Annotated in this window: 44 protein-coding genes (1 of these 44 running past the window's edge); 30 read left to right on the top strand and 14 right to left on the bottom strand. The window is 62.4% G+C overall.

Going from position 1 to position 57,671, the window contains the following annotated elements; translation table 11 throughout:
* Positions 1-10,078, top strand: the 3' portion of a protein-coding gene (locus QM609_RS20210; RefSeq protein ID WP_283337366.1) for a non-ribosomal peptide synthetase. 6,134 nt of this gene lie to the left of the window's left edge; the window shows 10,078 of its 16,212 coding nt (coding positions 6,135-16,212); its start codon lies beyond the left edge, outside the window; its stop codon occupies positions 10,076-10,078.
* Positions 10,079-10,428: 350 nt separating this feature from the next.
* Here the strand turns inward: QM609_RS20210 and QM609_RS20205 are convergent, their stop codons facing one another.
* Complete coding sequence (locus QM609_RS20205; protein ID WP_050655341.1) at positions 10,429-10,998, bottom strand: DUF5655 domain-containing protein; 570 nt, start codon at positions 10,996-10,998, stop codon at positions 10,429-10,431.
* A 95-nt stretch (positions 10,999-11,093) separates the two neighbouring features.
* Positions 11,094-11,747, bottom strand: coding sequence for a GNAT family N-acetyltransferase (locus tag QM609_RS20200; protein ID WP_179090782.1), 654 nt, complete (start codon positions 11,745-11,747; stop codon positions 11,094-11,096).
* A gap of 124 nt (positions 11,748-11,871) precedes the next feature.
* Between QM609_RS20200 and QM609_RS20195 the strand changes: the two genes are divergently transcribed.
* The 5 genes from QM609_RS20195 to QM609_RS20175 all read left to right on the top strand — a co-directional run bounded on the left by QM609_RS20195 (position 11,872) and on the right by QM609_RS20175 (position 18,347).
* Positions 11,872-13,263: an MFS transporter gene (locus QM609_RS20195; protein ID WP_042925076.1), complete on the top strand. Its 1,392-nt coding sequence runs from the start codon at positions 11,872-11,874 to the stop codon at positions 13,261-13,263.
* A gap of 3 nt (positions 13,264-13,266) precedes the next feature.
* Positions 13,267-14,823, top strand: a complete 1,557-nt coding sequence (locus tag QM609_RS20190) for a pyridoxal phosphate-dependent decarboxylase family protein (protein ID WP_176742016.1) — start codon at positions 13,267-13,269, stop codon at positions 14,821-14,823.
* Positions 14,824-14,950: 127 nt separating this feature from the next.
* Entirely contained in the window at positions 14,951-16,282 is a 1,332-nt protein-coding gene (locus QM609_RS20185; RefSeq protein ID WP_042925073.1) for a class I SAM-dependent methyltransferase, read from the top strand.
* 20 nt (positions 16,283-16,302) lie between these two features.
* Positions 16,303-17,622 carry a lipase family protein gene (locus tag QM609_RS20180; protein WP_050655342.1) on the top strand — a complete coding sequence of 440 codons (1,320 nt, stop codon included), beginning with the start codon at positions 16,303-16,305 and terminating at the stop codon, positions 17,620-17,622.
* Between the two features lie 53 nt (positions 17,623-17,675).
* Positions 17,676-18,347 (top strand): DUF1345 domain-containing protein, encoded by a 672-nt coding sequence (locus tag QM609_RS20175; RefSeq protein ID WP_050655343.1) that lies wholly within the window; start codon positions 17,676-17,678, stop codon positions 18,345-18,347.
* Between the two features lie 21 nt (positions 18,348-18,368).
* On the opposite strand, the gene QM609_RS20170 is transcribed toward QM609_RS20175, so the two are convergent.
* Positions 18,369-18,998 carry a LysE family transporter gene (locus tag QM609_RS20170; RefSeq protein WP_283337363.1) on the bottom strand — a complete coding sequence of 210 codons (630 nt, stop codon included), beginning with the start codon at positions 18,996-18,998 and terminating at the stop codon, positions 18,369-18,371.
* A gap of 110 nt (positions 18,999-19,108) precedes the next feature.
* On the opposite strand from QM609_RS20170, the gene QM609_RS20165 reads away from it, so the two are divergent.
* Together QM609_RS20165 and QM609_RS20160 are read left to right on the top strand one after the other, a co-directional pair.
* Positions 19,109-19,765 (top strand): nitroreductase family protein, encoded by a 657-nt coding sequence (locus QM609_RS20165; RefSeq protein ID WP_003942413.1) that lies wholly within the window; start codon positions 19,109-19,111, stop codon positions 19,763-19,765.
* Complete coding sequence (locus QM609_RS20160) at positions 19,759-20,364, top strand: dihydrofolate reductase family protein (protein WP_050655344.1); 606 nt, start codon at positions 19,759-19,761, stop codon at positions 20,362-20,364. The genes QM609_RS20165 and QM609_RS20160 overlap by 7 nt, the downstream gene beginning before the upstream one ends.
* Here QM609_RS20160 and QM609_RS20155 read toward each other — a convergent pair.
* Complete coding sequence (locus QM609_RS20155; protein ID WP_228232677.1) at positions 20,361-21,164, bottom strand: sulfite exporter TauE/SafE family protein; 804 nt, start codon at positions 21,162-21,164, stop codon at positions 20,361-20,363. The two genes, QM609_RS20160 and QM609_RS20155, sit on opposite strands and share 4 nt — an antisense overlap.
* A gap of 92 nt (positions 21,165-21,256) precedes the next feature.
* Between QM609_RS20155 and QM609_RS20150 the strand changes: the two genes are divergently transcribed.
* Positions 21,257-22,060: an AraC family transcriptional regulator gene (locus QM609_RS20150; protein WP_042923086.1), complete on the top strand. Its 804-nt coding sequence runs from the start codon at positions 21,257-21,259 to the stop codon at positions 22,058-22,060.
* Here QM609_RS20150 and QM609_RS20145 read toward each other — a convergent pair.
* From QM609_RS20145 to QM609_RS20135, 3 genes are all read right to left on the bottom strand, one after another.
* The gene (locus QM609_RS20145) at positions 22,038-22,487 is read right to left on the bottom strand and encodes a DUF8021 domain-containing protein (protein WP_007732260.1); all 450 of its coding nucleotides are present in this window, start codon (positions 22,485-22,487) and stop codon (positions 22,038-22,040) included. The two genes, QM609_RS20150 and QM609_RS20145, sit on opposite strands and share 23 nt — an antisense overlap.
* 46 nt (positions 22,488-22,533) lie before the next feature.
* Positions 22,534-23,787, bottom strand: a complete 1,254-nt coding sequence (locus QM609_RS20140; protein ID WP_082239003.1) for a glycoside hydrolase family 1 protein — start codon at positions 23,785-23,787, stop codon at positions 22,534-22,536.
* Positions 23,788-23,927: 140 nt separating this feature from the next.
* Positions 23,928-27,182: an arabinosyltransferase domain-containing protein gene (locus QM609_RS20135; RefSeq protein WP_502942721.1), complete on the bottom strand. Its 3,255-nt coding sequence runs from the start codon at positions 27,180-27,182 to the stop codon at positions 23,928-23,930.
* Between the two features lie 132 nt (positions 27,183-27,314).
* On the opposite strand from QM609_RS20135, the gene QM609_RS20130 reads away from it, so the two are divergent.
* The 11 genes from QM609_RS20130 to hisF all read left to right on the top strand — a co-directional run bounded on the left by QM609_RS20130 (position 27,315) and on the right by hisF (position 35,643).
* A complete protein-coding gene (locus QM609_RS20130) occupies positions 27,315-27,797 on the top strand; it encodes a hypothetical protein (protein WP_228232679.1) in 483 nt (160 codons plus the stop codon).
* A gap of 153 nt (positions 27,798-27,950) precedes the next feature.
* Positions 27,951-29,273, top strand: a complete 1,323-nt coding sequence (gene hisD / locus QM609_RS20125) for a histidinol dehydrogenase (protein ID WP_007732254.1) — start codon at positions 27,951-27,953, stop codon at positions 29,271-29,273.
* A complete protein-coding gene (locus QM609_RS20120) occupies positions 29,270-30,412 on the top strand; it encodes a histidinol-phosphate transaminase (RefSeq protein ID WP_042449556.1) in 1,143 nt (380 codons plus the stop codon). Before hisD ends, QM609_RS20120 begins: the two co-directional genes overlap by 4 nt.
* On the top strand, positions 30,409-31,023 hold the full coding sequence (gene hisB, locus QM609_RS20115) for an imidazoleglycerol-phosphate dehydratase HisB (protein ID WP_003942383.1): 615 nt from the start codon (positions 30,409-30,411) through the stop codon (positions 31,021-31,023). Before QM609_RS20120 ends, hisB begins: the two co-directional genes overlap by 4 nt.
* Positions 31,020-31,169 carry a CG2302 family histidine operon protein gene (locus QM609_RS20110; protein WP_007732248.1) on the top strand — a complete coding sequence of 50 codons (150 nt, stop codon included), beginning with the start codon at positions 31,020-31,022 and terminating at the stop codon, positions 31,167-31,169. Before hisB ends, QM609_RS20110 begins: the two co-directional genes overlap by 4 nt.
* Before the next feature lie 92 nt (positions 31,170-31,261).
* Positions 31,262-32,383 (top strand): MFS transporter, encoded by a 1,122-nt coding sequence (locus QM609_RS20105; protein ID WP_042449554.1) that lies wholly within the window; start codon positions 31,262-31,264, stop codon positions 32,381-32,383.
* A 9-nt stretch (positions 32,384-32,392) separates the two neighbouring features.
* Positions 32,393-33,028, top strand: a complete 636-nt coding sequence (gene hisH / locus QM609_RS20100) for an imidazole glycerol phosphate synthase subunit HisH (RefSeq protein WP_003942389.1) — start codon at positions 32,393-32,395, stop codon at positions 33,026-33,028.
* Entirely contained in the window at positions 33,025-33,276 is a 252-nt protein-coding gene (locus tag QM609_RS20095) for a hypothetical protein (RefSeq protein ID WP_050655347.1), read from the top strand. Before hisH ends, QM609_RS20095 begins: the two co-directional genes overlap by 4 nt.
* Before the next feature lie 19 nt (positions 33,277-33,295).
* Positions 33,296-34,030 carry a bifunctional 1-(5-phosphoribosyl)-5-((5-phosphoribosylamino)methylideneamino)imidazole-4-carboxamide isomerase/phosphoribosylanthranilate isomerase PriA gene (priA, locus tag QM609_RS20090; protein ID WP_003942371.1) on the top strand — a complete coding sequence of 245 codons (735 nt, stop codon included), beginning with the start codon at positions 33,296-33,298 and terminating at the stop codon, positions 34,028-34,030.
* A gap of 9 nt (positions 34,031-34,039) precedes the next feature.
* On the top strand, positions 34,040-34,873 hold the full coding sequence (locus QM609_RS20085; RefSeq protein WP_003942414.1) for an inositol monophosphatase family protein: 834 nt from the start codon (positions 34,040-34,042) through the stop codon (positions 34,871-34,873).
* On the top strand, positions 34,870-35,643 hold the full coding sequence (hisF, locus tag QM609_RS20080) for an imidazole glycerol phosphate synthase subunit HisF (RefSeq protein ID WP_003942380.1): 774 nt from the start codon (positions 34,870-34,872) through the stop codon (positions 35,641-35,643). The genes QM609_RS20085 and hisF overlap by 4 nt, the downstream gene beginning before the upstream one ends.
* Here the strand turns inward: hisF and QM609_RS20075 are convergent.
* On the bottom strand, positions 35,640-36,257 hold the full coding sequence (locus tag QM609_RS20075; protein ID WP_030537064.1) for a TetR/AcrR family transcriptional regulator: 618 nt from the start codon (positions 36,255-36,257) through the stop codon (positions 35,640-35,642). The genes hisF and QM609_RS20075 overlap by 4 nt on opposite strands.
* 104 nt (positions 36,258-36,361) lie before the next feature.
* Between QM609_RS20075 and QM609_RS20070 the strand changes: the two genes are divergently transcribed.
* Positions 36,362-37,843, top strand: a complete 1,482-nt coding sequence (locus QM609_RS20070) for a flavin-containing monooxygenase (RefSeq protein ID WP_050655348.1) — start codon at positions 36,362-36,364, stop codon at positions 37,841-37,843.
* 21 nt (positions 37,844-37,864) lie between these two features.
* On the opposite strand, the gene QM609_RS20065 is transcribed toward QM609_RS20070, so the two are convergent.
* Positions 37,865-38,386 (bottom strand): universal stress protein, encoded by a 522-nt coding sequence (locus QM609_RS20065; RefSeq protein WP_050655349.1) that lies wholly within the window; start codon positions 38,384-38,386, stop codon positions 37,865-37,867.
* Between the two features lie 101 nt (positions 38,387-38,487).
* Between QM609_RS20065 and hisI the strand changes: the two genes are divergently transcribed.
* The 4 genes from hisI (at position 38,488) to QM609_RS20045 (ending at position 39,918) form a co-directional block, all read left to right on the top strand.
* On the top strand, positions 38,488-38,835 hold the full coding sequence (gene hisI, locus QM609_RS20060) for a phosphoribosyl-AMP cyclohydrolase (protein WP_050655350.1): 348 nt from the start codon (positions 38,488-38,490) through the stop codon (positions 38,833-38,835).
* Positions 38,836-38,841: 6 nt separating this feature from the next.
* Positions 38,842-39,135, top strand: coding sequence for a DUF1905 domain-containing protein (locus tag QM609_RS20055; protein WP_042952044.1), 294 nt, complete (start codon positions 38,842-38,844; stop codon positions 39,133-39,135).
* Between the two features lie 62 nt (positions 39,136-39,197).
* Positions 39,198-39,458 (top strand): SRPBCC family protein, encoded by a 261-nt coding sequence (locus QM609_RS20050; RefSeq protein ID WP_283337362.1) that lies wholly within the window; start codon positions 39,198-39,200, stop codon positions 39,456-39,458.
* Between the two features lie 73 nt (positions 39,459-39,531).
* The gene (locus QM609_RS20045; RefSeq protein ID WP_030537060.1) at positions 39,532-39,918 is read left to right on the top strand and encodes a DUF2784 domain-containing protein; all 387 of its coding nucleotides are present in this window, start codon (positions 39,532-39,534) and stop codon (positions 39,916-39,918) included.
* Between the two features lie 60 nt (positions 39,919-39,978).
* Here the strand turns inward: QM609_RS20045 and QM609_RS20040 are convergent, their stop codons facing one another.
* Positions 39,979-40,404: a nitroreductase/quinone reductase family protein gene (locus QM609_RS20040; protein ID WP_029255500.1), complete on the bottom strand. Its 426-nt coding sequence runs from the start codon at positions 40,402-40,404 to the stop codon at positions 39,979-39,981.
* Between the two features lie 109 nt (positions 40,405-40,513).
* On the opposite strand from QM609_RS20040, the gene QM609_RS20035 reads away from it, so the two are divergent.
* A complete protein-coding gene (locus QM609_RS20035; RefSeq protein WP_283337361.1) occupies positions 40,514-40,936 on the top strand; it encodes an ArsR/SmtB family transcription factor in 423 nt (140 codons plus the stop codon).
* The gene (locus tag QM609_RS20030) at positions 40,933-41,946 is read left to right on the top strand and encodes a cation diffusion facilitator family transporter (RefSeq protein ID WP_007732228.1); all 1,014 of its coding nucleotides are present in this window, start codon (positions 40,933-40,935) and stop codon (positions 41,944-41,946) included. Before QM609_RS20035 ends, QM609_RS20030 begins: the two co-directional genes overlap by 4 nt.
* Before the next feature lie 34 nt (positions 41,947-41,980).
* Here the strand turns inward: QM609_RS20030 and QM609_RS20025 are convergent, their stop codons facing one another.
* Positions 41,981-42,592 (bottom strand): VOC family protein, encoded by a 612-nt coding sequence (locus tag QM609_RS20025; RefSeq protein WP_007732226.1) that lies wholly within the window; start codon positions 42,590-42,592, stop codon positions 41,981-41,983.
* 317 nt (positions 42,593-42,909) lie between these two features.
* Here QM609_RS20025 and QM609_RS20020 point away from each other — a divergent pair, with 317 nt between their 5' ends.
* Positions 42,910-46,014, top strand: a complete 3,105-nt coding sequence (locus QM609_RS20020; RefSeq protein ID WP_167398233.1) for a multicopper oxidase family protein — start codon at positions 42,910-42,912, stop codon at positions 46,012-46,014.
* Positions 46,015-46,131: 117 nt separating this feature from the next.
* Positions 46,132-47,370 carry an HNH endonuclease signature motif containing protein gene (locus QM609_RS20015; RefSeq protein ID WP_076948675.1) on the top strand — a complete coding sequence of 413 codons (1,239 nt, stop codon included), beginning with the start codon at positions 46,132-46,134 and terminating at the stop codon, positions 47,368-47,370.
* Positions 47,371-47,455: 85 nt separating this feature from the next.
* Here the strand turns inward: QM609_RS20015 and QM609_RS20010 are convergent, their stop codons facing one another.
* From QM609_RS20010 to QM609_RS20000, 3 genes are read right to left on the bottom strand one after another with little or no spacing between them, the layout of a single operon-like run.
* On the bottom strand, positions 47,456-48,427 hold the full coding sequence (locus QM609_RS20010; RefSeq protein ID WP_283337360.1) for an antibiotic biosynthesis monooxygenase: 972 nt from the start codon (positions 48,425-48,427) through the stop codon (positions 47,456-47,458).
* A complete protein-coding gene (locus QM609_RS20005; RefSeq protein ID WP_050655354.1) occupies positions 48,424-51,117 on the bottom strand; it encodes a molybdopterin-dependent oxidoreductase in 2,694 nt (897 codons plus the stop codon). The genes QM609_RS20010 and QM609_RS20005 overlap by 4 nt, the downstream gene beginning before the upstream one ends.
* Positions 51,114-51,938, bottom strand: coding sequence for an FAD binding domain-containing protein (locus tag QM609_RS20000; protein WP_050655355.1), 825 nt, complete (start codon positions 51,936-51,938; stop codon positions 51,114-51,116). The genes QM609_RS20005 and QM609_RS20000 overlap by 4 nt, the downstream gene beginning before the upstream one ends.
* Positions 51,939-52,198: 260 nt before the next feature.
* Between QM609_RS20000 and QM609_RS19995 the strand changes: the two genes are divergently transcribed.
* A partial coding sequence (locus QM609_RS19995) for a non-ribosomal peptide synthetase (RefSeq protein WP_283337359.1) occupies positions 52,199-57,671 on the top strand: 5,473 nt, incomplete at its 3' end.

Below are 57,671 nucleotides of genomic sequence, written 5' to 3'. Positions count from 1 at the left end.
CGACGTCCGCGATGTGTTCGAGCACCCATCCGTCGATCAGCTCGCAGACATCGCTGCTGCGCGGATAGGTGTAGGGCGAACCGGCGCGGAGCACGCGTCTGACGTGTCCTTGGGGCCTCGTTCGGACAACACGGAAGTGCACCTGTCAGCTTCCCAGCATCGAATGTGGATTCTGAATCAGTTGGATACAGACTCCGCCGGATACAACATCCCGATCGTGCTGCGCTTGGCAGGCGAGCTGGACGTGGTTGCGGCCGAACTGGCAATTCGTGACGTGATCAATCGCCATCGCACTCTGCGGACCGTGTACCCGGTTGTCGGCGGCGGCCCGGTTCAGACGGTGCTCGACGCCGAGGATGCGCTTCCGGCCTTTCAGCTCGAGGCACTCGACGGCGGCGACGCCGAGAATTGTGTAGCAGAACTGGTGGGTTCGGGCTTCGATGTCACCGTTGATCCGCCCGTACGTGCGGCACTTCTCCAGGTTTCACCTGTCGAGCACATCCTGGCTGTCGTCGTCCATCACATTGCCGCCGACGCTCGATCACTCGAATTGTTGGTCCGCGACTTCACTGCGGCGTACATCGCCCGCTCGGCGCAGCACGCTCCGCAGTGGTCGCCGCTCGCGCTCGAATACTCCGATTACAGTGCATGGCAAAGGGAATCGGGGATTCCCGAGACGGTACGCAGCTACTGGATGCAGGCTCTCGAAGGACTTCCCGAGCAGGTGACGCTTCCCCTCGATCGTCCACGTTCGACGTTCGCCCGTGCGTCGAGCTGTCGGGTGGAGATCTCAGGTTCGGTACGAACGGGCCTTCAGACACTCGCACGATCGAACAACGCGACCATGTTCATGGTTGTACACGCCGCTCTCGCGGCGCTGTTGGCGAGGTACAACGGTAGCGATGACGTAGCTGTCGGCACTGTTGTGTCCGGACGCGTCACACCTGAACTCGACGAGCTGGTCGGCATGTTTGCCGGCACGATTGTTCTTCGAACCGAAGTCGATCCGTCGAACTCGTTCGGCCGGTTGGTCGAGCAGGTTCGTCAGCGTGACGTAGCGGCGTTCGCGCACGCAGAGATGCCCTTCGAATCGCTGGTCGATCTGATCGACCCACCGCGATCGCGTTCGCGACATCCGTTGTTCCAGGTGGCGCTCTCGTTCCGAACTGCTGAGACCGCCGCGTGGTCGATACCAGGGCTGGACATCACACAGATTGCTCCTGAAGTCAGGCACGCAAATTTCGATCTGCAGGTCAACGTCACGGACGAGGGGGTCGGGGGCGAACTCGGTCTCGAATTCGTCTACAACGCTGATCTATTCGATGATCTGACGGTATCGAGCTTTGCGGGCCGGTTCGAGCGCTTCCTGAATCAAGTGTCTGTCGACCCGAATGTCGCCGTAGGGCAAATCGACCTGTTGGACAGTGCGGAACGAGCTCTTCTCGTCCCCGCACACGGCGCGGTCGACCGGCCTGATCGATCTCGACTTTCCGGTACGACACTTGCCTCCATGCTGCGCTTCGGCGTCGAATCCGCCCCGGACGCTGTGGCGGTCGAGGGTGAGGGCAACACACTGACTTACCGGGAACTCGATGCCCAGTCGGATGTCGCAGCCGACGAGTTGCGCTCCCGGGGAGTTGGAGTCGACCAGGTCGCTGCTTGGACTGCAGATCGGTCGATTGCGTCGATCGTGCAACTGTGGGCAATCGCGAAGGTCGGTGCAGCTCCGGCATTGACGGACCCGGAACAGCCGCAGGCGCGAGTACGCGATGTCCTCGAAACACTGGGCACCGGAGCGATCGGCGGCCGCAACGCTGGTGGTGAAGACGCTGGTGCTGAAGACGCTGGTGGTGAGAAAGTCACCGACTCGGTGCGCGAATATTCCGAGAACCTGGCGGCCTACGTAGTTTTCACGTCAGGAACGACCGGAACCCCCAAGGCTGTGGTCGTGACCAACGGCGGGCTCGGTGTGATCGCCGAAGACCTGCCTGGTCGATTCTCGGCTGGGCCAGGTTCTCGCGTATTCCATCGCGGAGCGCCAGGATTCGACATGACGTTGCTCGAGGTGCTCATCGCGAGTGCGTCCGGGGCCACGCTCGTTCTGGCGAAGAACGAAGAACTGTTCGGCTCGGGACTCGCATCAGCACTGAGGCGCGAGCGAATTACTCATCTGTGCGCCACACCTACTGTCGTCGCCTCGATCGGCGATCCTTCGCTGCCGGACCTTTCCACGGTGATGTTCGGGGGCGAGCGACTCGGCGGCGCGTTGGCGAAGCGCTGGCAAGCCGGACGCCGAGTCATCAACGGATACGGACCTGCCGAGTCGACGATGTATTCGCTTGCTACCGAACCACTGTCGATCGAACAACTGTCGGGTGACACTCACGACGGATCGATCGGGTATCCACTGGCCGGGGTCGACGCCGTCGTGCTCGATGATCGACTCGAACCGGTGCCGCCGGGAGTCGCCGGCGAACTGTATCTCTCGGGTCGAATGCTCGCTCGCGGTTACGCCGGCCAACCGGCCCGAACTGCGGAACGATTCGTGGCAACCGGTTCAGGCGCCCGGAAGTACCGGACGGGCGACCTGGTGATGTGGAAGCCGGAAAGCCCCAAATCCGAGGGAAATACGTATCGCCTGCATTATCTCGGGCGAACCGACGTGCAGGTGAAGGTCAACGGTGTCCGGATCGAACCGGGTGAGATCGAGGCAGTCATTCAGTCTGTCGCGAACGTCGACTTCTGTGTCGTCGGGGTTCGGTCGGCCGAAGGTGGAAGTCCTCTGTTGGTCGCCTACGTGAGAAGTTCAGGTGCCGAAAGAGTTGACACTGGTCAACTTCGCGCTGCCGCCGCAGAAGTCCTTCCGACGTACATGGTTCCGCATGCCATCGTCGACATCGAGGGCGAGCTTCCGATGCGGAACGGCAAGGTCGACTTCGCCCGTCTCCCGTCTCCGACACTGGATGCTTCCCGTGCCGAGGGGCCGGCCACCGCCACCGAACGTGTTGTAGCCGGAGCTTTTGGTTCCGTCCTCGGTGGGAATGAGGACGACCGCGACGCAGACTTCTTCTCGCTCGGGGGCAACTCGCTGTCGGCCGCGGAGGTTACCTCGCTCTTGAGTAGTACTCTGGGGCTGGTTGTTCCGCTCAGGACCGTATTCGAGCATCCAACAGTTGCGGCGTTGGCAGCCCGGCTCGATTCGCTCGAGCAGAACGACTCGGTGACCGATCTTGTCCGACTGGAACCGCGCCGCGACCCCACGCCCGCACCCCTGTCACGAAACCAGCGTGCGATGTGGGTACTGAATCAGCGGAACACGGCGAGCGGCGCGTACAACCTGCCGATCTGCATCGAGATCGACGGTGAACTCGACGCGGCGGCGCTGCGTCAGGCAGCAACGGATCTTGTCGGTCGTCATGATGTCCTCAGAACCCGGTATCCGGGCACTCCACCGGTTCAGGTCGTGGATCCTCCGACCTCCGTGACAATGGAAACGCGGCTGGTCGCCGACATCGAGGTCGAGGTGCTGCTGCGAGAGTTCGGCTCGCGTGGTTTCGATGTAGCGGCAGACCTGCCGGTGCGCTGGATGCTGCTCCAGGTGTCACCGGTCAGGCACGTTCTGGCAGTGAGCTTTCATCACATCGCAGTCGACGGGGTGTCGATGCGAACGGTGGTCGGCGACCTGCTGACCGCGTACGGCAAGCGACGAGCTGGACTGGATTCGCAATGGTCTCCGTTGCCGATCCAGTACGGGGATTTTGCCGCGTGGGAGGCAGCACGTGACGTTTCCCCTGGCGTCGAGCAGTTCTGGCGCCGAACGCTGGACGGTGTGACATCTGTGTCTCCGCTGACGGTGGATCACTCCGATGGCGGGCCGGATACCATAGCGCAGCGAGTGAACTTCGTGATACCAGCCGTCATCACCTCGGCACTGCAGGCGCGAGCCGACCGATTGAAGGTCTCGCTGTTCGCGGTGGTTCATGCGGCGTTGTCGGTGGTGCTTGCCAAGCTGAGTGGAAATCCCGATGTCGTGATCGCGACAGCTGTCGACGGACGGCGGGCGCCTCAGCTCGACGGCGTGGTCGGCATGTTCGTGGATACGGTGCCTCTTCGCCTTCGGATCGACGGGGACGTGCCGATCGATCTTCTGTTGGGTGCAGCTTTCGATGCTGATGTGGCAGCGTTCGAAAACAGCTCTGTTCCTGCCGAGTTGGTTGGTGAGCTGCTCGGTGGACGAACTCCCCAGATTGCGCTGGGTCTGCAGAACTTCGCGATCCCTGCCGTGGAGGTTTCCGGCCTCACGATCGAGGCTCGCGAAATCGAGACCGCGACAACGAAGTTCCCCATGCATGTCTCGCTCGCACCCGCTGACGACGGTTCATTGACCGGAGCGCTCATCTATGCCGCGAGCGCATTCGATCCTTCGAGCGCCGACGCGGTTACCCGACAGCTGTCGAGAGTGCTCACCTCGATTGCCGAGGATGTACCAGTACTCGTTTCGGATCTCGTGGTGGGCGCGGCGCCCAGTTGGACTGCTGCCGAGGTCGATTCGTCCCGCACACTGACCGAGATCTTCGCCGCCACCGCGGCGCGATTCCCGAACAACATTGCTCTCGACGACGGACACCGCACGGTGACGTATGCCGAACTCGACTCTGCCTCGGATGCCCAAGCCTGGGAACTGGTGGCTCGGGGAGCAGGACCGGGTGCCGTGTACGAGATTCCGGCGGTGCGGACTATCGCGTACCTGGTCCGAATGTTGGCGATCTCGAAAACGGGAGCGGCATTCGTGCCGATCGACCCCGACCTGCCACCGGCACGTCTGAAGCAGCTGCGCACAGTCCTCTCCGATCGCAGCCCTGTTCCCGGTCGGCAGTATCCGGATTCAGTCGCGTACGTTGTTCACACGTCCGGGTCGACCGGTGAACCGAAAGGCGTTGCAGTCACCCACCGAGGACTGGGCCTGCTGACCGACGATGCTGTCCGCAAGTACGGCGTGACCTCGGACTCGGTTGTGCTGCACGGTTACAAACCGACGTTCGATGCAGCAATCCTCGAGATGATGTTGGCGATCGGCGCCGGGGCTACCTTGGCGGTCGCTCCTCGGGAGGCTTTCGGCGGAAGGGCACTCGAAGAATTCGTCGCAGAACGCGGCGTCACTCACATGTTGTCCACTCCAGCCGTACTCGACACGATGGCTCCAGAGCGGTTCGATTCGCTCGAGGTGGTGGCAGTCGGTGGCGATGTGCTCTCACCTTCCACCGCGCGTGCGTGGAGTCGCCGCGCGCGAATGCTCAATGCGTACGGACCGACGGAATGCACGGTGGTCACCACTGTCGCCGAGGTGGATCATCGGGTCACCATCGGAGTCCCGCTCGCCGGAATCGGTGCAGAGGTGCTCGATACGCGACTGCGTCCGGTGCCGTGGGCCGGGATCGGTGAGTTGTACGTCAGCGGGCCCGGGCTTGCGATGGGCTATGCCGGAGATCCTGCCGGCACCGCCACGTCGTTCATCGCAGCACCCGGCGGGCACCGCCGTTATCGGACCGGTGATCTGGTTCATCGCCGCACGGATGACAGGCTCGGATTCGTCGGACGCTCCGACCGTCAGATGAGCGTGCGAGGAATCCGCGTCGAGCCCGCCGAAATCGAATCAGCTCTGCGTCGGTGCACGGGCGTCGAGGCTGCGGCGGTTGTCCTCGTCGACGACATCGCCGTTGCGTGCGCGGTCGGCGATGGTGTGGAGGCGGATCAGCTGACAATCGAGTTGGCCGCGATGTTGCCTGCGTATCTGATGCCCGGCCGCGTGGTCGTATTGGAGTCGATCCCGCTCACGACGAACGGAAAACTGGACGCAGATGCGTTGCGGCGCCATGTGTTCGAGAGCCAGGCGCCCGATGCAGCAGTGACGGTTTCGGAGGAACTCGTCACCGCTGTCATGTCGGAACACGTGTCCGGAAGTTTCGGCGCTCTGCACAACCTGTTCGAATCAGGTGGTGATTCGTTGGCTGCGGCAGCGGTGGCAGGTCGACTCGCCTCGATCTTCGCGCGAGATGTGCCTGTTCGCGCCGTCTTCGACAATCCGTCGCCGCGAGCGATGTCTCAGTGGCTGTCGGCGAGCGCGTCCGATGGCAAACGCCGCGAACTGACTCGACGTGATCCCGGCAAGCCGGCCCCGCTGGCGCCCTCGCAACAACGACTCTGGCTGATCAATCAGCTTCAGCCGGAATCGACTGCGTACAACCTGACGTTTGCAGCGGTCCTGGCAGACGACATCGATCGTTCGGTCTTGAGCAGCGCGCTCGGCGACGTCGTCGATCACCATGCCGTATTGCGAACTGTCTGTGTTCCGGGTGAATTCGGTCCGCAACAACTTGAAATGGACTCTGTTGCATTCGATCTCACTGCGGTATACGTCGGCGATATCCGTGCGAGCGCTTCGGCATTCGCGACTGTGCCGTTCGATCTCGAACGAGATGTTCCGTTCCGTGTGCGTGTGTTCACCGAAAAGGCAGGAGTCGACTCTGCAGGACTGACGGTCCTGGTCATCGTTGTTCACCACATCGCGATCGACGGAGCGTCGATGGGCCCGATCCTGACCGATTTCGTGGCAGCCTTCGAGGCCAGGTCGGCAGGTCTTCCCTGGGATCGCTCGTCGGGGGAGATCAGCTACGGCGACTACAGTTTCTGGGCGAGAGAGAGCTTGGGTGACCCCGAGGATTCTCTCAGCATGGCCCACCGGCAACTCGACTACTGGTCAGACGCACTTTGTGGCGTCGAGGATGTGTTGGCTCTACCCGTCGACAACCCCCGGAGTCCCGTGTCTTCACGATCCGAGGAGATGGTGACGGAAGTCCTCGACGGCGCCACCTACGACGCGTTGTCGGCGTTGGCTCGTTCGCATGGCGTCACGGTATTCATGGTCGTCCACAGCGTGATTGCCGTGCTGCTCGCTCGCGAGTGCGTCACGGACGACGTCGTGGTGGGAGCAGCTGTGAGTCTGCGGAACGATCCGGCGCTGCTGAGCGTCGCCGGAATGATGGTGGGTACTGTCGCATTGCGCACGAGAATCAACTCCACCGATCGTTTCGCTGCTGTTCTGGACGAGGTTCGCCGCGTCGATCTGGAAGCAATGGCGAACGCGGACGTCTCGTTCGACGACGTCGTTGCGAAGGTTGATCCGCCGCGCAGGATGAACGAGCATCCGCTGTTCACGGTCATGCTGGCGTACCGGCGAGCGCTGGAGTTGCCGCAGATCGACGGCATTACCGTCTTCGACATCGACAATGCAGGGGCGTCGACCGGTTACGACTTGACGTGGGACCTGGTCGACACCGGTGACAGTCTGACTATTCGATTGCTGTATGCGACGGACAAGTTCCGCGAGTCGACCGCGGAACTGCTCATGCAGCGGGTGAGACGTATCGCCGAATCAGTGACCGTGGAACCCGAGATTGTGATCGGGGAGATCGAACTGCTGTCCGGACTCGAACGCTCGGCGCTGACTGCTGCGAATCCTCGCCACGTCGAACCTCTGACGATTGCCGACATTTTCGAACGCGCTCTGCGTCAGGCGCCCGACGGCGTAGCGCTGGAAGAGAACGGCAGACGCTGGACTTACCGCGACCTGTACGAGGAGTCGTCGCACTGGACACGCGAGTTGGTGGTCCGAGGAATCGGACCCGACGACGTGGTGGCCGTTGCGCTCGGGCGCGGGCATCTGTGGATCGTTGCGTTGTGGGCAGTAGCGCGTGCAGGCGCAGCGTGGCTGTCGCTCGATCCGGCGCTGCCGACAGCGCGCCGGCAGACGATGGTCGAGGAATGCGGTTCGGTTGTCGGTTTGACAGCTGGAGGTGCATCCGAGAGTTTGCCCGAGTGCGTCGAGTGGGTGGCGATGGACGAATCCCGCACTGCTGGTGGCGCTGCCGAGGTATCGGCAACGCCGGCTCACCCCGACAACCTCGCCTACGTCATCTACACGTCGGGTTCCACGGGAAGACCCAAGGGCGTGGAGGTTTCACATCGCGGAATCATGAACGTCTGCACCGCCCACGCCGAGATCGCCGAGCTCGAGCGTGGCCCCCGAGTCCTGCAATTGGCGTCGTCGACCTTCGACGCGTCGGTGATCGAGATCCTTCTCGCGGCTGCAGGGTGTGGAACGCTGATTCTGACTCCCGACTTCGTCTACGGGGGAGAAGAACTCACGAATCTGCTGATAGCCGCTGACGTAACACATCTGATCGTGACGCCGACGGTCCTGGCGACAGTCGATCCGGATGCAGTGCAACCGTTGATCGTCGAATCGATGGGGGAGCCGCTCTCTGCGCGCCTTGCGTCGGCGTGGTCACCCCGACATCGCATCGTCAACGGATACGGACCGACCGAATCAACGATCGCGGCATCGATTTCCGCACGGATCACTGACGCGGACGTCACTGTCGGCACTCCAGTCCCTGGTACGACAGCATTTGTTCTCGATCAGAGGCTCCGACCGGTTCCGGATGGCGTTGCGGGAGAACTGTTCCTCGCCGGTGAGAATGTGGCACGGGGGTACGTCGCTTCCCCGGCTCTGACGTCCGAGCGCTTTGTTGCCAATCCTCATGCGGTGGGGACCCGGATGTATCGCACGGGTGACCTCGTGCGTCGTAGGCGTCACGACCGAGCGCTCGAGTACCTGGGTCGCAACGACGCGCAGGTGAAGGTGCGGGGTGTCCGCGTGGAACCGGCGGAGGTCGACGCGGCTCTGTCAAGCCATGGAGCAGTGGCCTTCTCGGTAACCGTTGTCTGTGACGACGGGTACGGATCCGCTGAGCTCCGTTCGTATGTGACGTTGGCGGAAAACGGTTCGGCGACGGAATCGGAGCTTCGCGGGTTCGTCTCCGGCCTGCTGCCGAAGCACCTGCTGCCTTCGTCGGTGACGATAGTGGGCGAGGTACCGTTGCTCGCTTCGGGGAAGATAGACGCAGCGGCACTTCCTGCTCCTTCACCGCAGCCGGGGTCGAGTGTGGATCGACCCATCTCGGATACCGAACGTCACGTGGCACAGGCATTCGAGGGCGTGACCGGCGCGAAATCGGTCGGCCGCTACGACGACTTCTTCGAGCTCGGCGGGACATCGATGGGTGCAGTTCGAGTGGCTACGCGCTTGCGTGAGAGCCTTAACAGGGAATTCCCGGTTCAATGGATTTTCACCGACCGAACTGTGGCGGAGCTTGCCTCTCGGATGGATCTCGTTCATGCCGATGTCTTCGAGGGTGATTCGCTTCGTTCGGATCCGCTGGACACGGTCGTCATGCTCGGCGGCGACCCCGATGACCAACGGCCGCCGTTGTTCTGTGTGCATCCGGTCAGCGGAATCGCCTGGTGCTACGCCGGACTCGTCGGTCAGCTGCGGGGTCGACGGGTGTACGGCATCCAGGCAACGGGAGCAGGTGAATTGCCAGGCACGGTGGCGGAGTTGGCGTCGGGGTACGTCGATGCCGTACGGACGGTGCAGCCGTCGGGTGAATACCATCTACTGGGTTGGTCTGCCGGCGGAACGATCGCGCTCGAGATGGCGAGCCAGCTCGAAGAGGCCGGCGATCTAGTCGGTTCGGTTGTCATGCTCGACGCGCTGTTACCGGAGATGATGCCATCGGTACAAGCGGCTCCGAAACCTTCCGAACTGTTCGCGCAGATCGGGCTATCCGAGGTTGAAACTGAAACTGCAGCACTGACTTTCACAGACGTTGCGACAGAGATCCGAAGGCAGACCGGTATGGATTTCCTTTCCGATACGGTACTCGAATCCGTAGTGGGTCGTGTGGAAAAACTGTCGCGAATCGTTCGGGACCACACGCCGAGGCACTATTTCGGGTCAGTGGAACTGTTTGTGGCGCAGCATGATCTGCCTGAACATCGTCACCTGGTCGAAAGGTGGTCCGAACTGGTGGGGCCGTTGCGGGCGTACCTGGTCGACTGCTCCCACTCGGAAATGTCGAGCACTGAGGTGTTGGCGGAGGTCGCCCAAGTTCTCGTCGGCTATCTCGAAGGTGTCGATTCGGATTCGAAGGATCGCAATCATACTGGGGTGCAGTAGATCTAACGGGCCGGGACTTTGGTCCGGAATTGTCACTCCCGTGGTCCCCTTGCTTCAGTTCCGCAAGTAGAATCTGTAGCATTTCCCTTGTGGCAGTAAGCCATTCAGAAACTATCTCCGGAGGATCGTATGTTGGGTTCCCTTTTTTCCATCAGCTCTGAAATCGGTGTTCCGTCCGTCGACGCGCTCTTCGAGGCTGCTCGGACCATCATCGGCGCGCTCTTCGGCCTGAGCTGACACGTCGCAGCGACCTTCCCCCGCGGTGAAGAAAGTCCCTGTTCTCCGACAAGGAGAACAGGGACTTTCGTGCAGCCTGCAGGTGAGCGTTTGCGTGGCGGTGAGTGAGTGACCTACCGGCCGTTCTGTTGATACGCGATCGCTGTCAGCAATCCGACTTCGTCGTTCACGTTTGCGGTGCTGCTGAGCCCGATCTTGTGGGTCGACTGCCCGGGAGCTTTGGCCGGGACAAGAAGTTCGGATTCGGGGGCCTCGACAAAACGTAGTCCGAGGTCGACTAGGGCCTTGGTGGCCGCTGCGATGGCGGCGAATTGGCGAGCGCGAACGAAGGGCGTGTAGGTTCCGCGGCCTTCGACCCGAACATCGGTTCCGAGTTCTTCGATCAGACGTCGGGCTGCATCGAAGATCGGCCGCAGTGCTGCCTTCGGGCCGCTGTACTGCTGGTCGATGTATTGCTCGACGGTCGGCTCCACCCATCCGGACTGTTCGGCAGTCTCGAATGCAATTGCCCACTGCGAATTCTGCGGTACACCGTGCTCTGCTTTCAGCCACTTGCGCACTTCGTTCTGATCGAGCGGGTCGACCCCGGACGTCCGTACGGCCTCAACCCATTCTTCGAGGGTGCGCCCGGTACGGTCGCGCATGGACGAGGTGACTGCGGCCATCATGTCGGAGGGTTCCATGTGTCTGTTCTACCGGTTGTCACTGGTCTTCCGGTTGTCGCTGGTCTTCCGGTTGTCGCTGCTCTCTCGGTTCTCACTGTGCACGGGGAGCTCGCTCAGTCGATGCCGAGCATCGTCTTGAACGCGCGCACGCCGGTCACTTCGACGGGATACGGCGGTGCGACAAAATCTTCGCGGCTGAGGGTGAAGAGACGACGCACGGTCATGCGACCGTCGGCAGCCAACTCCTCTACTGTGCCGTCTGCGCGGTACCCGACTTTGGTGGACACCGTGATCGAGGCGGGATTGTCCGTGAATGCCGACGACACGACGCTTCGTGCACCCAAAGAGTCGAATGCGAATGCGCAGATTGCCTGTCGGGCGAGAGTGCCGACACCCCGGCCTTGGAACCCGCGTCCGATCCACGAGCCGGTTTCACCGGTACGACTTTTGGGAAAGTCCGTCGCGGCGAACGCCTGGCAGCCGACGATTTCTCCGTCGACGACAATGGCTGTTTCGAATTTCCAGTCGGTCATGGTCATCGCTCCGCGGACCGACCAGTGGTATTGGATGAATCTTCGCGACACTTCGTCGGGAGTGCCCACCGTCCAGGGGACGAGAAACGGCATCTGTTCGGCAGGGTGAATGCCGGCTCGGACCAGCGCAGTGAGTTCGGGGAAATGATCGTCGCGCACAGGGAGCAAGGTGACGGGCCCACACGTGATCGTGACTCCGTACGGAGGCCAGATCTCTCGCAGTGGGTCAACCATCGGCTTCAGACCTTCGTTTCGTGTGCGAATCGGGTCACAGTCTGGCATGCCAGGCCCGTCCGAGTGAGCGACTTCTGGTCATCGGGATTCTTTTGCCCTCGCGGTACGGAGTCGTGACATTAGTGTGTGGACGGTGACTACAGACAAACCGGTACGTCTTCGTGAAGGTAGATCGCCTGACAGGCTTTCGCGTGGTGTGGTGGCCGGATACGCAGCGGGAAGTGTCGGTACGGGTGGATTCGGTGTTCTGCCAGGTCTGGTACTGGCGTACTACCTGACCGACACGCTCGGCGTTGCCGCGGCGCTCGCGTCGCTTGTGGTCATTGTCCCGAAAATCGCCGACGTCCTGATCGATCCGCTGATCGGGTCGATCAGCGACCGAAGCTCTCATCGAACTGGTACGCGAGTGCCACTCATGCTCGCAGGCGCTCTGGGACTGCCGTTGCTCTTCATTCTCACGTTCTCGGCCCCGGTGTCGGCCGGCCCAGGAGTCGGGGCGATGTGGGTGCTCGTCTTCTTCCTGCTCGCGGCGAGTGCCTACAGCCTCTTTCAGGTTCCATATATCGCGTTGCCGACCGAGTTGACCGGCGATTACCACGAGCGCACTCGGTTGGTATCGGTTCGAATTGCGGTGTTGGCCCTGACAATTCTGGTCATCGGCGCCGGCGGACCCGAGCTCCGCGATGCTGCCGGAGGCGGAGCACGCGGTTATCTGGTCATGGCGATCGGGGTGTCGGCGCTGATGTGCGGGGCAATGATCTGGGCAGTTCGCGGAGCCGCGCGCCACACGGTGACTCACGCGGACGCGCCGGTCGGCTCGTTGCTCTCGCAGTACCGGGACGGGTTCGACGCGATACGACGTACCCGCGCGTTCCGATTGCTGGTCAGCGTCTTCGTGCTCCAAGCTCTTGCCACCGCCGTGATGTTGGCGGGTGCGCAATATCTGGCGACCTATGTGATGGGCAACGAAGGTGCGCTCACCGGTCTGTTCGTTGCACTCGTCGGACCAGCTCTCGTCGTCATGCCGCTGTGGTACCGGTTCTCGCATCGGTACGGAAAGCTTCGCGGTTACGTGGTGTCTTCGGTTCTGTTCGTCGTCGCCACGGCGTTGTTGACGCTTGCGGCTGTCGACGCGGGTTCGTGGATCTACGGTGCCGTCGCGCTTGCCGGCGTCGGCTACGCCGGCATGCAGGTGTTCCCGCTGGCGATGCTTCCGGACGTCATCGAGGACGACGCGCGAATCGGTGGGCGCCAACGCGGTGGTTCGCTCAGTGGTATCTGGACCGCCGCGGAAACCGCAGGCCTTGCCCTGGGACCCGCGGTGTTCTTGGGTGTACTCGCGGTGACCGGCTTCGTCTCGAAAACTGCGGGCGAGACTGTCGTGCAACCGGAATCGGCGCTGACCGGAATTGCCCTCGGCTTCTCGGTCGTGCCGGCGATCCTGGTTGCGATCAGCCTGGTCGTATTGCGGAATTACCGCACCGAACAAGAATCCACTCACGAGAACGAAAGGTGAACGATGAGTTCCACTCGGGCCGAGGAACTTCAGGGCAAGATCGTCGAGAGCGCAAACCTCGAGAAGAGGGCGGCCGACATCTTGAGTCGGTTGCGTTCGCTTCGCGAGCAGGACGCTCCGACGCACGGAGGCCGGGTTCTGTCGTACGTGTACGACAGCGGCCTCGCAGCGCTCGACGAGTTGGCAGCGGACGCAGCTCGATTGGTTCAGCCGGTCAACGGTCTCGACCCGACGGTGTTCCCGTCCACCGCGGTGATGGAGCGTGAGTTGGTTGCGTTCGCACGCGAGTTCCTCCATGGAGCTTCAGACCCAGCCGCAGATACAGACGCCGGAGGCGTAGTCGTCGGCAATGTCACCAGCGGCGGAACGGAGAGTTGTGTGTTGGCCGTCAAGGCAGCTCGCGACTTCCGTGGGCTCCCGCCGGGTGAGGGTTCGCTGGTTCTTCCGACCACCGCGCATGCCGCTTTCCACAAGGCAGCTCACCTGCTCGGACTGGAACTGATCCTGGTACCAGTAGATCCCACGTCGGGGCGCGTCGGCGCACAAGATATTGCGACGGCAGTTCGGAAAGACACGGTCTTGATCGTCGTCTCCGCGCCCAGCTACCCGTTCGCGGCGCTCGACCCGATCGCCGATGTCGCGGAAGTTGCTCGTGCACATTCGATTCCACTGCATGTCGACGCCTGCATCGGTGGGCTTGCGTTGCCGTGGTGGGGTGATCTGCCACCCTGGGATTTCCGGGTGCCCGGGGTCACCAGCATGTCCGTCGACTTCCACAAGTACGGATACTCGCCCAAAGGCGTTTCGGTCCTGCTGCACCGAGGGCGAGATCTGCATCGCAAGCAGTATTTCGGACTCACGGACTGGCCGGGGTACCCGGTGGTCAATCCCACGCTTCTCGGTTCCAAATCCGTTGCTGCTCTTGCCGGTGCTTGGGCGATTTCGCAAGTCCTCGGGCAATCCGGGTACGCCGAATTGGTGTCCCGGGCGCAGCGGGCCACTCGTGCACTGATCGGCACGGTCGAGGCAATCGAGGGTCTTCGCGTCGTGGGCTCGCCGGTGGGACCACTGTTCGCGGTCGCTACCGACGATTCCGTGCCGCTCGAACGGCGAGTGGATCCGCATCGCTGGGTGAGCGCTGTCGGTGCTCGCGGCTTCGTCCTTCAAGGGCAGCCGGCGTCGACGCAACCTGACGGGACGACGTTGCCTCGAACAACCCACCTCACCGTCACCCCGGTGACGGAATCTGTGCTCGGCGAGTTGACCAGCGCACTCGTCCTCGGTGCCGACGACGTTCGCGGCTCGGCGGCAGCCGAGGCGCCGCCGGCCCTGGCAGAGTTGGCCGGAGCATTCGAACGTGGCGATGTCACCGTCGCCGATGTTCTTGCGTTGCCCAGTGACGCCGTCGCGGCAGCGTTGACGTCGGCGGGGCTGGATCCTCGGGGCTCTTCCGATTCTCCCTTGGACATGGCGGCCGTCCTCGCGGCAGTGGAATCGCTGCCACGTGAGGTCACGAAGAGACTGCTGGTGGAATTCCTCGCCGGAATGGTGGAGCCCTGAACTCGGCGATGAATACCGAAACCGCGATGAACACTGTCCAAAACTCGGACAAATGGCGCGAAAGATTCGCGAATCGGGCGTAAGTTTTCTGTCATCGGCTAACCATCTTTTGTCGGAGGGTTGATCAGTGACTGGTGCCGCGGCCAAGATTTTGACGGTGTTCGAGGAAGTGATCGGGGTTCCGCTTCCGGTTCGCGTGCGATGTTGGGACGGTTCGGAGGCAGGGCCACCGGACGCCGCCGCACAGGTTCACTTCCGGAATCGGCGTGCCCTACGGCGGGTCCTCTACTCTCCCAACGAATTAGGGCTGGCGAGGGCGTACGTTTCCGGCGATCTGGACGTAGACGGCGACATCTTCGCGCTCCTCGACGTCCCGGAACTGGTCACGCGGCTCGGTGAGTCACGTTTGTCGACGTTGCCGCTGCGCTCGATTGTTCGCGCCGCCGGTACTTTCGCCGGCTTGGGAGCGGTGGGTCCACCACCGTCACCCCCGGCGATCGAGATGCGTAGTAAGCGAGGCAAGCGGCACAGTAGATCACGCGATTCGGCGACTGTCTCCCATCACTACGACGTCGGGAATCGCTTCTACGAACTGCTCCTCGGGCCGAGCATGGTTTATTCGTGCGGATACTGGCCGGAAGGTGTCGAATCCCTCGAAGCTGCTCAGTACGCGAAGCTGGACTTGATTTGCCGCAAGCTCGATCTGAAGCCGGGAATGCGACTGCTCGACGTCGGCTGCGGTTGGGGATCGATGGCATTACACGCCGCCCAGAACTACGGCGTCGACGTCGTCGGAGTCTCGCTGAGCAACGAGCAGGTCGAATACGCCAAGGGGCGAGTTGCCGACGCGGGTTTGACCGATCGCATCGAGATTCGGGTGCAGGACTACCGCGACGTCGACGACGGCCCTTACGACGCGATTTCGAGCATCGGCATGTCCGAGCACGTGGGCCTGGTCAATTTGCCGGTGTACACGGCAAAACTCTACGACCTGCTCGTGCCGCAGGGTCGTCTGCTCAATCATGCCATCGCCGCGGTGAAGTCGTTGTCGGACAACGTCGATGACGGTCCCAGCTTCATCGACAGGTACATCTTCCCGGACGGTGAGATCCTTCCTTTGAGTAAAACCATTGATGCGCTGGAACTTTCGGGTTTCGAGACGCGTGACAGCGAAGCGTTGCGCGAGCATTACGCACTGACACTGCGCGCATGGGTCCAGAACCTTCGTGAGAACTGGGACGCATCGGTCTTACAGGTCGGTGCTCCCCGGGTGCGTACCTGGTTGCTGTATCTCGCTGCCAGTGCCCTGGGTTTCGAGGAGCCGCACAGGCTTACGATTCATCAGGTTCTGGCCGTGAAACCAGGGGATCGGGGGGCCAGCGGCATGGCCCGCTCGCGTGACAACTGGTATCGATCGATTGAAGTCCCGCAGATCGAAACCGGTCCGCGCGTCGACTGAGGCCTATACGTTGGATTTCCATGAGCACCCGGAAGGTTGTCCTCGCGGCACTGACGATTTCGGCCGTTGCGGTATCAGCGCTGTTGCCGACCTCGCTGTTGTTCACACCGATGTCGAACGCCGAACCTGTGAACGATTTCTACGATGCGATTCCGGGCGACGTCGGTGATCCGGGTTCGGTGATTCGGACGGAACCGCTGGCTCTGGCCGGTGCCGTCGGCGGAGTGCCTGGTGTGGGGACCCGGATCCTGTATTCGAGTACCGACACCCACGGATCCAAGGTTGCTGTGTCGGGCTCGTACCTGGAGCCGGCTGCCCCGTGGTCAGGAGCGGGCCCCCGCCCGACGGTGGTGATCGGTCCGGGTACGCAGGGCCAAGGTGATCAGTGCGCGCCGTCGAGGATGTTTCCCACTGCCGGTCAGCTCCGCCTGGCGGAACCCGGGAATCCGTCGAACTACGGTGCCGGTGTGGACAGTGTCGGTGTCAACTACGAGTCAGCTTTTGCTTTCGCTTTCCTCACCCAGGGCGTTCGTGTATTCGTCACCGACTACATCGGACTCGGAACACCCGGCGTCCATACCTACGTCAATCGCGCCGAGGAAGCCCATGCGATGTTGGACGGTGCGCGCGCTGCCCGAGCCCTCGCGCGGGCAGGAGAGGACGATCCGATAGCGCTGTGGGGCCACTCGCAGGGCGGCGGCGCCACTGCCGCTGCAACCGAACTGGCACCCGAATACGCGCCTGAGTTGAATCTGGTCGGGAGTTACGCGAGCGCGCCCCCGGCAGACCTGGCAAGCGTTCTGCGTCATATCGACGGTACCGGCCTGATGGCCGCGATCGGTTACACGATCAACGGCGTCCTCGACCGCTATCCCGCCGCCCGAGAGCCGATCGAATCTCGACTCAACGACTACGGCCGGTCCGTGCTCGCCGACGTCGCCGGGCAATGCCTCATCGATTCCCGAACCAAGTACGGGAAGCAGTCGACGGCGTCGTGGACCACAGACGGACGACCACTCGCCGACGTGGTGGAATCGGTACCGGAGATCCAACAGGTGATCGAGGAACAACGCATCGGGTGGCGAACCCCGGCCTCGCCGATTCTGGTCAACGGAGCGCTCAACGACGATTTCATCCCGTACGAGCAAACCCGGCGCCTGGTTCAGGACTGGTGCGGGCGCGGGGCCGAGGCGACGTTGTTCACCGACACCTTGCCTGCGGTGAATCCGGGGAGCGGCAACAACCACCTCGCGCCGGCCGTAGCGGATTTCGGCGTCGGATTGCAGTACGTGCTGGACAGATTCAATGGCAAGCCGATAGTCGGTGCGTGCAACGCCTGAGTGGCCGTGTCACGTAACCACCGTCTCACTTCTAACAGTGGTTGACTGAGCCCGTGAACGATCGACCGCACGACCTTCCGATCAACCCGGTTCCACGGAGCGCCCTGGGTGCCGGGCCGGCGCTGAGAGTGTCGACGGGTCTGCTGCTCGGTGTGGCCGCCGGTGTCGTCACGGCGTTGGTCGGCTACCCCCGATTCGCGTTTCTGATCGGCTGGGATGTGGCGGCGATGGTGTTCACGGTGTGGACGTGGATTCTGGTCTGGCACTTCGACGCGACGCTCACCGCAAGCCACGCAACGCGCGAAGAGCCGGCCCGAAACGTCGCGCACCTGCTGATTCTCGGTGCCGCCGTCGCGAGCCTGGTCGGTATCGCGTTCCTGCTCCTGGCGGCACCCGACGGACATCACTACCAAGTAGTGGCGGCATCGGTTGCAGTTGGCAGCGTCGTGATCTCGTGGCTGGCGGTACACACGCTCTTCGCCCTCGGATATGCACGGCTGTACTACTCCGGCCCCGACGGCGGAATCGATTTCAATCAGGAAGAACCGCCGAGGTACAGCGATTTCGCCTACGTGGCGTACACGGTCGGGATGAGCTTCGCGATTTCCGACACCAACTTGAAGTCGTCGGACATGCGCGCGATGGCACTCGGCCACGCATTGCTGTCGTACCTGTTCGGTTCGGTGATCGTGGCGTCCGTCGTCAACTTGATTGCGGGCCTGTGATCTCTCGAGCCGTGTGACCGATCAAGCCGCTGCACGCCCGATGCTCGAGAGGAAGCCGGCGGCTCCGAAGAACAGGCCGGCGAACACTCGATTGGTGGTTCGCTGCTGTTTGGGGGAGCGCATCAAGGTGAGCACCCGGGCGGCCAGGCCGGTGTATCCGGTCATCACGATCACGTCGACTGCGCACATCGTGGCGGCGATGATCAGATACTGCGGCAGCAGCGGCGCCGACGGGTCCAGGAACTGCGGGAGCACTGCGAGCATGAAAACGACGGCCTTCGGATTGCTCGCGTTCACGAGAAATCCGCGAAGCATCATCATCGGACCGGAACTGCTCGCGGCTGCCTCGTCGGTCTCCACCTCGGTGGGCGCCGATCGCCACTGCCTGATCCCCAGGTAGACGAGGTATGCGACACCGAACCACTTGATCAAGGAAAAGGCCACGGTCGAACTGGCGAGAATTGCACCGACCCCCGCCGCGACAATTCCGATCTGCAGCAACAATCCCAACTGCAGCCGGAAGATGTTCCAGTATCCGCGTCGCAAGCCGTAGGCAAGTCCCGACGACATCGACGCAATGGCGCCGGCCCCCGGCGACAGGCTGATCACCCAACTTGCTCCGAAGAACGCCAACCAGACGTGCCAACTCATGTCGAAAGTCCTTTGATCGGGAAATACTCCCGACAACGAGCACGCACGGGATCAGAAAAGTGTAGACGGACAGTCCTGCTCGCTGCTCGCGACAGTGCAATGATCGGGAGATGACGTCGTATCCCGTACTCGACCTGACACCCGACGAATTGCTGACCACAACGCGGACCGTTCGAAAGCGTCTGGATCTGACCCGTCCCGTGCCGTTGGACCTGGTGAAGGAATGCCTCCAGATCGCCCTGCAAGCGCCCTCCGGTTCGAATCGCCAGGGCTGGCAGTGGATGGTGGTGACCGATCCGGCACTGCGTGCAGCAGTCGGGCAGATCTACAAGGAAGTGACCGACGAGTACCTTGCCTCTCACGGTTCGGCGGCAAAACTCTTCGCCGATGATCCCGATCGCGCGCCGATCCAACAGCGCGTGGGCACCAGCGTCGCGTGGCTCGGTGAGCACATGGGTGAGGTGCCGGTCCTTCTCATTCCGTGTATCAAGGCGGGCAAGACGCTGCCGGAGGGGAACCAAGCCGGCCTGTGGGGTTCGCTACTCCCGGCTGCGTGGAGTTACGCGCTGGCCGCGCGGGCACGTGGGCTCGGTACGGCGTGGACGACATTGCATTTGCAGCGTGAAGCGGAAGTTGCCGAGCTGCTGGGTATTCCGGCCGGATTCCATCAGGCTGCGCTCATCCCGACGGCGTACTTCACCGGCGAGACGTTCAAACCCGCCGCCCGTGAACCGGTCGACAACGTGCTGCACGTGGACCGATGGTGAGCCTGATCTACTCGGCGATCTGCTCGATCGACGGGTATGTGGCTGATGAGCAAGGAAACTTCGACTGGGCGGTTCCCGACGCGCAGGTCCATGCGTTCGTCAACGAGCTCGAGAGGGGAGTCGGCACGTACCTGCTCGGGCGCCGGATGTACGAGACGATGATTCCCTGGGAAACAATGGCATCCGAGGATCTCGAGCGTTCTTCGGTGGCAGGAGGACTTTCGGCTCCGGACGAGTTTGCCGGTATCGAGGCGGCGACCGCCGAGTTCGCTCAGATCTGGCGTGGAATCGACAAGATCGTGTACTCCACGACGCTGAACGAGGTGTCGACCGCACGTACCAGGATTGTCCCGAGCTTCGATGAAGACTCCATCCGTTTGCTCGAGAGTGAAGCGGTACAAGATATCTCGATCGGTGGACCGACGGTTGCGGTTAGTGCTTTCGCGGCGGGTTTGGTCGATGAAGTCAGACTGTTCCTGTGTCCGGTCAGTATCGGTGGCGGATTGCGAGCTCTCCCGGAAAGCCGGCTTGATCTGCAACTGCTCGAGGAGAAAACCTTCGACGGCGGCGTCATCTATCTGCGATACGCCGTTCGCTAAGCAATCACCATCACTGCCGTGACGACGCCGAGTAGAGCGATGTAGGCGGCGGCATGGACTCGGTCCGGTATGGCACCGACGATTCGTCGGCTCAGCGCGATCGCCGGTAGGGAACCGGCGAGTAGTGCACAGACGGCCAGAAGGTCGACAGCGCCGACTCTGCCCGCCGACAGATCCGAGGCTGAACTGTGCCCTGATGAGACCGCATACACCGCAGTCGCGACGACGGCGACAGGCAAGCTCAACGGGTTGGCGCTCGCGGCGGCGTCGGCCATCGGAACTCCGCCGCGTCGCATCATCGGAACCGTCATGACGCTCCCGCCGACTCCGAGGAAACTTGCGACGGCACCGATGCCTATCCCGACAGCGCGGACGCCGTGACGGTCAAGATGTTCGCGAGGTTCAGGTGGTGTCAGAAACCCTTGTCGCAGAAGACTGTCCAGGATTGTCACCAGCAGGTAGAGCACAAACAGAATCCGGACGACGCCGTCGTCTACGTGGCCCGCCGCAACCGCTCCGAGCCCGGCTCCGAGTGCGACGGGGCCGATCAGAGGTCTGATGTACTCCGTCCGAAGCCGTCCTGACTTCCTGAATGCGACTGTGGCACCGAGTGAATTGACCACCATCACGGCCGCCGAGGATGCGACGGCGACATGCATCGGATCGATGACGTCCGGCCTCAGCGTCGATGCAGCGTAAACGACTGGGACAGTGACGAACCCGCCACCGAATCCGAAAAGAACGGTGGTGACTCCGGTCAGGGCGCCGAAAGCGAGAAGGATGAGGGAGTAGTGAAGCACTTGATGAACGGTAGCGATTTCTCCGTTGGCGCACATTCGAAGGTTCGCCACGCTCCATTGTAAATCGGACACGGACTCGGTAGGTTCCTCCGGTGCGCAACATCTCGATCAACGACGTCGATCACTCACCCCGCGGTGTTCTCGCAATCGGAACCGACTACCCACCCGGTCACGTGCTGGCGGCCCACGAACATCGGCGAGCCCAGTTTCTCTTCGCTGTGAACGGTGCGATGAACGTCGAAACCGAAGACGGTGAGTGGACGGTTCTGCCGTCCAATGCGGTCATGATTCCCGCCGGTGTCGCTCATGCCGTGACAATGGACGGCGTCAGCACGCGAAGCCTCTACATCGAATCGTCCGCAGCGCCGTGGTTCCCGGTCAGGTGCCGAGTCGTCGCAGTATCGTCGCTCCTGCGTGAGCTACTTGTCGCTGCAGTCGACGTGGATGTCGAGCTGAATGTGGAGGACGACTTCCCCGCACACGGACGCGGCGCCGCGGTACTTCAGCTGATCCTGCACGAACTTCGCGATCTTGCGCCCCTACCTGTGGAACTCCCGCTGCCTCGGCACCCGGGATTGCGGGCGTTGTGCGCGCAGTATCTCGCAGCCCCGTCGATCCATGACTCGCCCACGCGGTGGGCTGACCGACTCCACGTCAGTGAACGAACACTGCACCGCTTGCTGATCTCGGAAACGGGGATGAGCGCGTCGTCGTGGATGCAGCGTGCCTGCATTCTTCACGCGCTTCCGAAACTTTCTGCCGGGGCCAGTGTGACGGCCGTTGCGTCTGAACTCGGATACTCGACGCCGGCTGCCTTCGCGGCGATGTGCACCCGAGTCTCGGGTGCACCGCCCAGTAGCTATCGGGCGCGCGTCACGACACAGACACCGGGATGATGTCGGCGACGACGTCGTGGATGAGACCGTCACGGACTTCGAAGGTTTCACGAATCTCCACGGTCATGAGGCGAGTGCCGCCGATTCCCGCGTCCAGCAGGTAGGTGGTCGAGACGATGTCCCCGGCCTCCGACATCTCGAGGTCTCGGACGCCCTGGATAACGCGGTATTGGATGCCGTTTTCGAGGTCGGCGGACATCTGTGGTCCGGAGAACCCCGTCTTGAGTCCGGCTTCGACGCGGGTCGCATCCGGGGCGAAATGAACATCGGAGACGTCATGGGAGACGAGGGCGTCGATGTAGGCGCGTGCTTGCGCCTCGCGGGGTGAATCGGCCGGGTTCGGGGCTGCCGTCGCAGCGCCTCCGGCAACCAGGATCAGGACAGCGGTGGCAGCGGCAGTTCCGGCGATATTTCGCAGTGTTCGCATGGGACATCCTAACGACGAGGAGTGGAGGAATTTCGGAAAACGGCCCTCATCGAGTAGCCGTACAGCTGCGGGGAGGATCGACGAGCGAGCAGAAAGCCGGGGCCATGACGGGCACGTAGTCGGCCCCGACGCCGTTCTCGTGAATGATCCGGCGGTAGGCGTCGACGCCGTCGGTCGGGATTCGCGCCGCAGTGGGATCGCCGAGAACATCGACCGTGTAGAGGCCGAATCGAGGTCGGTACGAACCCCATTCGTAGTTGTCGGTGATGGACCAGTAGTTGTAGCCGATCACGTCGGCACCGTCTTCTCGGGCGCGTTCCATCCAATAGATGTGATCGCGTAAGTGATTCGCGCGTGTGTATCCGTCGGCACGCGGCGCTCCGTTGTCGGTGGGCATGCCGTTCTCGACGATGTAGAGGGGGAGTTCCGGGTACTTGCCCGAGTACCGCATCAATGCGTCGTACAGGCCTTCGGGCTGCGGCGTGACGTTGTAGAACTCGTCGAGTGCGGCGTACGCGGCAGTCGGATTGTTCAGGGCCACACCGTAGTAGTAGTCGATGCCGAGAAAGTCGAGCTTGTCGCGCACTCGATCCGTGAATACCGAATCGATCGCCTCGGACACGCCGGGAATGAAGGAGAAATTACTGCTTACACGGGCACCGGGATCGAGAACATGGATGCGGTCGTAGATCGCCCGGTGGACTCGGACCAATGAGTCGAACATCGACGGCGCCTGGGTGAGTGCGATTCCGCCGTAGGTCAATTCGCGCTGAACGTACACAGTCGGCTCGTTGATCGTGATCCACAGCGCCCCGATTCCGGAGTACCGCTCGACTACCTTCTCTGCGTTGACGAGCCAATCGGCTTCCGTCTTCGGATTTGTCCAGCCGCCTTGATCGACAACCCATCCCGGATACACCCAGTGGTCGAGCGTGATCATCGGAGTCATGCCCCGCGCGCGGATGTGAGCTACCACGTCGTCGTAGTAGGCGAATTCGGTCTCGTTCCAGCTCCCGGCGGCGGGCTGAACTCGCGCCCACTCGACGCCGAATCGGAAAACCTTCGATCCCAGATCGGCCGCCCGGTCGATGTCCTCGGCGTAGCGATGACGGAAGTCGACCGAGTCACCGATCTTGTCGTGGGTTCGTCCGGAATCGGAGTATCGAGACCAGTTGCTGTCCGGCGACGAACCTTCCGATTGGAATCCGGAGGTGGCAACGCCCCAGAGGAAGTCATCCGGTACCTCAGCCGAGGCGTGAGCGGGAAGGGTCAGCGCCCCGAGCAGGCACGTCAGTGCCATCAGCGCAGGCGCGATAGACCGTGACAGGGCTCCCATGCCTGGGAGACTAAGTCATACAAGTGTCCAGTCGCAGGCGTTTCGTCCGATCCGCCCGCGGCTGGACCGTGTCACTCAGTGACCCAGCCGCTCAGAAATTCCGCTCAGAAAACCATGGTCATCGATCCCGGGTTCCACGTCCCGGAGCGCTGAACGGTCGTTTCGTCGACCTGGGCAGGTACTGCACTCGGATCGATCGGTGTGTACTTCTCGATCGAACCCCAGTCGCGAGCCCAGTCGTTGTCGAGATACGACGGAATGGTCTGCGCGGTCAGGAGCAGATCGATCCACCCCAACGGTCCACCGCCGTAGTGGTCCTGCCAGGCACTGGTCACGAGCGCGCCGGAATGGTCGGGAAGGATCCGATACTCGGGGACCTCGGCGATACCGACCCGATGATCGAAGGGGCGTTGGCATGGGAATGCCAGTCCGACAGCCCAATCCAGCATGACGGGCGCCTGTGAACCGACGACGTCGTTGAGCTTCTGGGTCTTCGGAACCCGCGGCGGGGTGACGGCCACCCATTGGTCGGGCTTGCTGTCGTAGTCGCTGACGACCAGTCGAATGCTGTTGGCTTCGACGGGAATCTGATCCAACGGCACACGCAGGTTCCGCCATGACGGCGCCGGGCCGATGTCGAGGGGCGCGATCTTTCCGAGTGTTTCGACAGCGTCTGTTTCGGCATCGTCGACGCCACGCGCTGTGCCGTACTCGACCTCGACGTTCTGGCCGTAGGTGACGATTCCGTCCTTGTCGACGGACCGAACACGACCAGCCGCGGCAATCGAGATGATGTCGCCACGCGTGGCGTTCTCGCCCACGTCGGGGAGTTGGTACCAGTCACTGGTCAGAGTGCCGGGGGAGGGCTGACCGTAACTACCCATGACGGGTGTTGTCGCCGGGTCGAGACCGAACGGCAACGCGACCGAACTGCCGTTGACTCCGGTCTGTCCGGCGCCACCGCCGGTTCCGGCCGAGTTGCCGGCGGTGTCCTCGGAGGTGTCGACGGTGTTCGCGCCGCCGGTAGCCGTGGCTTCCTTGTCTGCTCGAAGGTCGGAAGCGACGCCATTCGGATCGAATCCCGTAGCCCCACCGGCGGACAGTCCTGTGGCGACGCTGCCCGAGAGGGGCGTCAGCATCGAGGCGTTCGGATCGGTCTCGAGCAGAACGTCGTTGGCGAGACCGCAATGTTGGCCGAGAACGGCGTCGACGTTTGCACGGCCCACCGAATAGGCCGGGTACTGGGTGACCGCGCCCTTGGCCATGGACAGCACCTCGAAGAGGACCATGGCACCTGCGGCAACCGTCAGTGGCGAGATGGCAAGCAGTCGAGCGTGCTTCGCGGATGGTTCCTTCCCCGCGGTGTACGGCTCACGGAAGAAGTACCACGCGGCGACGCCGAGCATCAGCACCGTCAGCCCGAGGAGGACGGTGCTCGCGCCGAGTCCGCTGATGGACACAGGCTTGTCCCACCACGGAACGCTGTAGCTGGACACGTAGTAGTAGCTGTTGCTGCCGGTGAATGCCACCGCGAGGAGGAACAGGACGGCCGCCGCGAAGAGGGCCCGATTGCGCGGCGAGCGCAGGAGTTTTGTTCCCACGGCGACGGCCGTCATCATCGCCAGAACGGCGGTGAGTCCGGCAAAGATTCCGAAGTGGTGCGTCCACTTGGTCGGCGAGAACATCAGCAGTGGCAGTGCGCCGATCGTCAGCCCCACGACGCGGCGTGACGGGCCGGCGGCCAAACCGGGAATCCGGCCCCCCTTGCGCAGCATCATCGCGGTGCAGACGCCAAGGCACAGAACCATGACGAACACACCGAATCTGCGAGTCAGGGAACCGTCGACGGAGATGTTGAAGAGGTACTGATAGCGGAGGTACTCGTCGAACCAGGGCTGATTCGGTGAGATCGAGTGGACGCGTTGCATCTCGATGACGGCGGCCAGACTTTGATCGCCGAACGCGGGGATGAGAATCGAGAGTCCGGCAGCTAGCAGTGGCCCGACAGCCGCGACGTAACCGGTGGTGCGCGCACGTTCGATGATGATGCGCATGATCGGGCGTATTCCGGCGATGAGTGCGGCAAAGCAGATGAGGCCGGAAGGGCCGGCAGTCAAGGTGAATCCGGCGATCAGGATCGCGACTGCGACCGGCAGAAGTCGTCTCGTCGCGACGGCGCGTTCGATCGAGCACCAGGTCAGCAGCACGCCGAGGGCAACGATCGGTTCGGGGCGCAGTCCGTTGTTGAACGGAAGCCAGAATGCGAGGAAGACAAGCGCGCCGGTCCAGAGGGCGAGTCGATTTCCGCGAATGGCGGCGCCCAGCCGAGGCGCAACCTCCCGGCTGATGACGAGCCAGGTGATGATGCCTGCCAACAGAGCAGGCAGACGGACCCAGGGGCTTGCGGTGCTGACGTGGGCCAGGAGTCCGAGGATGTTGTAATACGGCGTTCCGAACGGGGTTTCGGGGACCGCGAACCACCGGAAGTAGTTGGACATGTAGCCCGATTGCTCGGAGGCTCTTGCCATCGTGAACTGGTAGCCGTCGTCGGTGGTGGTAGCGCCGATGAAGTGCCACAGCACCAGAGTTCCGACGACGACCCCGTCGAGGACGGTGAACTTCCACCATCGGGCGGGCAGAAATTTGCGTGTGCCCCGGCCGTCGCGGTTGTCGAGGCGGTGCAGCGCGAAGAGGGACACGAGAGCCGTGAGTGCCCCGAGAATCATGGCGAGAGTCTTGATCACCGACGGGCTCGACGTGAAGCGAGAGTCCGCCTCGATCGAGACGTTCAAACCGGCTGCCGCCGAATCGAGGTCGCTGAAGACGCCGACTACCTGTGGCCGGCTGTCGCCCTCGATGACGCGCGGTTCGGAACCGGTGGCACTGAAGGTGGTTCGGGTCGGCTCGGCGGCGAGCGTGAGTGCGCATCCACTCGGCAGATCAGCGACGGGTGTCGAGAGCAACACTCGATCGCGTAGGACAACGTCGACCCGAGCGGGAGCGTCGGCGGATTCGGGGGAGACAGTGGCAACAAATCCGTAGCGGCGCGCATCGGCGGCACCCGGGGGAGCAGTCGAGACGAGCGTTCCGCCGGTGGCAGCCAACTCACTGATCGACGCGCACGGAATCGATGACTCCATGCGCAACGGTGTGTACGAGACCAATGGCGCCTCGACGCTTGTCGTCGACCCGGCCTGCGGCCAGTTGACGGCGGCGGTGTCCTGCTCGATCGGCAGGAACGGCACTGATCCGCACAAAACTATGCCGAGGATCGATGCGACAATCGCAACGATCCGTGCTAGGTTCGGTCCGCTGGATCGCTGAGGGGTCGGCAAGGCCGGAGGTGCGGTCGTGGCCACGTCACTGTCTGTCACGACTTTGGACCCTAGCTGTGCGTGACGTGTTTGTTATAAAAGCGCGAGTAATGGGATGGTCGTGTTCCCGGTGTCATTCCTCGGGGTGGGGTTGTCGGCGATCGAGGCGGGGGTGCTGTGCGCGAATTTCACGAGTCCATTCCCCTGAGCCCACTACTGCGGCGGTCGGCGGTCGCATTGTGCGTCGTCCTCGGAATTGTCCTGGTAATTGTCTGCGGGTTCGCGGCAATCGTGGATCGCGACTCGGCGGGCTACGTCGGCGCCGTGTTGTCCGCGGTCCTGTCCTTCGGGTTGGCCGCGTACATGTGGAAGGTGCGCGTGATCATCACCACAGACGTCGAACGAGTGTCGATCGCGCTGTCTCCGGGGCTGCGTCAGGTATTTCGGTGGGACGAAGTTGTGTCTGCCACTGCAGTACATATCGGGATGGGCTCCGGAATCGGTTATCGAATGACCGGCCCAGGTTTGCGGGTAATTCTCGCATCTCCCGGCGACGGGGTCCGCTTTCGTCTGCATGACGGCCGTGAAATCTCGGTGGCAACACCTCGAAGGGACGAGCTGATCGAACTCGCCCGGCGGCGGGCGCCGGACCTGCAGTGAGCGTTGCAGGTGGACCGGTGAAAAACGGGGTGCGCCTATCCTGGATAATTGACATCAGTTCTGTGTTTCAGGCGCGCTGTTCAGGGCCTGTGATGCCGGACCGGTTTGCTGCCGCTTGCACAGGCACCCCGTTTGCGTACGAGAGGAACTCTCATGCTTGCCCGCACCGACCTGCGTGGTCGTACCCCATCCACGGCCGAACTTCGCGCCGCGCTTCCCCGAGGTGGAGTGGATGTGGACGCGGTACTGCATCAGGTTCGCCCGATGGTCGAAGCCGTCCGTGATCGCGGGGCAGAAGCCGCCCTCGAATTCGGCGAGAAGTTCGACGGCGTTCGTCCGGCTTCGGTTCGTGTACCCGCGGCCGAGCTCGAGCGCGCACTTCGTGAACTCGACCCCGCAGTCAAGGAAGCCCTCGAGGTTGCGATCGAGCGCACCCGCAAGGTGCACGCCGATCAGCGTCGCAAGGACACCGTCACCGAGGTCGTTCCGGGTGGCACGGTCACCGAGCGTTGGGTTCCGGTCGAGCGCGTCGGGCTGTACGTGCCCGGCGGCAATGCCGTGTACCCGTCCAGCGTTGTCATGAACGTCGTGCCGGCTCAGACGGCCGGCGTCGGATCACTTGTTGTCGCCTCGCCGCCCCAAGCCGACTTCGGCGGATTGCCGCACCCGACCATCCTTGCCGCAGCAGCCATGCTCGGCGTCGACGAGGTGTGGGCCGTCGGCGGCGGGCAGGGCGTCGCCCTCCTTACCTACGGCGGAACCGACACCGATGGAACCGAGCTTGTCCCGGTCGACCTCATCACCGGTCCCGGCAACATCTATGTCACTGCCGCCAAGCGTCTGTGCCGCGGACTGGTCGGCATCGACGCGGAAGCCGGTCCCACCGAGATCGCGATCCTCGCCGACCACACCGCTGACCCGGTCCACGTTGCCGCCGACCTCATCAGCCAGGCCGAGCACGACGTGATGGCCGCCAGCGTTCTTGTCACGACCAGCGTCGACTTGGCCGACGCGGTCGACAAGGCTCTGGCTGCGCAGCTCGAGATCACCAAGCATCGCGAGCGCGTCACCACGGCACTGACCGGTAGCCAGTCGGGCACGGTGCTCGTTTCTGATGTTTCCGCTGGTCTGCGCGTCGTCAATGCGTATGCGGCAGAGCACCTCGAGATCCAGACCGAGGATGCAACCGGGGTGGCAGCTCAGGTCACCAGCGCTGGTGCCGTGTTCGTCGGCCCGTGGGCGCCGGTCAGTCTCGGCGACTACTGCGCCGGCTCCAACCACGTTCTGCCGACGGCCGGGTGTGCACGCCACTCCTCCGGTCTGAGTGTGCAGACGTTCCTTCGTGGAATCCACGTGATCGACTACTCCGAGTCTGCACTGAAAGACGTTGCCGGACATGTCATCACGCTGGCCAATGCGGAGGATCTGCCGGCTCACGGCGAGGCTGTGCGTCTGCGATTCGAGGCTCTGCGATGAGTAGTGCTCCTGGAGAGTCGATTTCGGTCGACGCCCTGCCGATTCGCGAGAACCTGCGTGGAAAGTCGGCGTACGGCGCACCGCAGTTGACGGTTCCGGTTCAGCTCAACACGAACGAGAACCCGCATCCGCCGACCCAGGCGCTCATCGACGATGTGGCCGAATCCGTGCGCGAAGCCGCGAAGGAACTGCACCGCTACCCCGACCGTGACGCTGTGGCGTTGCGGACGGATCTGGCGGCGTACCTGGCGAAGCAGACAGGTGTACCGGTCACCGTCGACAATCTGTGGGCGGCAAACGGATCGAACGAGATTCTGCAGCAACTTCTTCAGGCGTTCGCAGGTCCGGGACGTAGCGCGATGGGTTTTGTGCCTTCGTACTCGATGCACCCGATCATCGCCGACGGTACCGATACCGAGTGGGTCGAGGTCTTCCGTCGGGACGACTTCGCACTCGACGTGGATGCTGCCGTCACCGTGATTGCGGAACGCCGACCCGACGTCGTGTTCGTGACCAGCCCCAACAACCCGACCGGACACAGCGTCGGCATTGCGGAACTGCGACGCATCCTCGACGTGGCGCCGGGCATCGTGATCGTCGACGAGGCGTACGCGGAGTTCTCCGCTGCCCCCAGCGCGATGACGCTGATCGACGAGTTCCCGGCCAAGCTGGTTGTGACCCGCACCATGAGCAAGGCTTTCGCGTTTGCCGGTGGCCGACTCGGCTACCTCGCCGCCGCTCCCGCGTTCATCGACGCACTGTTGTTGGTGCGCTTGCCGTATCACCTCTCGGTGGTCACGCAAGCGGCGGCACGTGCCGCCCTGCGTCACGCCGACGAGACCCTCGGCAGTGTGCACGCCTTGTCCGCCGAGCGCGATCGAGTGTCGAAGGCGCTGGCGGACACCGGTTTCCGAGTGATTCCCAGTGACGCGAACTTCATCTTGTTCGGTCAGTTCACCGACAGTGCACAGGCGTGGAAGGAATACCTCGACCGCGGGGTTCTCATCCGCGACATCGGCATCCCCGGATATCTGCGGGCCACCGTGGGACTCGAAGCCGAGAACGACGCGTTCATCAAGGCCAGTGACGAAATCGCAGGCACCCAGCTGGTCGACACGAATTCAGGAGAGACGGCATGAGCGATCGCATCGCGCGGATCGAACGAACAACTCGGGAATCAAGCATCGTCGTCGAACTGAATCTGGACGGGACCGGCATCGTCGACGTCTCCACCGGCGTTCCGTTCTTCGACCACATGCTCAACGCGTTGGGTACTCACGCCAGCTTCGATCTCGACGTCAAGGCGAAGGGCGACGTCGAGATCGACGCTCACCACACCGTCGAGGACACCGCGATCGTTTTCGGCCAGGCACTCGGCCAGGCTCTCGGCGACAAGAAGGGCATCCGTCGTTTCGGTGACGCCTTCATCCCGATGGACGAAACGCTGGCGCACGCGTCGGTCGACGTCTCCGGTCGCCCGTACTGCGTGCACACCGGTGAGCCCGACTACATGGTGCATTCCGTCATCGGCGGGTACCCGGGCGTTCCGTATCACGCGGTGATCAACCGCCACGTGTTCGAGTCGATCGCATTGAATGCACGTATCGCACTGCACGTTCGGGTTCTGTACGGCCGCGATCAGCACCACATCACCGAGGCGGAGTACAAGGCCGTTGCGCGAGCTCTGCGTGAGGCGGTCGAGCCGGATCCGCGCGTGAGCGGCGTGCCGTCGACGAAGGGCACACTGTGAGCGTCCTCTTCACCTACTTACTGTTCATCGGCGCGGGTATTGCCGTGGGCGGCGCCTACTCGATGTTCAAGGTCAACAAGCTTGCGTCGGGAATCCTTCTGGCGTTGGCGGTTCTGGCGGCGGTAGCGGGCGCACTGCGTCTGTGACGCGAAAAGTGACTGTGTCTGAGACGCGAAAAGTGACTGTATCTGAGACGCAAGATCCTGCTCCATCGCCGGGGTTGCTTCGCACACCGGGCATGATCGGTGTCCTGATCATGGCGGCAGCAGCTTTCGGTGGCTGGTCGTTGCTGTTGCCGGTGGTGCCGTTGCTGGTTGCGCAGTCCGGCGGATCGGATGCGCTTGCCGGATCGGTGACCGGTGTCTTCATGGCGGCCACGGTCTTGACGCAACTGCTCGTGCCTCGGTTGTTGCGGACGCAGGGCTACCGGCGCGTGCTGGCGGTCGGGTGTCTGCTCCTCGGCCCACCGTCGTTGGTGCTGTTGATCTCGGCCGACGCCGGCCCTGTCCTGGCGGTTTCCGCGGTGCGTGGTATCGGTTTCGGCATGCTGACGGTGGCCGGCAGTGCACTGGTGGCGGAGTTGGCGCCCAAACGAATTCTGGGCCGTGCCACCGGTGCTCAGGGAATCGCGATCGCAGCGTCACAAATGGCGGGGCTTCCGCTGGGGCTTGCGATCATGGAACGGTGGTCGGCGACACCGGTGTTCGTCCTCGGTGCGCTGATCCCGGCGCTCGCGCTGGTGGCCATTGCCGGGTTGCCGAAGATCTTCGCCCAGCCGACCGGGGAATCCGTTCGACTGAGTGTGTTCGCCGTCTTGGTTCCGGTGCTCGCTCTGGCGTGCGTGTCCGCCTCGTTCGGCGGGCTGTCGTCTCTACTGCCGATCGCAATCTCGGAGCGCGCGGCCGTTGCAGGTGTGGTGTTGGCGACCGCCAGTGGATCGATGTTGATCGGCCGGTACTCGGCGGGCCTGATCGCCGATCGTCTCGGCAGTGGTCGGACACTCGCGCCGGCATTGGCGTCGTCGACCATCGGATTGGTGCTGTTCGCGATCAACGTCGACGGCGGGTCGACGCCGGTCTTGTTCTGCGCGGCGGTCCTTTTCGGGCTCGGGTTCGGGGCGGTGCAGAACGAATCCTTGGTCATGGCGTTTCAGGCTGCCGGCCCGAGGCAACTCGGATCCGCCAGCGCGATCTGGAACATCGGCTACGACGCCGGCACCGGAATCGGTGCACTGGCGTTGGGATTCGTGGCCACGACTGCTGGCTATGCGTGGGTCTTCGCGGTCTCCGCGGTCGTTGTCGCTCTGCTCCCGGCACTGGCCGCGGGCGGCAAAGTGATCGGCAGCAGGGTTGCCCGATAGAGTTGGGGCATGAGCGCTTCCACGATTGCTGTACTCGATTACGGCTCCGGCAACCTGCATTCGGCTACTCGCGCACTGGCGCGCACCGGGGCGCAGGTGGAGGTGACCAACGACATGAAGGTTGCACTGGCGGCCGACGGTCTCGTGGTGCCCGGCGTCGGCGCGTTCGCGGCCTGCATGGAAGGTCTGCGTGCAGTGCAGGGTGACCGAATCATCGGCAGACGCCTGGCCGGTGGCCGACCGGTGCTGGGCATCTGCGTCGGCATGCAGATTCTGTTCGACCGGGGAGTCGAATTCGGTGTCGAGGCGGAGGGCTGTGGCGAATGGCCCGGCACCGTCGAGAGGCTGCAAGCAGAGGTCCTGCCGCACATGGGCTGGAACACCGTGGAGGCTCCGGAGTCCAGCACCCTGTTCAAGGGCATAGACGCCGATACCCGCTTCTACTTCGTCCACTCCTACGGTGTGCAGAGTTGGGAGCTCGCGCCGTCCGAGCACATTGCACCCCCGAAGCTGACATGGGCCGATCACGGCGGAAAGTTCCTCGCTGCCGTCGAGAACGGTGCGTTGTCGGCAACGCAGTTCCACCCCGAGAAATCCGGTGACGCAGGCGCCGAGCTGCTGAGCAACTGGGTGCAGAGTTTGTGACCGGGGGATCCGGACCGAACCGCGGTGACGATTTCTCCCTCGCCCGTCTGGCGTTGTTCTCGCTCGGCGCCGCTGTGGCTGCGCTGGCGGTCGCAACTGTCGTCATCGTTGTTCTCAAACCATCGCCGGGCGTCGGCCTCGTGATCGGTCTCGTGGGGGTCGCCGCTGCGATTGCGGCAATGGGCGTCGTATCCAAGCGGATGACCCGAAAAGCGTTCGGTGACCCGGAAGACGGTTCGAGGTCCTGACCTACTAGGGTTACCGCACGTGAGCCTGGTCCTTTTGCCTGCTGTAGATGTCGTCAACGGTGAAGCTGTTCGCCTCGTGCAAGGAGAGGCGGGAAGTGAGACCGGTTACGGGTCGCCCCGCGACGCTGCTCTTGCGTGGCAGAACGACGGTGCCGAATGGGTGCATCTTGTCGACCTCGACGCTGCTTTCGGGCGTGGGTCCAACAGTGAACTGTTGGCCGGCGTCATCGGCGACCTGACGGTCAAGGTGGAACTGTCCGGTGGAATCCGCGACGACGCTTCCCTGGAAGCCGCACTGGCCACCGGCTGTGCTCGCGTGAATCTCGGTACTGCCGCTATCGAGGATCCCGAGTGGTGCGCGCGTGCATTGGCCAAGTACGGCGACAAGATCGCTGTCGGCCTCGATGTTCGTCTCGTCGACGGTCAGTACCGCACCCGTGGTCGCGGCTGGGTCACCGACGGCGGCGATCTGTGGGAGACCCTCGCGCGTCTGGACCGTGACGGCTGCACTCGTTACGTCGTCACCGACGTCTCCAAGGACGGCACACTCACCGGTCCCAATCTCGAACTTCTCAGCCAGGTCTGCGCGGTCACCGACGCGCACGTCGTCGCCTCCGGTGGTGTGTCGACCATCGAGGATCTACTCGCCATTTCCAGCCTGGTTGATCAGGGTGTCGAGGGCGCGATCGTGGGCAAGGCATTGTATGCCGGTCGCTTCACTCTCCCCGAAGCACTGGCAGCAGTTTCCGGATAGATTTTCCAGATGACTCCGACGCGTGACCTCGACGAACTTCTCGCGATTGCGGGTCGGCTTCTCGACGGCGTCCACGATCAGTTCGTCTCCGGTGTCGGCGCCCCGAGTGCGGTCCGCAAGGGCTGGGGTGATTTTGCCACCGAGGTCGATCTTGCGCTCGAGAAGCGGTTGACCGCGGAGTTGTTCGAGCAGACCGGCATCGAGGTGCACGGCGAGGAATTCGGCGGTCCCGACGTCGGTTCCGGGCTCGTCTGGGTTCTCGACCCCGTTGACGGTACTTTCAACTACTCGGCCGGATTGCCCACTGCCGGAACGCTGTTGGCGCTTCTCGACGACGGTGTCCCGGTGCTCGGATTGACCTGGCTTCCATTGATCGGTCACACGTACGCGACTCGCGCCGGCGGTCCGTTGTTGGTCAATGGAATCGCCGTACCGCCGCTGGAGCCAACCGATCTGGCGTCGTCGATCGTCGGCTTGGGTGCGCTCAACGTCAATAGTCGAGGGCGGATCCCCGGCAGTTTCCGTCTCGACCTCCTCGCCGAGATCAGCAAGGTGTCCTCGCGGATCCGGATACACGGTTCCACCGGAGTCGATCTGGCCTTCACCGCGGCCGGCATCCTGGGCGGTGCGATCGTCTACGGCCGCAACGCGTGGGACAACGCGGCCGGGGTCGCGCTCGTTCGCGGTGCGGGCGGGGTGGTCACCGACCTGGCCGGCCGCCCGTGGACCGTAGAATCGGAGTCGGTGCTCGCTGCCGCTCCGGGCATCCACGGTGAGATTCTCGATATCCTCAACGCGCTCGGTGATCCGCGCGCTTCGTCCTCAGGAGGACCACAGTCATGACCCTCGCAGTTCGTGTGATTCCGTGCCTCGACGTCGACGCCGGGCGAGTGGTCAAGGGTGTCAATTTCGAGAATCTTCGCGACGCCGGAGATCCGGTGGAACTCGCGGCAGCGTACGACGCTCAGGGCGCCGACGAACTGACCTTCCTGGACGTGACCGCCTCCACGTCGGATCGCGGCACGATGCTCGACGTCGTAAGTCGCACTGCCGAGCAGGTTTTCATTCCTCTGACCGTCGGCGGTGGAGTGCGCACGGTCGCGGATGTCGATCGTCTGCTGCGTGCCGGTGCCGACAAGGTCAGCGTCAACACCGCGGCGATTGCGCGCCCGGAACTGCTGAAGGAACTGAGTGAGCGTTTCGGCTCGCAGTGCATCGTCCTCTCGGTCGATGCCCGCACCGTTCCCCAGGGGCAGCCGGACACACCGTCGGGGTGGGAGGTCACGACGCACGGGGGCAAGCGCGGCACCGGGATCGACGCTGTCGAGTGGGCCGAGCGTGGTGCAGAGTTGGGAGTGGGGGAGATCCTGCTCAACTCGATGGATGCCGACGGCACCAAAGCGGGCTTCGACCTTCTGATGATCCGCGCTGTCCGGGCGGCAGTCCACGTACCGGTGATCGCCAGTGGCGGTGCCGGCCTGGTCGAGCACTTCGCCCCGGCTGTCGAAGCGGGCGCAGACGCAGTTCTCGCAGCAAGTGTCTTCCACTTCGGCGATCTGAGCATCCCGGAGGTCAAGGATGCGATGCGTGCCGAGGGAATCGTCGTTCGCTAGGCGTTCTCGGCGCGGATTCCGTCGAACATGAGGCGGCTGATGGCTTGGTTCAACGCCGTGCAGTCGACGGACGAACCGGCTCGCAATCCTTGAATCGCACTTGCCAGCATCATGCCGTTGACGGCGTGGGCAGTGTTGTCGACATCGAGGTCGGCGCGTAGATAGCCGCATTCGACTCCGTGGTGCAGGTACGCCGCGGTCAACGATGCCGACTGGTCGAGTAGATCGAGCATCCGGCCCGTCAGATCGGCGTCGACGCCCGTCGTCTCGAACAGCAGAACCCGCGGGATGCGGGGGTCGTCGAAGAAGATGCGGGGGAGCGCCTCGGCGATCCGTCCCACTTGGGCGCGGTACTCGTCCAGTGTGCTGGCGGCGTCGGGAGCATTCTCGGTGGCCAGTGCGCTGATGATCTTTGCGACGAGGTCGTCGATGACGTGATCGATGATGTCGCGCTTGTTCTCGAAGTACCGGTAGAAGGTCCCGTGGCCGATTCCGAGAGTTGTTGCGATGTCGGCAATTCCGGTTGCGTGATAGCCGCGCTGGGCGAAGCACTCGAATGATGCGTCGATGATCTCGCGGCGCAATTCCGCCTTTTTTCGTTCCGCTCTGGTCATGGCCTTCGTCACATCAGGAATGATACCGTTCTCAATAACGGAATGACGTGTCAGTTTCTGATGTGCAGTTTTTCTGATGTGCAGTTCACGAGAGGGATTCTCCGATGGCAGTGCAGTACGACGCAGTAGTAGTGGGGGCGGGCTTCGGCGGAATGGGTGCGGCCATTCAACTCAAGCGGCTGGGCCTGAACAACCTGGCGATCCTCGAGCGCGAGGACGATCTGGGTGGAACCTGGCACGTCAACCGCTATCCCGGTCTGGCTGTCGACATCGCGTCGGTCACCTACTCGTATTCGTTCGAGCCCAATCCGAACTGGTCCAGGCTTTTCGCACCGGGCGCGGAACTGAAGAAGTACGCCGACCACGTCGCGGACAAGTACGATCTGCGGAAGCACATGACGTTCGGTGCCGTGGTCAACGGAGCCCGCTGGGACGAGGATTCCTCGCACTGGGTCGTATCCGTCGAAGGCGCGCCGGACATCACTGCCAAGTACCTCCTGACTGCGACGGGTTTCCTCTCGCAACCGCATCGGCCCGACATCTCCGGTATCGACGACTTCGCCGGCAAGATCATCCACACCACGGCCTGGGACGATTCCTACGATCTGTCCGGCACCAAGACCGCAATCATCGGAACCGGCGCCACCGCTGTGCAGTTGATCCCCGAGGTGGCGCGGCAGGCCGCAGAGTTGACCGTCTACCAACGCACCCCGATCTGGGTGGTTCCCAAGATCGACGTCCCCATTCCGAATGCAGTGCAGAAGCTGTTCTCGCGTATTCCGCTCACCCAGCGAATCGCGCGCGCTGTCAGTTCGTCGATCCTAGAAATGATCATGGTCAGCGCGGTCCTGCACTACAAGCAGGTCAAACTGTTGAACAAGGGTGCGGCGGCCGCATCACGTGCGTTTCTGCGGTCCCAGGTCAGCGACGCCAGCCTTCGCAAACAACTCACACCGGACTACGACTTCGGGTGCAAGCGTCCCACATTTTCCAACAGCTACTTCCGTACGTTCACCAAGGGCAACGTGCATCTCGAAACGACGCCGATCGACCACATCGCTGCCGACGGAATCGTCACCGCCGACGGTCGCAAGACCGAGATCGACACCTTGGTGCTGGCAACGGGATTCAACCTCTGGGATGTGAATTTTCCAGCCATCGAGGTTATCGGTCGAGAGGGACGAAACCTCGGTAAGTGGTGGCGCGACAACCGTTTCCAGGCCTACGAAGGGGTCGCGGTTCCGTATTTCCCCAATTTCCTCACGCTCGCCAGTCCGTACTCGTACAGCGGGTTGTCCTACTTCACGACGATCGAATCCCAGATGCAGCACATGGATCGACTGTTCGGCGAGGTGAAACGGCGCGGCGCGGAAACATTCGAGGTCACCGAAACTGCCAACGCCGAGTTTCTCGACCGGATGACCGAGAACCTGGCGGACTCCGTCTTCTACGGCGGTAGTTGCCAGACTGCACGAAGCTATTACTTCAATCAGCACGGCGAGGCTGCGATTCTGCGGCCCACGTCTACACGGAATGCGTTCGTCGAAGCGAAACGCTTTCCGCTCGAGGACTATTCGATCATCTAGGCGGGCTTGTCCCGCGTTCGGCTATCTTGCCGAGCTGACTCCGGTCGGAACCGATATCACGGGATAACGGTTCTGCCGGTTCAGTCGGGAAGTGACCGAGATGTGCATCAGTCGGCTCACCGCGGAGGCAGCGCCTTTTCGCGGAGATCCGATCACGATGGTAAATGCGTCGTATTTGTCCGCGGTTGCGAGAATGACACCGGCCGGGTCTCCATAGGTGCAGTCGTACGTCCAGGTGTCGGCGTGCGAGGCAAGTGCCGAGGTTGTCTGCTCGCGTTGCGACACCATCTCGTCGTGCAGACGCGTTTCGAATTCTGGTGAGTCGGTTTCGACAGGTAGGTCCTCGGACGTGATGCAGTGAACGACGTGGAGGGCTGAATCCTCCTTGGCGGCAAGCGTCAGTGCGTAGCTGAGTACATTCTTGCTGGTAGCACCTGGGCCGATGCCGAGAACGACGTGGCGGGTTCGGACGCGATCGGTACTCGGGTTCGCGAGATGGCAGATGTACTCCGGGTGCGGACCGTCATGACGTTGATGGTTCATGTCGGATCTTCTTCCAGAGCGAGAAGCGAAGGAACTTCCATTCTAGGGCGGCCGTGCAGGGGAATTCCACGGAAGTCACAGGTGGAAGGTATAAACGTCATATGAGTCTTGATCCCGCAATCGCGGCGAAGCTGAAGCGAAACGACGCCGGACTGTTCAGCGCGGTTGCGCAGGAGAAGTCGACCGGTGATGTGCTGATGGTCGCGTGGATGGACGACGAAGCGCTCGCGCGAACACTGGAAACCCGTAAGGGGACGTACTATTCGCGCTCGCGGCAGCAGTACTGGGTCAAGGGAGAGACCTCCGGGCACACCCAGTACGTGCACGAGGTGCGCCTCGACTGTGACGGCGATTCCGTCTTGCTGATCGTCGATCAGGAGGGCGCCGCGTGCCACACCGGCACTCACACGTGTTTCGACACCGACGTCCTGCTCGCTGCTCAGCAGTGACGCGAGATGGCCACTGACAAGACTCCACAACCGCTCGATTACTCGTTCACCGCTCCCATCGAGAAAGACGGTGCGTTCGCAACGTTCTTGACCGTGCCCGGCTCGGCGGAACTTCTGGGAACCAGGCGCGCTGTGAAGGTGGTCGGGACCCTCGATGGTGAGCATCCCTTCGAGGCGACGCTGATGCCGTCCGGTGACGGTCCACACTGGCTTCCGCTGCGCGTGGCGCTGTGTAAGGCGATCGGCAAGAGCGCCGCTGGAGAAGAGGTAGCGGTACATCTACAGCAGCGCCTGAGCTGAAGTTTTCCCGAACCAAGGAGCGCCGTCGTGCAATTCTGTTCGACTTCGCACACGCCGCGGACGTGGTGCCGGATCGGTGGGCCGAGTACGGTCCAGGTGCCGTCGGTGTCGGGTGGGACATGGGACTGCTCGGGTTGGCTCGACACGTGGAACTGGGGATCGCGACGCCACTCGAGACACCCGAGTGGTCGGCGAGCGACGAGGCCAAGGCATTCATCGCGGGAAGCAGTGAACTGTGGGCCGAAGCTGCGATCGCATCGGGCGACGACCCGGATGCGGCTGCAGCCGCCGCGGCTCGCACGACCGCTGCATACACCGGGTAGATCACCTCTACGAGGACTAACATCGGATTAGTCTGGTTGTTGCGGGACTTCCGCGCCACGAGCGGAGACGACGATGGTGTATCGGCTCATCGAAGTAGTAACGGTGTTCGTTCACTTCGGGTTTGTCCTCTATGTGGTGCTGGGTGGATTCGTGGCGTGGAAGTGGCGTCGTACCATCGGTTTCCACCTTCTTGCAGTCGTCTGGGGAGTCGGTTCGATAGCGGTCGGATACGACTGCCCGCTGACCAATCTCGAGAACTGGGCCCGCCGGATGGCCGGGATCGCGGAGTTGCCGTCCACCGGATTCATCTCGCACTACATCACCGGCGTGTTCTATCCGGCGAGTATCGAAGGCCTTGTACAGGCGCTCGCGGCGACAGTGGTTGTCGGATCCTGGGTAGGATACGTGCTGCTCGGACGGCATGCGAAGGGTGAGGTCAAAGCCTCTTCAGCGACCTGATTCCGTACAAACGATCCCAGCCGTTTCCGAATGGAAACGACTGGGAGGTGCTACCAGGATTTACGCGCGAGTCAGGGCTACCACCGGGATTGTGCGGATCCCAGCGGTCTTCTCCGCGTATTCGGCAAATCCCGGGTATCGACTGGCCTGCTCGTCGTAGATGCGGTCACGCTTCTCGCCGGTTACTTCGCTGACGGAGACCGGGTATGTTTCGGTGCCGATCTCGACCTCTGCCTGGTCGGTGGCAACGAGGTTGTAGTACCAGTCTGGATTGGTCGGGGCACCGGCCTTGGATGCAAAAACGTAGATGGTCTTCGGATCCTGCTCGTCTGCCAGATACATCATGGGACTCACGAAATCGCGTCCGGATTTGCGTCCTGTGTGGTGGACCAACACCATGGGCGCACCTTCGAAGGGGCCGCCTACCTTGCCCTCGTTCTCCCGAAATTCCGCAATGATTCCTGCGTTCCAATCGTCGGTACTCATCGTTGTCTCCCGGTCTGCGAGTGGCGAAGGGCTCTGCCGCCAAGCTTTGCACAACTGGTGAATCGACGAGAGGTCATCTTCGGCGTCCAGCATGATCTACTATCTACGTATGAACGCAGATAGTGGTGTTTGTCGCCGCAAGCTTCCCGATGATCAAGTCGACCTCGTCGTCGAGGTGTTCCGCATGCTGGCCGACGCAACCCGTGTGCAGGTCTTGTGGGCATTGGTCGACCGCGAGTGCTCGGTGAACGAACTGGCGGAACGCGTCGGCAAGCCGGCGCCCTTGGTGTCGCAGCACCTGGCGAAATTGCGCATGGCAAGGTTGGTACGAACCCGCCGCGATGGTACGACGGTGTTCTATCGCCTGGAGAACGACCATGTGCGCCAACTGGTTACGGACGCGGTCTTCAATGCGGAGCATGCCGGACCCGGATTGCCGGGGCATCACCGTAGTGAAGGTGAGCTTCGGGAGATACACCCGGAGCGCTCGGCGAACGTCGATCGGACCGATCAAGAAGAAGGTGCGTCGTGACGCACGAACCCAAGACGTCCCACGGCCACGGCCACACCCATGGCCACGGGCCGAAGGGATTTCGATCGGCAGTCCGCGAAGTGTTCTCGCCGCACAGTCACGACGCTGCCGACAGTGTCGACGACGCATTGGAATCGAGCGCAATCGGCATCCGGGCGGTCAAGATCAGTCTTGTTGCGCTCGGAGTCACCGCAGTTGCTCAGGTCGCGATCGTGGCGATCTCGGGTTCGGTGGCGCTGCTGGCGGACACCATTCACAACTTCTCCGACGCGCTCACGGCAGTCCCACTCTGGATTGCCTTCGCGCTCGGTCGGCGCGCTGCGACCAGGCGCTATACCTATGGTTTCGGGCGTGCGGAGGATTTGGCCGGACTGTTCGTGCTCGCCATGATCGCACTGTCGGCAGTGATCGCCGGTGTCGAGGCGGTGAGGCGATTGATCAACCCGGTCGAGATCGAGCACCTCGGTTGGGTAGCGGCGGCAGGTTTGATCGGTTTCATCGGAAACGAATTGGTGGCGTTGTATCGGATCAGGGTCGGCAGGCAAATCGGTTCAGCGGCCCTGGTGGCCGATGGATTGCATGCTCGGACCGACGGATTCACTTCGCTCGCAGTCCTTCTGGGGGCGGGGGGAGTTGCGCTGGGTTTCCCGTTGGCAGATCCGATCATCGGCCTTGTCATCACCGTTGCCATCGTGGCGGTGCTCAGGACTGCAGCGCGAGACGTCTTCCGGAGGTTGATGGACGGCGTCGAACCTGAGTTGGTGGACGACGCAGAGCATGCATTGATGCACGAACCTGGAGTCCTCGGTGTTCGTGATCTGAAGATGCGGTGGATCGGACACCGACTGCATGCCGATGCAGAACTCGACATCGATCCCCGGGCAACACTTGCCGAAGCTCATGCGATTGCACACAGCGCCGAGCATTCGCTCACTCACGCGGTGCCCAAACTCGCTACTGCCTTGGTGCATGCGTACCCGGCGCATGACGCGGCCAACTCCGAAGTCTGATACCGGCCGCCTTCCCGGTGATCTGTGCTTGATGTCAAGCGCAGGCGGCTTCCCAGGCGAAACCGTCTGGGTCTGTGAAGGTTTCAGACGTGCCGGCAACGGTCAGACGGTGTGATCCGGTGCCTTCCGGAGCAACCCCGGCATCCTTTGCCAAAGCGCGGCGACCATACAGTGCGAGTGTCACATTGTTTGCTGCACTGGTGAATTCGACGTACTTGCGACCGAAGCTCTTGGACACCTCGAGTCCGCGGTCGAGGTAGAACTGCTTGCTGGCCTTGACGTCTTCGGCGCCGAGCAGCAGCACGAGGCTGTCGATCGTGCGGGTGGCCGGCCCGTCGTTCTTCTTCGACGACGTGGCGATCTTCCAGATCGAACCGTCTGGAGCCTGGACGACTCCGCCGTATCCCCAGAGGGATTTCTTCACAGGCTTCAAGGCGGTGGCACCGGCTGCGAGTGCTGCGCCGACGAAGGCGTCGACGATGTTCGGTTGGGAGACGACGAGCGAAAGGGTGTACCCACGAAACCCTGTTGTCGGTTCGTTCGATTCGCGTAGCTGGATTCGATCTCCGACGCCGAGAGCGTTGTAGAAGGCTTCGGCTGCCGCGAGGTCGGGAACGTCGAGTATCACGGATTTCGCGGTGGTCATCTGGGCGCTCCCTGCTGATGTGTGGATTGGCGACGTGTGGTCGGAAGTGGACTTCTGTGGTGTGTTCATGTGTTTCAACGTAATTGCGGGTCCCGTGGCTGTGCTTCTCGATTTCTGATCGGTTTGCTGAGACTGCTTGCAAGGTGCAGCACTCACGCAGGCCTTAGGTGGGCGATTTGTCGTGAATATCCTGTTCAGCCGATGTTTTCTCGATAGGCTGGTGAGCGCTGATCGGACGTACCTCACGCCACCATGGAACGGGGAAACCAGTGATCGCACTGCGAGGAAAGTCGTTAGCCGCAGCAGTAGTGGTGTCCATGACGATGGCGTTGGCCGCGTGTACCTCCGGTGAATCGGCGCCCGAGGTGGGCGGCAATTACGGCTCTGGCGGAACCGCAGTCGACTATCGGGAGCCGGTGAAACTGAGTAGCCGAGATGGTGTTCTCGAGGTGCGCTTGTCCGCTCATCAGGGAGTGATTCCGCTCGATACCGCTTCGGCGCCCGTGTCGAATTTTCTGCTCTTCGGGTACGAGGTCATCCGCGGTACGGCGTCGGACGGATCGACCTCGGCGAGTGACGTCTATCCGGCGCCGACTCTCCGCGTCAATCCCGGAGAGCGATTGATCATTCATTACGACAACGATTTGCAGGATCTCACGATCCAGGACTTCTACGATCCGGCATTCACACCGGCGGGCGGGGACGTGCCGATCTATCCGCCGGCGCTGACGTCGGCTCCGCTGAATCTGCACACGCACGGAGTGCACGTGAGTCCGGACGGCAATGCGGACAACGTGTTGCTCAACATTCCAGCCGGCCAGGGAAACGTGTACGACTACGCGATTCCGGCGACGATGCCGAACGGTCTGTACTGGTATCACAGTCACCGGCACACCCTCACTGCGCAGCAGACGTACATGGGCCTGGCCGGGCTACTGGAAATCGGCCGGCCGGACGGCAATCTGCCTGTCGTGACGGCAAACGACGTTCCGATTCGCGATATGGCACTGCAGTACAACTTCGTATTCGACCGCAAAGGAAAGGGCCGACAGCTCAACGACGCGAACTGGCCCCAATTCGTCAGTACGTTGACGCCACCCGCCGGTACGGAACTAGCCGACGGGACGTACCGTCCGAGCCTTGCTCCGGTGAATTTCTCGGACACCACCGAGGGCGCGCAGTATTTCACCAACTGGTACACCGGACCGTTGTCCCCGGCCAATCATCGTGGACAGAATCAATTCGTTCCAGGCAATCTGCAGAGCTTCGTGGGTGAATCGACGACTGTACCGGCCGATCCTTCACTGCCGGACAACCAACGCGATGTGCAGTACACCGTGAACGGTCAGTTCCAGCCGTCGCTGAAACTGAAGCCGGGGCAGACCGAGATCTGGGTGCTTGCCAACATCAGCGACTTTGCCTACATGCCGGTCACGTTGACGGAAACCGCAACCGGCGCCCATCCGAAGTTCGCCATCGTAGGGCAGGACGGAAACCCGTTCGACGAGGTCAGGCCACCCGTGGATGGGGACGGAACCAGGCTGGTGATTCCGCCGGCCTCGCGATACGCAATCGCAGTGACGATGCCGGAGTCCGGCGATCTGGTGCTGGAGATGCCACCGCTCGAAGGTGCAAAGCCGGTGAGCAATCCAGGCATTCTCTACACCAACAACGGTACCGACAATCCGCCCGCCGAACTCGGAACCGTCACCGTCGACCCGTCGGTGATCAGTTACGCGGACGGATTCTTCACGTTCCCGACTCAGCAGTTGATCCGTGCGACGCCAGACGAGGGTGAAGGAAAGACGACTCCCTTCGAGTTCGGACAGAAGCTCGATACCTACACCTCGTTCGTGGATACCGCAGCGATGACGCCCGAAGTGACCCGCAATCTCACAGTGTCCGGTGGGTTCGGAAACGAGAAGGCCAGCAACAGCGATCCGAAGGCCTTCACCTACGAATTCGCCGACAACACGTTCCCCAACATTCCGCTGATTCAACCGCGACTGAATTCCGTTGAGGAATGGAAGATCACGAACCTCAACAACGACGAACACCCGATGCATATTCACGTCAACGACTTCCAGGTAACGGAAGTTGTGGATCCCGTCGCAGGTACCACGACGGGCGTTCAGCCCTGGGGAATCGACAACGTGAACGTGCCCGCTCCGGTGACTGACGAGAATGAGAATGCTCTCGAGCCTGCGTCAGTGACGTTGCGAACGAAGTTCACCGAGTACACCGGAACCTTTGTGATTCACTGCCACCGACTCAATCACGAGGACAACGGTTTGATGGCGACTGTCAACGTGATTCCCGAGGTATCGACATATGCCGTCGCGATACCTGGTTCGGCCGGCGTGCCCGCCAAGGTGCAGATATTCGATGCCAACGGCGACAAACTGATCACTGCTGTGACGCCCTTCCCGTCGTTCGAAGGCACCCCGAGTGTTGCGATGGCGGACGTGAACGGAGACATGGTGCTTGATCTGGTCGCTGGAACAGGTGCAGGCTCGGCTCCGGAAGTGGTGGCGTACAACGCAGTCGGCGGCGTGCCGTTCACCGACGAGTTGGCAAGATTCGCCCCCTTCGATGTGGGTTTCCGCGGTGGAGTGAACGTCGGCGGTGTCGACATCGACGGAAATGCACTGGCAGACAACATCATCGTTGCATCAGGCCCAGGGATGGAGTCGCAGGTCAAGATCTACTCCACCGACCTTCCGGCGGACAAGAGGTCCGCACCCACAGAATTCGGTTCGTTCTCGCCGTACCCGGGATCGAGTAGCGGAGTCACGTTCGCAACCGGAATGGTTGACAGTCACTCCGGTCGAGCGAGCATCGTGACCGCACCGGGTGCGGGCGAGGAGCCGTTGATCAAGACGTTCCGCTACGACCTGTACGAACCGACGGCGGCTGCGCAGGGCGGCTCCGATGAACACGCAGGTCATACGGCTGGTCCTGTAATGACGTCGCAGTTTTTGGCATTCGATCAGGGCTACCGCGACGGGGTGTCTCTGTCGACGGGTTGGGTGGCCGGCGCCGAGGGCGGAGCAAAGTCGATAGTGGCAGGCATGCTCGGAGGAGAAGGATCAATCCGCGTCTTTTCGAGTGGATCCAGGCTCGACGGTGCACCCGAGATGTACCTCGAGAGTCCAGATCACCATTCGACGGACGTGGCGTTTCGGGAGGTTGCAGCTTTCGACCCGTTCACCGGTCCAGGTTCGGGTGTCGGAGTGGCCACGACGAGCACGACCACCGGCGCGGACCTCCTCGTAAGTGGCAGCAACGGAACGGGTGCCGAAGTTCGGAAACTTACGCTGGGTCGCGCCGATCCGTCTGCGACCACATTGACACCGACGCTTGTGGGAACGCTCCCTCCGTATCCTGTCGGCGGGGGAGTTCTGCCACTCGGCGGCCGATGATCCGGTTTTGAGAGTTACTGAAAGTAGTTTCATATCAACGGGTCTCGAGCCTTCCTGTTCTCGAAGTTGTCCGTTTTGTCTCTGGTTATCGAAAGTGTGTTCGATTAAACTTTCGGTATGGACAGTCGGGGAGCGTGGCAGCTGGATGGTGAGGGCCTCAAGGGTGAGGTTCTGGATCTGGTGCGTGTCCGGCACGAGTTGCAGTCGCGGATGGTGTTGCTGATCGTGGAGATGTTTTCCCGTGAGGTTCTCGGTGGGAAGGGTTTTCGGGCGATCGCGCAGTGGTTGCATGGTTCGACGAATCTGGAGATCGGTGAGTGCAGTCTGCTGGTCGGGTTGGCGCGGTTGTTGATGCTCGAACCTGTTGTGGCGGATGCGTTTCATCGTGGTGACGTGGATGCGTTGAAGGCGCGGCAGGTGGCGTCGTTTTGTCAGCATCCGCCGAAGAACATGACCCTGGCGGATGTGGACAAGGCTCGCGGGATCTTGTTGTGGTTGGCGTCGAAGAACATTGCTGATTGTGATGCGGTGCGGGCGGCGATTCGGCGGATCGAGAAGCAGTACGGCAAGCGTGAGGACGGCGTTCCGGTGGGTGAGGATTCGGAGCGTAACGAGTTCTACGCGTCGAAAGGCCTGTACGGCAGAGTAACTGTGAAGGGTGATCTGGATGCTGTGAACGGGGCCCGGTTGATCACGTTGTTGTCGAGTCTGTCGGCTCCGACGCCGGAGAAGGACGGCGTGAAGGACACGCGTACTCCGGCATTGCGGCGGGCGGACGGGTTTTGTGAGTTGTTGCGCCGGTATGAGCGGGCGGGGTTGGGTCCGATCGAGGGCGGGGTGAAACCGCACATCACGGTGACTGCGTCGGCGAAAGACATGACGGACCTCAAAGCCTTGAAGGACCTGTTGCCGTCCACGGAGGAGTTGGGTTTCGCGTGGACGGATTGGGTGGGCCCGATCAGTATCGACACCGCCCGGATGTTGGCGTGCGACTGCACAGTCACCCGGATCCTCCTGGGTGAGAGTGGTGTTCCGCTCGACTGCGGTAAGGAAGTGCGAACGGCGACGGTTCCGCAAAGGCGGGCGTTGGCGGTTCGCGATGGTGGGTGTGCGTTTCCGGGGTGCGGGACTCCGTCGGGGTGGTGCGATGCCCATCATATTGTTCACTGGAACGATGGTGGCCCAACAGATCTCGACAATCTGATCTTGTTGTGCGGTCATCACCGCCGGACGATGCACCACACGGAATGGCGGGTGGAGATCGGACCCGACCGAAAAACCGTGTTCTATCCACCGATGTCGGTTGATCCGTATCAACAGCCGATCGGCGGGAACGGCCCACCGACGGCCGCCTGAACGGCCAAAACTGAAAATGCCAGCGTATGCACCGGGGAAGAATCATGCCCCGTTACATGCGCTGGCATTTCGTGTTCCGGAGAGTTCAGGGCAGCGACCATAACTGAGTAGTCACGAGGTAGAAGACGACAACCCAGAACAAGGTCACCGCAGCGACGATTGCCACCCCTTGTGCGTTGGTTTTTGCGACAGGAATCCCCGGAGGCGGACGCAGCCAACGGCGCAGGAGTCGATTCACGTAGTACGGCATCGTGAAGAAACTCATGATGAAGCTCGACAGCAGATTGCCGATCAACAATCCGAGCCAGAGTGGCAGCTTCAGCGGTGACAGCGCCAAAGTAAGCAAGACGACAGTCGGGTAGAGACCGACCCAGACCGCGATCGAGGTTTTTGTCTCCGAAGGTGGAGGGGCCTCGTTTCCGTTCTCGTCGAAGGCAAACCAACTGCCGAACGAATTGTCCACGGTTCGCAGTTCGAAGTCGTGAAACTTGCGGCCCTCGGCGAGGAGTTGTTGTCGCTCAGGGGAAGTCAGCCACGTATCGAGGTGGGCAGCATTGTCGAAGCGATACAGCAGGGTCCATTCATCCTGCACACCGTCGACGGGGCGAAACAGTTCGGTGCCGCGGAATCCGTCGAAAGCACTCTCCACCTCCCGAAGGCGATCCTGCCAGGCAAGGAACTCGTCGATGCTGTCGTCACCGACTCGGTGCGTCACTACGACGGTCAGCAGTGGGTCCGGAGGCCTGATCCCGCCGCTCACTACCTGCTGCGTGGCCGGGCAGTCGAAGAACTGACGACCGCTGTCGAGGTAGTCCTGCCTCGTCGCGCTGTTGATCCACGCTTGAACATGAGCGATGGAGTCGAATCGGTACACGATCACCCAATCAGGTTGGGTGGGCGTCGGAGCCGCGATTTCTGCCCCGAGGAAGCCTGCATAATCTGCGGCCGCCCGGTTGAGATCTTTCTGCCAGACCTCGAATTCTTTCTCCAGTCCGGCACGCACTCGCTGGCCGATGATGACCGTCGCGGCGCTGTCCGCCGACGTGTGCGCGGTCATCGGTTCAGGCCTGTGTAGATGCGTTCCGGGGTGAGCGGTAGCGACCGGAATCGTGACCCGGTTGCATCCTGCAGTGCGTTCGCCAATGCAGGGGCAACCGGATTGATGCAGCACTCCGCCATGCCCTTGGAGCGGAGAGGACCGACGGAGTCTGATGACTCGACGAGGATCACCTCCGTGCGTGGGATATCTGCATATGTCGGGATCCGGTAGTTACGTAGATTCGGGTTCATCATCGCGCCGTTTGCGTCTACGTGGAAGTTCTCGGTGAGTGCGAAGCCGATGCCCTGGGCGACGCCACCTTCGATCTGTCCCCGCACCTGCGCCGGATTGATGATCACCCCAACGTCGGTGGCTTGGACGCTGTAGAGAATGCGGATCTCGCCGGTGATGCGATGGACGGCAATCCGGAAGCCATGAGTGTTGGACACCACGCTGCGCGGAGATCCGTATGCCTTCCGCGCCTCGGTGAATCGGATCCCGCGCGGGCGTGCGGCCTCGAGTATCTCTTGCAGTGTTAATCGAGTACTACCGCAGACGATCTTGTCGTCGTCCATCGAGCACTGGTCAATCGACACGCCGGTGTGGTGCGCGGCGAAGGCAAGTAGGCGATCGCGGAGCGCATTCGACGCGCGAAGTACCGCGTTCCCAGCGACAAACAGGCCGGCGCTGGCGAAAGCGCCTGTGTCGAAACCGGTTCGGTCGGTGTCCGACTGAATGATTCGTACACGTGACGGTGTTGTGCCCAGCTGATTCGCGGCGATCTGCACGTGGGCGGTAGAAGTTCCCTCACCGAATTCGACTGTGCCGATGGCAAGTTCGTATACACAGTCTTCGCCGAGGGTGAGCCAAGCCTCGGAAATGTGCTCGGTGGGTGGCGCGGTCTCGTGTAGTGAACTGGCGGTACCGGTGCCGATCAGCCAATCGTCTCCGAGCGAGGGAACCGGTTGGCGCTTCAACGCGGCGTCGATCAGATCTATGCATTGTCCCAGTCCGTCTTCGGTGAAGATCACGTCGTCTGGGCCGTCTTCGAGTGCGACGAGCGAATCGCCCGGTCGGACGATATTGCGTCGACGCAGTTCGAGCGGATCCATGTCCAGCGCGATGGCCAATTCGGTCATGGCCGATTCCACGGCAAAGGCCGGTTGCGTCATCCCGTACCCACGTAGAGCGCCGCTCGGAACATTGTTGGTGTACACGGAATACGCATCGAACTTCTTGTTGGCGCAGCGGTAGAGCGAGACCGCCGCGCCGCCGGCAAAGAGTGTCTCTCCACCGTGGTTTCCGTACGCACCGGTGTTCGAGATGTTTCGGTACTGAAATGCCGTGAGGGTTCCGTCAGACTTGGCACCGAGCTTGATCGTGAGCTTCATCGGATGACGCGGCGACGCGGTGGTGAACTCTTCTTCTCGGGTGAACTCGAGGCAGACGGGACGACCGGTGTCGAGGGTGGCGAGCGCCACCAGATCCTCGCTGATCACTTCCTGTTTTCCTCCGAACCCGCCGCCCACGCGTTTGCAGAACACGCGTAGCTGATCCGGGCGGAGGTCGAAGAGATGGGCGAGTTTGACCTTGGCGATGGAGGGGGACTGCGAACTTGTGCGAACGTGAAGGCGTCCGTCTTCCATCCAGGAGATCGAACCGTGCGTCTCGAGGTGCGCGTGCTGAACCCGCGGCGAGAAGTAGGTGCCTTCGTGGATGACGTCGGCCTCGGCGAACCCGGCCTCGACGTCGCCCACATGACCGTGAAGTTCGAGCAGGATGTTGTGCTCGGGATCTCGAACAAAGGGATCGTCGGATCCGTGCAGGGCTGGAGCGCCGTCGGCCATGGCCTCTTCCGGATCGAACACGGAAGGCAGGATCTCGTAATCGACCTTCACCTTCCGACGGCCTTCTTCCGCAGCGACGACGGAGTCGGCGAGGACGGCCACTACACGCTGACCCACGAACCGCACGACGTTGTCGAGAATGTAGGTGTCGTCCGGATCGACAAGGTGGTCGGTATGAATTGCCGTGGTGAAGAGCTTGCGCGGCACGTCTTTCCAGGTGTAGACGCGATGGACACCGGGGACGGCGAGCGCCTCGGTGGTGTCGATGGAGGTGACGCGGGCATGTGCGTGAGGCGAGTGCAGCACTTTCAGGTGCAGCATGCCGTCGATCGCGGTGTCCATAGTGTATTCGGCTCGGCCGGTCACCACGTCGGTGGCCGCCGGCGCCCCGACGCTGGTTCCGACGGCCTGTCCCGGGAGGGCAACTTCGATAGCACCGACACCGTTGACCGCGTCTTCGATGGATCGGTAACCGGTGCAGCGGCACAGGTTTCCCTTGAGCGCTCGCGGCAAGTCTTCTTTCTGCGCGTCGGTGAGCGCCGCCGAGGTCATGATCATCCCGGCGGTGCAGAACCCACACTGAAAGCCGGGTGCATCCCGGAACTGCTGCTGAATCGGATGGAGATCTTCGGGCGTGCCGAGTCCCTCGATCGTGGTTACCGCGCGACCGTCGGCGCGAAAGGCGGGCGTGATGCAGCTGTGTATCGGTGTTCCGTCGAGCCACACTGTGCACGCCCCGCAGTCCCCGCCGTCGCACCCCTTCTTCACCCCGTGGTGTCCGAGGTGCCGAAGAAACGTCCGGAGACACTGTCCCGGGAACGGCTCCTCGTGGAACTGCCGGTCGTTCACCGTGTAGCTCATGACTGGCTCCCCGTGAGTTCGTTTCGGAGCTCGTCGGCGTAGTGGCGGGCGAGGTGGAGGCGGTGGTCTGGGGTTCCGTTGGGATCGTCGAACCAAATGTCGGCCGAAATGGAGTCGACGGCTCGTCGCAGAGAGTGCTCGTCCGGCATGGTGTCGAACGTCAGCCGGATCGGATGGGTGGTGCCGGCGGTGATGGTGAGGTGAAAGTCGTCGGCGCCAGGAGTCTGCGTCGCGATCATGAAGATCGTCGAACGGCCGAGGTGCGTGAGACTGAAGCGGCGGTGGGCGTGCCGTTTGGTGAGTGCGTGCACCGGGAACTCGATGCTCCGAAGGACTTCGCCCGGCTCCAGGACATTCTGGTGGTCACCGGTCACGAAGTCGCACGCGTCGACGGTCCTCACTTTTCCGTCGGTAGCCCATAGTGTGAACGAAGCCTCGAGTGCAACTGCCAGGGTGATCATCGGTCCGGCCGGAAGCGACATGCAGATGTTGCCGCCTACGGTGGCCGAATTCCACACCTTGAAAGACGAGAGGAAGTACTCGCAGCTGACGCGAATAAGTGGACTCGCACGCCAATTGTCCGGCGGGACAAACGCATACAGTTCGGCAACGGTGCACGTAGCTCCGACACCGAAATGAGTCGGGCCGACCTCCAGTGGTGTCCAACCGAGCGCGGTGAGGTCGACCAGTCGACGCGTGTCGGGTTGTTCTGCTGAGAACAGCCACGTTCCTCCCGCGAGCCAGGCGTCGCCGGGACGCCACACGTCCCCTGGGCGATCCGGTGGTCGGCGTATCACGTCGGTAATGGTGGTGATGTCCATGCGCCTGCTCCCCTCGGGGGATGTGTCTTCTCGGAGTGGGACATTACCGAGGTGACGAGACGCATTCACACTTTTAGTACATATCGGGCACGCGAAACATGAGCGATACGTACGTGACATCGACTGGTGGGGCGGTGCATGCGCTTGCCGATTCTGGGTACGACTGCTTGAGAGGCGCGATCAGCCTCTTGCTTTCGCGCTGTTGATTCGGACGCGGCTACGCACTCGGCGGCCGCGGAGATCATGCGGGGCGGGGCGCTGTGAAACCCTTCGAGGTAAGTCGGACCGACCCTTCTGATGAGACGCTCTTTCCGCTCTCGGCCGCCCAACGGGCAACCTGGTTCGCTCAGCAATTCGATCCCGAAGTCCCGATTCTGATAGCGCACTACGTGGAGCTGCGCGGCGAACTCGACGTCGAACTGCTGGATCGCGAAACGCGAGCGGTGGCATACGAGTTTCAATCTCCTTTGCTCAAAGTGATCGAGATCGACGGTCAACCGATGCAGTACGTGGACGAGACATCTGAGATCACCGTCCGTCTTGTCGACCTCCGTGGGTCCCCCGATCCGATCGAGGATGCCCTCGGGTGGATGCGCCGAGATTGCCGGACGCAGCTCGACCTGGCAGTCGACGGAATCGTCGCGACCGCTGTGCTGCGCGTCGGTGACGCGCACTATCTGTGGTACAGCCGCATCCATCATGTTGCGCTCGACGGTTTCGGTGCCATGACCATGATGAACCGCATTGCGCATCGGTACTCGGCCTCGGCGGCGAGAAAGGACTCGCAGCCGAGTCGTGCGGCGACACTCCGGACGCTGTACGACATCGACGAGCGGTACAGAATGTCGGATCGATTCGCCGCCGACCGGGAGTACTGGGCTGAGCGCAATACCACCCTCGCCGGATCCAGCCTGGCGGAGGCTTCTGGGCCCGCGCAAACCGAGAGCCGACTCGAAAGCACACTGATGTCGGACCGAAGTTGTGCCCTTCTCTACGAATCCGAGAACCACGCTGCACCGGTCATCGCTGCGCTCGCGTTGTACCTCGCGCGGATGACGGCGAAAGAGACTGTCCAGATTCATGTTCCGATGTCCGGACGGACTACGGCGGTGCTGCGGGATTCGGGCGGCATGATGGTGAACGTCACGCCACTGCTCATCCGTGTCGCAGCGGTCGACACCGTCGGTGAACTGTTTGCCCAGGTCCAACATGAGCTCATGGGTGCATTGCGGCACCAGCGCTGCAGCCTCGACGACATCCGTCGGGACGCAGGCGTGACGAGCGGTCTGGAAGGCGAAGACTCATATGCCGGGCCCATGGTCAACGTCATGCTGTTTCGCCAGGAGGTGCAGTTGGGCGAGGTGGTTGGGGAGTATCACATCGTCACCTCCGGGCCGGTGGAAGACCTTCTGGTCAACGTGTATCCGAGCGGCGACAGGCTGCGCGTCGACTTCCGGGCAAACCCGATCCGATACGAGGAGGCGGGTTTACGCGAGCACCACCGGAATTTTGTCGGCTTGCTGGAAGAGTTGATCGCGTCTGATTCCGGTGCCGAGCTGGCAGACATTCACGGCCCGACGGCCCGGGAGGGCGAGCGACGACAACGCGAAGTGCGGCACCTCGAATATTGGAGACATGAGCTCACCGGGGCGCCCGAACTATTGCAACTTCCCTTCGATCGGCCCAGACCTGCAACGCAATCGCTGGAGAACGGACGGGTTGAGGTCCAGATCGCCGCCGACACCCACGCGCGGATCACGGCGATGGCGAGTGATCTCGGGACGGACACTCGTGCGGTCTTACATGCAAGCTTTGCTCTTCTGGTGAGCCGGTTGTCCGGTGCTTCGGATGTTGTGATCGGTACGCCCGCGGGATCCGACGCGAACATCGTCGCCATCCGGAGTCGCGTCGATCTGGTGACGACTTTCACGGCACTCTTGGGCAGTGTCGTCGAGGTCCGAAGTAATGCGCTGCCGCACAGTGGGATACGGCTCGAGCAGGTGGCGGAGTCGCTCGAGTTGGAGGATGTACCTGCGTATGCGCCGGTGATACAGGTGACGTTCGAGTCCGTCGCCAGCGCTGACGAGCACCCTCCCGACCTCGGCCGCTTCGATCTCGGAGTGTCTGCAGTCGAGACTTTCGACGAGGTGGGTACGCCGTCCGGAATCACGGTGACGCTCGCGTTTGCCACCGACCTGTTCGACGCCGAGACGGTACGTGGCCTCGGTTTGCGGTTCGCGCGCGTCCTGGAATCCGTGACCACAGATCCGACAATGATGGTCGGCGACATCGACATCTTGTCCGACGACGAGCGATCCGCGATGCAGCCTGTACGCAGTGACCCTCGCGCTTCGCACCGCACCCTGGCCGAACTGTTCGACGGTGCGGCGCGCACACACCCCGACGGCGTGGCCCTGTCGTATCTCGATGCCGAGTTGACGTATCGAGAACTCGACGAGCGTTCCTCGAAGTTGGCCCGAGAATTGATCGACCGCGGCATCGGTCCGGAAAACAGTGTGGCGCTGGGTATGACGCGTTCGATCGAATCGGTTGTCGCGATGTTGGCGGTGACCAAAGCTGGCGCGGCATTCGTGCCGGTGGATCCGACCTATCCGGGTGAACGTGTTCGCTTCATGCTGACCGATTCCGGCGCCGTACTGGGGCTCACGGTCGTTTCCGAACTTCATCGTTTGCCGGATTCGATTTCCTGGATAGCAATCGACGACGCTGAGTTCCGTGGCCGACTTGCACGGTTGTCCGTGCGCTCCATCTCCGATGTCGATCGGGTGCACCCGATCCGGCCCGACAATCCTGCATACGTGATCTACACTTCGGGTTCCACCGGACTCCCCAAGGGGGTGACGGTCTCGCATCGTGGACTGGAAGCGCTTGCTGCCGAACAGCGTTCGCGGTTCGGTGCGACCCAGGATGCGCGAACATTGCACTTCTCGACCCCGAGTTTCGACGCCTCGATTTTCGAATACCTGCTGGCTTTCGGTGCCGGAGCGACCATGGTGATTGCGCCGAGCACGATCTACGGCGGTGACGAGTTGTCTCACTTCCTCGAATCCCAGCGTGTCACGCATGGTTTTGTCACTACTGCGGCGCTCGGAACAGTTTCGCCCGAGGGCCTTTCGGACTTCGGCGAAGTGGTGGTCGGTGGTGAGGCCTGTCCGCCGGATCTCGTGCAGCGCTGGGCTCCCGGCCGACGGCTGTGCAATGCGTACGGGCCGACCGAGACCACCGTCATGTCGAACATCGGCGAGCCGATGGTGTCGTCGGAGGACATCACAGTGGGCGGTCCGCTCCGCGGCTTCGAGGAGATCGTGCTCGATCAGCGATTGCACCCCGTCCCCGACGGTGTTGTGGGCGAGCTGTACATCTCGGGAGACGCGCTCGCACGTGGATATCACCGGAAGTACGCGTTGACCGCAGAACGATTCGTGGCAGACCCCTTCGGCCTCCCCGGGCAGCGGATGTATCGAACGGGGGATTTGGTGCGGTGGCGCCGTGGCCGTGGACTCGAGTACGTCGGTCGTAGTGACTTCCAGGTGAAAGTTCGCGGATTTCGTATCGAACTCGGGGAAATCGACAGCGTCGTGCGGTCGTGTCCGCAGGTCGAGAATGCAGTCACCGTGGCGCGTGCGGCTCCCTCCGGGACAGCGATGATCACCACGTACGTCGTGCCTGCCGGCGGAAGTGCGCTCTCGACGGCCGAGCTGACGCGGTACGTCGCGAGCCGTGTTCCGTCGTACATGGTTCCAGCGGCATTTGTTCTACTCGACGAGTTGCCGGTAACTCCGGCGGGAAAGGTCGATCGCGCTGCCTTACCGGCACCTCGGTTCGATGCTCGGTCGGACAACTTTCGACCGCCCGAGGGCGCTGAAGAACTACTGCTGGCCGAGATTTTTGCCGACGTTCTAGGCGTCGAGACGGTGGGTGCGGGTGACGACTTCTTCGAGCTGGGTGGGAACTCACTGATCGCCACAAAGGTGATCGCACTAGTCAATGCCGCTGAAGCAATCGATTTCGGGGTGCGGACTTTGTTCGAAGCACCGACGATCGAATCACTGGCCCTCCACGTGCGGGATGCGAAGTCATCCCGCGTTGATCGCACGCGTTCGAAGCGTCCAATCCTGCAGGCACATTCGTACAGGGACAAGATTCCGGTGTCTGTGGCACAACGACGCCTGTGGTTCGTCAATCAGTTCGACACGTCGTCCCCGGCCTACAACATTCCGATGGTGGTCCGACTGTCAGGTGCCTTGGATGTCGCTGCAATGCAGCGCGCGGTAGGAGATGTTGTCGATCGGCATGAATCGCTCCGTACCGTCTACCCGGCGTCGGTCGACGGCCCACATCAGGTAGTAGTGCCTTCGGAACGCGTGACGTCGAAGATTGCGTGGGAAGTATCCGTGGACGAGGAAGCCTTGGACAGGCGCATCGCCGATCTCGCTCGCGAGGGGTTCGACGTGAGCGCGAACGTGCCCCTGCGCGGCTCCCTTTTTCGGGTCACGCCGGACGATCATGTCCTTGCGCTGGTGGTTCACCATATTTCGGCGGACGGAGCATCCCTCGAGCCGCTGGCCCGCGACCTGACCCGCGCCTACGCGGCGCGGGCTGCGAAACGGGCACCGGACTGGTCGCCTTTGCCTGTGCAGTACGCCGACTACAGCCAATGGCAGATCGAACTGCTCGGCAGTGACGACGATCCGGACACGCTCGAGGCGAAGCAGTTGGACTACTGGACGTCCACCCTGGCCGGTCTACCTGACGTGATCGACCTTCCGCTGGATCGACCGAGACCGGCGGAACGATCCATGCGCGGTGAATCGGTCCGATTCTCGGTGCCCGCAGACGTGCACAGTGAACTCCTCGAACTCGCTCGGAATCACAACACGACACCGTTCATGGTGATGCACGCAGTGCTGGCGGTTCTGTTGGCACGGCTGAGCGCCTCGCCGGACATAGCGATCGGGACTCCGGTAGGAGGGCGCGCCGAGCAAGTCCTCGACGATCTGGTCGGGATGTTCGTCAACACGGTCGTCCTGCGAATCACCGTTGACACCGCCGCGACTTTCGAGGAGATCCTTTCACGAACTCGCGAAGTCGATCTGGCAGCGTTCGGACAAGCCGAGGTGCCGTTCGAGCGAGTCGTCGATGCAGTTGCGCCGGAGCGTTCGTCATCTCGCTCACCGCTCTTCCAGGTTCTGTTGGAATTCCAGAACACCGCAGATCCCCACCTCGAACTACCCGGACTGGGTGTCGATGTTGTTCCAGTCGACGTCGGTGTCGCCAAATTCGACTTGCAACTGTCGCTCTCCGAGCAGCGTGGCAAAGACGGCGTCCCCATGGGTTTCGATGCCGCCTTCACCTATGCCTCCGATATCTTCGAGCGCACCACAGTCGCCGAGTTCGGCGAGCGTTTCGTCCGCCTCCTCCGGTCGGTCGTGTCGGATCCGACAGTGCCAGTAGGGGATACGGAAATTTTGGGCGCGCCCGAGCGTGGGTTGGTGGTGGGTGGTTGGGATGGTGTGGGGGTTGTGGTGGGGGGTTTGACGTTGGTGGATGTGTTGGATGGGCGGTTTGCTGGTGTGGGTGGTGGGGGGTTGGTGTGTGGTGGGGTGGTGTTGTCGTGGGGTGAGTTCGATGTTCGGGTGAATCGTTTTGCGCGGTTTTTGATTTCGTTGGGGGTGGGTCCGGAGTCGCGGGTGTGTGTGGCGTTGTCGCGGT

The organism is Rhodococcus sp. IEGM 1302 (genome assembly GCF_030056935.1).
GTDB lineage: Bacteria > Actinomycetota > Actinomycetes > Mycobacteriales > Mycobacteriaceae > Rhodococcus_F > Rhodococcus_F qingshengii.
Note: the sequence above shows the minus strand (reverse complement) of the source record. Positions and strands in the feature narration are given on the sequence as shown.

Excerpts from the sequence above, each read along its gene's own strand:
- QM609_RS20010 (WP_283337360.1), bottom strand. The coding sequence starts at position 48,427 with ATGACCGCGCACACGTCGGCGGACAGCGCCGCGACGGTCATCATCGGC.
- QM609_RS20205 (WP_050655341.1), bottom strand. The coding sequence starts at position 10,998 with ATGGAACCCTCCGACATGATGGCCGCAGTCACCTCGTCCATGCGCGAC.
- QM609_RS20200 (WP_179090782.1), bottom strand. The coding sequence starts at position 11,747 with ATGGTTGACCCACTGCGAGAGATCTGGCCTCCGTACGGAGTCACGATC.
- QM609_RS20190 (WP_176742016.1), top strand. The coding sequence starts at position 13,267 with ATGAGTTCCACTCGGGCCGAGGAACTTCAGGGCAAGATCGTCGAGAGC.
- QM609_RS20070 (WP_050655348.1), top strand. The coding sequence starts at position 36,362 with ATGGCAGTGCAGTACGACGCAGTAGTAGTGGGGGCGGGCTTCGGCGGA.
- QM609_RS20075 (WP_030537064.1), bottom strand. The coding sequence starts at position 36,257 with ATGACCAGAGCGGAACGAAAAAAGGCGGAATTGCGCCGCGAGATCATC.
- QM609_RS20045 (WP_030537060.1), top strand. The coding sequence starts at position 39,532 with ATGGTGTATCGGCTCATCGAAGTAGTAACGGTGTTCGTTCACTTCGGG.
- QM609_RS20105 (WP_042449554.1), top strand. The coding sequence starts at position 31,262 with ATGATCGGTGTCCTGATCATGGCGGCAGCAGCTTTCGGTGGCTGGTCG.
- QM609_RS20040 (WP_029255500.1), bottom strand. The coding sequence starts at position 40,404 with ATGAGTACCGACGATTGGAACGCAGGAATCATTGCGGAATTTCGGGAG.
- QM609_RS20085 (WP_003942414.1), top strand. The coding sequence starts at position 34,040 with ATGACTCCGACGCGTGACCTCGACGAACTTCTCGCGATTGCGGGTCGG.
- QM609_RS20005 (WP_050655354.1), bottom strand. The coding sequence starts at position 51,117 with ATGAGCTACACGGTGAACGACCGGCAGTTCCACGAGGAGCCGTTCCCG.
- hisD (WP_007732254.1), top strand. The coding sequence starts at position 27,951 with ATGCTTGCCCGCACCGACCTGCGTGGTCGTACCCCATCCACGGCCGAA.
- QM609_RS20145 (WP_007732260.1), bottom strand. The coding sequence starts at position 22,487 with ATGCGAACACTGCGAAATATCGCCGGAACTGCCGCTGCCACCGCTGTC.
- hisI (WP_050655350.1), top strand. The coding sequence starts at position 38,488 with ATGAGTCTTGATCCCGCAATCGCGGCGAAGCTGAAGCGAAACGACGCC.
- hisB (WP_003942383.1), top strand. The coding sequence starts at position 30,409 with ATGAGCGATCGCATCGCGCGGATCGAACGAACAACTCGGGAATCAAGC.
- QM609_RS20065 (WP_050655349.1), bottom strand. The coding sequence starts at position 38,386 with ATGAACCATCAACGTCATGACGGTCCGCACCCGGAGTACATCTGCCAT.
- QM609_RS20020 (WP_167398233.1), top strand. The coding sequence starts at position 42,910 with ATGACGATGGCGTTGGCCGCGTGTACCTCCGGTGAATCGGCGCCCGAG.
- QM609_RS20140 (WP_082239003.1), bottom strand. The coding sequence starts at position 23,787 with ATGGCACTGACGTGCCTGCTCGGGGCGCTGACCCTTCCCGCTCACGCC.
- hisF (WP_003942380.1), top strand. The coding sequence starts at position 34,870 with ATGACCCTCGCAGTTCGTGTGATTCCGTGCCTCGACGTCGACGCCGGG.
- QM609_RS20180 (WP_050655342.1), top strand. The coding sequence starts at position 16,303 with ATGAGCACCCGGAAGGTTGTCCTCGCGGCACTGACGATTTCGGCCGTT.
- QM609_RS20120 (WP_042449556.1), top strand. The coding sequence starts at position 29,270 with ATGAGTAGTGCTCCTGGAGAGTCGATTTCGGTCGACGCCCTGCCGATT.
- QM609_RS20170 (WP_283337363.1), bottom strand. The coding sequence starts at position 18,998 with ATGAGTTGGCACGTCTGGTTGGCGTTCTTCGGAGCAAGTTGGGTGATC.
- QM609_RS20015 (WP_076948675.1), top strand. The coding sequence starts at position 46,132 with ATGGACAGTCGGGGAGCGTGGCAGCTGGATGGTGAGGGCCTCAAGGGT.
- hisH (WP_003942389.1), top strand. The coding sequence starts at position 32,393 with ATGAGCGCTTCCACGATTGCTGTACTCGATTACGGCTCCGGCAACCTG.
- QM609_RS20165 (WP_003942413.1), top strand. The coding sequence starts at position 19,109 with ATGACGTCGTATCCCGTACTCGACCTGACACCCGACGAATTGCTGACC.
- QM609_RS20055 (WP_042952044.1), top strand. The coding sequence starts at position 38,842 with ATGGCCACTGACAAGACTCCACAACCGCTCGATTACTCGTTCACCGCT.
- QM609_RS20160 (WP_050655344.1), top strand. The coding sequence starts at position 19,759 with ATGGTGAGCCTGATCTACTCGGCGATCTGCTCGATCGACGGGTATGTG.
- QM609_RS20000 (WP_050655355.1), bottom strand. The coding sequence starts at position 51,938 with ATGGACATCACCACCATTACCGACGTGATACGCCGACCACCGGATCGC.
- QM609_RS20035 (WP_283337361.1), top strand. The coding sequence starts at position 40,514 with ATGAACGCAGATAGTGGTGTTTGTCGCCGCAAGCTTCCCGATGATCAA.
- QM609_RS20025 (WP_007732226.1), bottom strand. The coding sequence starts at position 42,592 with ATGACCACCGCGAAATCCGTGATACTCGACGTTCCCGACCTCGCGGCA.